Here is a 57,671-nt window from a genome sequence, read left to right as displayed (position 1 = left end):
GCCCTTGATCTCGGCGACGAGGAACGCCTTCAGAGCGTCGCGCTTCTCGGCGATCGCCTGCTCCGACACCGAGAAGGTCTCGGCGACGAAGGGGAGGCCGTTGTCGGCGAAGGGCAGGTTGACGACCTCGTAGCCCTCGGCCGCGACCGTGATGGCCTCGTTCGTCAGGTAGGCGATGAAGCCGTCGACGGTGCCGTTGACGAGCACGGAGGGGTCGTACTCGACGGGGACGACCGTGAGGTCGGACTCGGAGAGGCCGTTCGCGGCGAGCAGCGCCTGGAACAGGGAGGTGTTCGAGGCCTGGACGCCGATCTTCTTCCCGGCGAGGTCGGCCGGAGTGGCGATGTTCCCGGCGGTCTTGATCGAGAGGACCGTGAAGGGGTTCTTCTGGTAGGTCGCGCCGATGATCTTGAGCGGGGCCTCCTGCTGGGCGATCGCGGTGCCGATCGAGACGGCGTCGCTGAGCGCGACGTCCGCGCTGCCCGAGAGGAGCTCGGCCACGCCCGTCGAGGGGCCGGGGGTGAGCGTCACTCCTGCCAGGCCGGCCTCGGTGAAGTAGCCCTTCGAGTCGGCGAAGAACTCGCCCGCGAACTCCTCGTTCTTGATCCAGGAGAGCTGGACCTTGAGGGTGCCGAGGTCGCCGCCGTCCGCGGCGGACGCACCGGAGGAGTCGGAGGCGCAGGAGGCGAGGACGGAGGCGCCGCCGATCGCGAGGCCGGCGACACCCGCCAGGCGGAGGAGGCTGCGGCGGTCGAAGGCCGGGAGGGAGCGGAGGGGCGACAGGGTCAAGGGGACTCCTCGGGTGGGGATCGTCAGGGCTGCTGCGGTGGGGTGCGCGGGGTCGCGACGGGGTGCCCGTGCGGGCGCGCCAAGCCGCGCCGATCGGGTGCCTCGACGCTATCCGGGGGAGATTTCTCGGGTGTGTCCGCAGATTTCGCGGGTATTAAGGCTCTCACGGATCCGACAAGGATCCGACCAGATCGACATGATCCTCTGACGGATCGTCTCAGACCCTGTTCAGGCACCATGGGACGGCCCCGTCAGCACCTGGCCCCTCCCGCGGGCGCGGCTCAGCGCAGGCAGCCGGCGACGCTCACCCGGCGCCGCCGGCGCCGCTCAGCCGAGGTCCTTGAAGGAGAGGTCGGCGGCGGAGGCGGCGTCCCGCGGGACGAGAGCGAAGCGGGTGAAGCCCGCGGCGGCCGCGCGGTCCAGCAGCGGGGTGAGGTTCTTCGCCCGGCGCTCGAGGCGCACGCGCGAGCCCTGGGCGATCAGCTCCTGCTTGAGCGCGAGCAGCAGCTCGGGCGCCGCGTCGCGCTCGTGGACGAGGACGACGGCGTCGGGGCGCTCGACGACGGCACCGCCGATCAGCTCGACGATCCGCTCGAAGCCGATCGAGAAGCCGCAGGCCGGCACGTCCTGACCGAGGAAGCGGCCGATCATCCCGTCGTACCGCCCGCCTCCGCCGACCGAGGAGCCCGAGGACGGGTGCGCGATCTCGAAGATCGTGCCGGTGTAGTAGCCCATGCCCCGCACGAGCGTCGGGTCGAAGCGGAGCGAGACGCCGGCGGGCAGCGAGCGCAGCGACCGGGCCAGGGTCTCGAGCGCGAGCACCGCCTCCGGGTCGATGCCCTCGGGCAGCACGTCGAGGATCGCGGACTGCTCGAGCGCCACTCCCCCGGCGGCGACCGCCTCCTCTATCCGCGCGAGGTAGCCCCCGAGGACCGCGGCCGCGTCCGGCCCGTCGGCCTCGAGCTCGGCGACGACCCCGGTGGCGCCGATCTTGTCGAGCTTGTCGATCGAGATCAGCGCCGGGCCGAAGCGCTCGGGGGCGAAGCCGCAGTGCTCGAGGATGCCGGTGAGGATGCGGCGGTCGTTGATCCGGATGGTGCACTCCTCGAGGCCCAGCGCGTCGAGCGCCGCGGCGGTCGCCGTGATGAGCTCGACCTCGGCCAGCTGCCCGGGCTCGCCGATGATGTCGATGTCGCACTGCACGAACTGGCGGTACCGCCCCTTCTGCGGGCGCTCGGCGCGCCACACCGGCGCGATCTGCACCGACCGGAAGACGGCCGGCAGCTCGGCGCGGTGCGAGGCGTAGAAGCGGGCGAGCGGCACCGTGAGGTCGAAGCGCAGGCCGAGGTCGGCGAGGGCGGACGCGTCGTCGACCGCCGCCAGGTCGTCGCGGGTGAGCCCGCGGCGCAGGACGCTGAAGGCGAGCTTCTCGTTGTCGCCGCCGAGCCCGGAGTGGAGGCGGTCGAAGTCCTCGACCACGGGCGTCTCGATCTCGTCGAACCCGTGGGAGGCGTACACGCGGCGGATGACGCCGAGCGCGTGCTCGCGCTTCGCCTTGTCGGCGGGGAGGAAGTCGCGCATGCCGCGGGGCGGGGTGATCGGGGAGGCCATGACGGCGATTCTCCCAGATCGGCCGGGGCGGGCCGGCGGACGCCTCAGTCCGCGCGCCGCTCCTGCTCCACCGCGCGGATCTCGTCCTGCAGGTCGCGCGTCGCCGTGCGGAGCGCGCGCTCGGCGTCGAGCCCCTGGGCGCGGGCGGAGGCGACGATGGCCAGCAGCAGCGGGCCGAGGTCCTCCTCCGACTCGATGGGCAGAGGGCCCTGGCCGGCGTCCACGACGCCCAGCGAAGTCGCCTTGCCGATCACCTTGTCGGCGAGCGCGAGGGCGGGCATGCCCTGCGGGATCCCGTCGAGCACGCTGGTGCGGTGCGGCTTCTCGGTGCGCTTGAGCTCGTCCCACACCGCGATGACGTCGTCGGCCGTCTCGGCCGTGGCGTCGCCGAAGACGTGCGGGTGGCGGCCGATCATCTTGGCGTTCATGTGCGCCGCGACGTCCTCGATGGTGAAGGGCTCGGCGCTCTCGGCCGCCAGGTCGGCGTGGAAGAGCACCTGGTAGAGGACGTCGCCGAGCTCCTCGATCAGGTCGGCCCGGTCCCCCGCCTCGATGGCGTCGACGAGCTCGTGCGACTCCTCGATCAGGTAGCGCACGAGCGACTCGTGGGTCTGCTCGGCGTCCCACGGGCAGCCGCCCGGGGCGCGGAGGACGTGGACGGTGCGGATGAGCTCGTCGAGCCGGGGATGCGCGGTCACCCCGCCATCCTCGCATCCGGTCCGGCCGCCGCCGCGGACATCCGGGCGGCGCGGGCGCCCGGGAGCCTCAGGCCCGCGCGAGACGCCGCCGCGCGACGAGGAGGCAGCCGCCGGCGACGAGCGGCACCGCGGCGAGGAGCCCGGGTGACGCCGCGACGGACACCGCGGTCGAGGCGCTGACCAGTGCACCCGCCAGGTTCCAGAGGACCACCGCGACTCCCGCGCCGTCCCCGATCGGGAGCGGCACCGGGCTGAGCAGCTGCGGCGGCAGCGGACCCCGGGTCGCATCCATCGCCCGCGCGGCGACCGCGGTCGCGGCGATCGCGGCCGACACCGGCACCGCCGCGCCCGGGAGCAGCAGCGAGGCGGCGAGGGCGCCGAGCACCGCGACTCCGACCGCGAGCACCAGAGGGAGCACGGCGTGCAGGAGGAGCAGCTCGAACGGGCCGGGGGCGAGGAGCGCCGGCTGCCCCGCGGTCGCGGCGGCGTGGCGGAAGCCGTCGCTCCAGACGCCGGCGCCGAGGTAGGCGAGCACGCCCGCCGCGGCGGCCGGGAGCGCGAGGAGGGAGGACGGCACGACCGCGGCGAGCACGGCGGCGGCGCCGGCGGCGGCCAGGGCGACGACCGCGACCGCCGAGCGGCCGGGAGTGCGCAGCGCGCCGATCGCGTCGCGCACCGGCACCGCGAGGGCGAACGGGGAGAGGCGGACCGCTCGGAGCCCCCGCCCGATCGCCGGGAGGGCGCGGTACCCGTCGAGCGACTCGGCGAGGTCGCCCGTCGCTCCGAGCCGGGCGGTCGCCGACCACTGCCGGGCCTGGGCGAGGAGGCGAGGTCCGCGCGCGGCGTGGAGCAGCCGGGGCGCCGCGGCCAGGAGGACCGCGGCCGACGCGAGCAGCACGGTCGCGGCGCGCACCTCCTGCGCTCCGCTCACGGCCGAGGCGAGGAGGCCGCCCGGCTTGGGCGCACCGGGCAGGAGGGCCCCGAGGACCGCGAGGGAGGCGAGGATGCCCGCCGCGAGCGCGGGGAGGCGCGAGGGCAGGCACTGACCGGCGAGCCAGGCGACGGCGAGGAGGCCGGCGAACGCGGCACCGCCGGCGACGGCCGCGAGGAGCGGCGCGGAGGCGGCGAGGGCGAGGAGCGACGCGCCGGCGGAGCAGCCCGCCACGAGACCGGCCGACGCCCGGACCACGGGTCGGCGGAGCACCGACCAGCGGCGCAGATCGGTCGCGAGCAGCACGGCCGTGGTGTGCGGCTCGCCCACCGCGGGTCCGCGCACCCGGCCCAGGAGCACGGCGGCGGGCAGGGCGAGACCCGCGGCGAGGGCGATCAGCGGCTCCGGCGCGGCTCCCGCCTCGGCGGCGAGGAGCGCGAGGGCCCGGGCGACGGGGAGGACGACGACGAGGACGGTCATCACGGCGAGGTAGCCCGCGTAGGCGCGCGGACTCGGCGGAGCCGCGGCGCGGTGCCGGTGCAGAGCCCGCACCTCGGCGACGCGGGCCCCCTCCGCGCGCGTCACGCCCGCTCCAGCTCGACGACCCGCGCGCCCAGACCCTCGATCAGCACGGGGCTGTGGGTCGCGACGACGAGTGCCCGGGACGCGGCTGCGCGCCGCAGGACCTCCGCGACCAGCGGCACCCGCTCGACGTCGAGCCGCTGCTCCGGCTCGTCGAGCAGCAGCACCGCGGAGGGACGGGCCAGCACGAGCGCGAGGGAGAACAGCTGCGTCTGCCCGGAGGAGAGCTCGTGCGGGAAGCGGCGGGCGAGCGGAGCGAGCGCGAGCGCGTCGAGACCAGCTGCGGCCTCGCGGCGGGCGTCGGCGACCGGCGCGCCCCACGAGACGGCCACCATCGCGAGGTGCTCCTCGAGGGTCAGGTCCCGCTCGAAGGGCGGGGTGCCGATCAGGGCGGCGACGGCGCGGCGGTGGGCGGCGGAGCGCTCCTCCGGGGCGCGCCCGGCCACCGCCACGACTCCCTCGCTCGGAGCGGTGAGGCCGGCGATCACCCGCAGGAGCGTGGTCTTGCCGGTGCCGTTGCGGCCCGTCACCGCGACGCGCTCCCCCGCCTCCGCCTCGAGCGAGCACGGGGCGAGCAGCTCGACCCCCGAGGCGCGGACCGCGACCCCGCGAACGGCGACCAGCGGGCCGGCGAGCGGCTCCGGCTCTCGAGGACATCGGGCGGCGAGGAGCGGCATGCCCTCCATCCTGCCAGCGGGCCCTCCCGCAGCGGCGACGGCCGCCGGAGCGGGGCGGCGCGCCTCCAGGGAGCGCCGCCCCGAGGACCTCAGACGGTGACCGGCTCCGGGAACAGCGAGTCCAGGAGCGACGCCACCCACTGGATGAGCGCCCGGTCGCCGAGCGGGATGCCGTCGAGCACGGGCATCGGCACGACGACCGCGTCTGCCTGCTGCAGGTACTTCGCGGTCGGGTACATCCGGCGCAGGCGCACCTGGATCGAGTCGGGCAGGTGAGCGGGAGCCACGCGGACGTTCGAGCCCATCGCGACCACGTCGCTGAGGCCCGCCTTCTGCGCGCGCATGCGCAGCCTCGACACCAGGATGAGGTTCTCGACCGCCTCGGGCAGCTCGCCGTAGCGGTCGGTCAGCTCCTCGACCACGAGGTCGATGCTCCCCTCCTTCGCCGTCGGCGACGACGCGGCCGACAGCTTCTGGTACGCCTCCAGGCGCAGCCGCTCGCTGTCGACGTACTCCTCCGGGATGCGCGCGTCGACGGGCAGCTCGAGCCGCAGCTCGGTCTGCCCCTCGGCGACCTCGCCGCGGAAGGTGTCGACGGCCTCGCCGATCATCCGCAGGTAGAGGTCGAAGCCCACGCCCTGGATGTGCCCGGACTGCTCGCCGCCGAGGAGGTTGCCCGCACCGCGGATCTCGAGGTCCTTCAGCGCGATCTGCATGCCGCCGCCGAGGTCCGAGTTGGCGGCCAGCGTCTGCAGCCGGTCGTGCGCGGTCTCGCTCAGCGGCTTCGTCTCGTCGTAGAGGAGGTAGGCGTAGGCGCGCTCGCGGCCGCGGCCGACCCGCCCGCGCAGCTGGTGCAGCTGCGAGAGACCGTACTTGTCGGCGCGGTCGACGATCAGCGTGTTCGCGTTCGGGATGTCGAGGCCGGTCTCGACGATCGTCGTCGACACCAGGACGTCGAACTTGCGCTCCCAGAAGTCGACGATGATCCGCTCGAGCTGCGACTCGCTGAGCTTGCCGTGCGCGACCGCGATCCGCGCCTCGGGCACCAGCTCGGCGAGCTGCGAGGCGACGCGGTTGATCGTCGAGACGCGGTTGTGCACGAAGAACACCTGGCCCTCGCGCAGGAGCTCCCGGCGGATCGCGGCCGACACCTGCTTCTCGGAGTAGGGGCCGACGAAGGTGAGGATCGGGTGGCGCTCCTCCGGCGGGGTCGCGAGGGTCGACATCTCGCGGATGCCGGTCACCGCCATCTCGAGCGTCCGCGGGATGGGCGTGGCGCTCATCGAGAGGATGTCGACGTTCTTCTTCAGCGCCTTGAGCTTGTCCTTGTGCTCGACGCCGAAGCGCTGCTCCTCGTCGATCACGAGCAGGCCGAGGTCCTTGAAGACGATGTTGTCGCTGAGGAGCCGGTGGGTCGCGATGACCATGTCGACGGTGCCGTCGGCCAGGCCCTCGATCGTCTCCTTCGACTCCTTCGCGCTCTGGAACCGGCTGAGCGCCCGCAGGTGGACGGGGAAGCCGGCGAAGCGCTCCTGGAACGTCTCGAGGTGCTGGCGGACGAGCAGCGTGGTCGGCACGAGCATCGCGACCTGCTTCCCGTCCTGGATCGCCTTGAACGCGGCGCGCACGGCGACCTCGGTCTTGCCGAAGCCGACGTCGCCCGAGAGCAGGCGGTCCATCGGGATCGGCCGCTCCATGTCGGCCTTGACCTCGTCGATGACGGTGAGCTGGTCGGGGGTCTCGGCGAACGGGAACGCCTCCTCCAGCTCGCGCTGCCAGGGGGTGTCCGGCGGGAACGCGTGCCCGCGGGAGGCCATCCGGGCGGAGTAGAGCTTCACGAGCTCGACCGCGATGTCGCGGACCGCGCGGCGGGCCTTGCTCTTGGCCTGCGCCCAGTCGCTTCCGCCCATCTTGCTCAGCGCCGGAGCCTCGCCGCCGACGTAGCGGGAGAGCAGGTCGAGCTGGTCCGTGGGGACGAGCAGCTTGTCGCCGGGGAAGCCGCGCTTGCTGGGGGCGTACTCGAGCACCAGGTACTCGCGGCGGGTCTTGATCGCGTTGCGGCCCCCGCTGGAGACCTCGCGCTGCGAGAGCTCCACGAACCGGCCGATGCCGTGGGTGGCGTGCACCACGAAGTCGCCGGGGGTGAGCTGCAGCGGGTCGACGACGTTCTTGCGGCGCGACGCGAGCTTCTTCACCGCGCGGGAGTCGTAGCCGACGGTGCGGCCGTAGAACTCCGTGTCGGTGACCAGGGCGAGCTTCGCCTCCTCCACCTCGAAGCCGTGATCGACGGAGGCCTGGACCACGTAGGCCAGGCCCGTCTCGAGCCCGGCGGGGAGGTCGGCGACGATGCGGGCGGCGACCTCGTGCTCGGCGAGGACCTGGTCGGTGCGCTCGACCGTGCCGGTGCCGGGCGCGGTCAGGACCACGGTCCAGCCGTCGGCCAGGCGCGCGCGGACGTGGGCGAGGGCGCCCTCGACGCTCGCTCCGAATCCGGGGACCGGCTCGCCCTCGACGCGGACGGCGAGGATCTCGTCGATCCCGAGCTCCTCCGGCAGCACCTCGGCCTCGCCCGCGGCGGGGCCCTGGCGGAACGTGCTCATCGTCCACCACGGGTGGTCGGGAGCGTCGGCGCCCGGGGCGCTGAGCTTCACGGAGTCGCGGAGCGCGCCGAGCGAGATGAACTCGCCCGAGGCGAGGTCGATGGGGGCCTCGGCGCCGGCGGTCGCCGCGCTCCAGGCCGCCTGCAGGAACTCGCGGTTCGTCTCGGCGAGGCTGATCGCCCGCGTCGCCACGCGCTCGGGGGCGAGGACCGCGACGGCCGCCCCCTCGGGCAGGTAGTGCGAGATCGGGACCAGCCGCTCCAGCAACGCGGGGGCGAGCGACTCCATGCCCTCGACCGGGATGCCCTCGGCGATCTTCGCGAGCATCGCCGACAGGCTCGGGAACTCGTGCAGCATCTCGCGGGCCCGCTGCCTCACCGCGGGCACCAGCAGCAGCTCGCGGCTCGGCGGGAGGACCACCGAGTCGGCCTCGCCCGGGAGCGAGCGCTGATCGGCCACGGAGAAGCCGCGGATGGAGTCGACCTCGTCGCCGAAGAAGTCCACTCGGCTCGGATGCTCGGCCACCGCGGGGAAGACGTCGAGGATGCCGCCGCGCACGGCGAACTCGCCGCGGCGCGTGACCATGTCGACCCGGGCGTAGGCCAGGTCGACCAGCTCGGAGGAGATGCGGCCGAGGTCGTAGCCGCGGGCGCCCTTCACGAGTCGGATCGGCTCGATGTCGGCGAGGTTGTCGGCGACCGGCTGCAGCGCCGCGCGCACGGAGGCGACCACCACGAGGGGCCGCTCGCCGGACCACTGCTTCATCCGCCGCAGCGCGTCCAGGCGCCGCCCCACGATCTCGGCGCTCGGGCTGAGGCGCTCGTGCGGCAGCGTCTCCCACGCGGGGAACTCGACGACGTCCGCGTCCGGCAGCATGCAGCCGAGGGAGGCGCGCACGTTCTCGGAGTCGCGGCCCGTGGCCGTGACCACCAGCGCCGCCTGCGGGCGTCCCGCCTCCGCGCGCCTCTCGATCAGGCCCGCGAGCAGGGGGACCCGGAGGCCGTCAGCCACCGAGAAGTCGGCGTCCCGCACCGCGTACGCGAGAGCATCGTCGAACGTGGAGGCGCGCGACAGCGCCGAGATGATCTCGTTGAGGGGCACGGGTCCAGTTTACGGCCGCCCCGCGGGCCGACCGCCGAGGGAACCCCGAACCGTCGAGGGAGCCCGGCGCTGCGGTCTCCCTCGCCGTCCGGGGTCCCCTCGGTGGAGGGCGGGTCAGGCGCTGGTGTGGAACTTCAGCTGGGCGGCGGAGAGGCCGGAGTCGGCGATGAGCTCGACGGCGTCGGCGGCGTCCGAGACCAGGATCGGGAGCGCCTCGCGCTCCGGGCCGGCGAAGTCCTTCAGCACGAAGTCGGCGGCCTGCTGGCGGCCCGGCGGGCGGCCGATGCCGACCCGCACGCGCAGGAACTCGGCTCCTCCGGTCGCCGCGAGGATGTCGCGGATGCCGTTGTGCCCTCCGTGACCGCCGCCCTGCTTGAGGCGCAGGGTGTCGAAGGGGATGTCGAGCTCGTCGTGCACGACGATCAGGTGTGCCGGGTCGACCGAGTAGAAGTCGAGCAGCTGCGCCGTCGGCCCTCCGGAGAGGTTCATGAAGCTGTTGGGCTTGCCCAGCACGAGCTTCGGTCCGCCCGGGCGGAGGAAGCCCTCGGCGACCACGGCGTTGGCGCGGTTGTGCCGGCGGAACGAGCCGCCGATCCGCGTCGCGAGCTCGTCGAGCACCATCTGGCCGACGTTGTGCCGGTTGCGCGCGTACTGCGCTCCCGGGTTGCCCAGTCCGACGACCAGCCAGGTGTCACCCATGTCGTTCCTCTTCCTCGGGGGCGGCGGAGGGACTCCCCCGCCGGACGCGGAACGGGCCCGCCGCGGCTGCGAGCGGGCCCGTTCCCGGGGTGGTGCGGACTACTCCGCGGTCTCGGCGACGACGTCGCCCGAGGCCGGGGTCTCGTCGTCCTCGCCCAGGTCCTGCTCGACCTCGGCGGTGACGTTGACGATGAGCACCTCGGCGTCGGTGACCAGCGTGGCGCCCTCGGGGAGCGTGACGTCAGCGGCGGTGATCTGCGTGCCGGCCTCGAGGCCCTCGACGGAGACGACGATGTTCTGCGGGATGCGCGTGGCGTCGACCTCGAGCGAGAGGGTGTTCGACTCGATCGAGACGAGGGTGCCGGGAGCGGCGTCGCCCTCGACGTGCACGGGGATGTCCACCTCGACCTTCTCGCCCTTGTTGATGACGACGAGGTCGATGTGCTCGATGATCTGGCGCACCGGGTCGCGCTGGATGTCCTTCACCAGGGTGGTCTGCGCGGCGCCCTCGATGTCGAGCTCGAGGATCGCGTTCGCCTTGCGGGTGAGCAGGAGCACCTGGTGGCCCGGGAGGGTGAGGTGCTGGGGCTCGGTGCCGTGGCCGTAGAGGACCGCGGGGATCTTGTCCTGCGCGCGGATCTTGCGGGCGGCGCCCTTGCCGAACGAGGTGCGGACCTCGACGACGACCTTGTTGGTCAGTTCAGCCATGATGTTCTCCTTGGGCGGCGCGCACGCCACCGGATCGGGTCGTGGCCTGCGGCCACGGACGGTTTGTCGACTCGAACGCATGTCAGCGTGAGGAGAAGTCCGTGGCGCCCCGTGGGGGCCTCGCCTGCTTCCACCGCGTCGATCACGGATGCACGTGCATCCCTCGCCGAAGTTCAGCTGCCGATCCTACCCGGCATCGCGGCCGCCCGCCAGCAGGCGGTCGCGCCGCCGGACTCGGAGCCGGACGTCCAGGCGGACCGCCTACCGTGCGGGTATGACGAGCGACGACTTCGGCTCCTACGTCGAGAAGAACGGCTTCCACCGCGACACGAACTACATCCCGACGCGGATCACCGCCGACGGCCGCGACGGGTACCCGGTGGAGGCCGGGCGCTACCGCCTCGTCGTCTCCCGCGCCTGCCCGTGGGCGAACCGCGCCGTGATCGTGCGGCGCCTGCTCGGGCTCGAGGACGCCCTCTCGATGGGCATCTGCGGGCCCACCCACGACAAGCGCAGCTGGACCTTCGACCTCGATCCGGGCGGGGTCGACCCGGTGCTGGGCATCCCCCGCCTCCAGGACGCGTTCTTCGCCCGCTTCCCCGACTACCCGCGCGGGATCACCGTCCCGGCCCTCGTGGACATCCCGAGCGGCCAGGTCGTCACCAACGACTACCCGGTGATGACGCTCGACTTCTCCACCGAGTGGACCGCGTTCCACCGCGACGGCGCCCCCGACCTCTACCCCGAGGAGCACCGCGAGGAGATCGACGAGATCGCCGAGCTGGTCTTCCACGACGTGAACAACGGCGTCTACAAGTGCGGCTTCGCCGGCTCGCAGCGCTCCTACGACCGGGCCTACGACCGCCTCTGGGCGCGGCTGGACTGGCTGGAGGAGCGGCTGAGCACCCGCCGCTACCTGGTCGGCGACACCATCACCGAGGCGGACGTGCGGCTCTTCACGACGCTCGCCCGCTTCGACGCCGTCTACTACAGCCACTTCAAGGCCAACCGGAACCTGCTGTCGGCGATGCCCGCGCTCTGGGGCTACGCCCGCGACCTCTTCGCCACTCCGGGGTTCGGCGACACGATCGACTTCACCCACATCAAGTCGCACTACTACGAGGTGCAGCGGGACATCAATCCGACCGGCGTCGTCCCCAAGGGCCCGGACCTCTCCGGCTGGCTCGTCCCCTCGCGCCGCGAGGAGCTCGGCGGCCGCCCGTTCGGCGACGGCACTCCCCCGCCGCCGCCGATCCCGTCGGAGCGCGTCCCCCTCGGCCACGGCGCCTGACCGGCTCCGGTCGCGGTCGTCGCGGCGCGCGCAAGACCGTGCGCGCGCCGCACGACCGATGTGCAGCCGGGAGACGGCTCGGACCCGGGCTCCCCGGAGCGACCCGGGGCTAGCCTGGGCTCGCCCCTGAACGCGAACGTCGAGGAGAACCGTGTCTGACAAGCCCACCGCCACAGCCAACATCGGAGTCGTCGGTCTGGCGGTGATGGGCTCGAACCTCGCCCGCAACCTCGCCAGCCGCGAGGGCAACACGGTCGCGGTGTTCAACCGCTCCTACGGCCGCACCGAGACCCTCATCACGGAGCACCCGGAGGCGGGCTTCGTCGCGTCCGAGACCATCGAGGACTTCGCCGCCTCGCTCGCCACCCCGCGCACCGCGATCATCATGGTCCAGGCCGGCCGCGGCACCGACGCCGTGATCGAGCAGCTGACGAAGGTCTTCGAGCCCGGCGACATCATCGTCGACGGCGGCAACGCGCTCTTCACCGACACCATCCGCCGCGAGAGGGCCGTCCGCGAGACCGGCATCCACTTCGTCGGCACCGGCATCTCCGGCGGCGAGGAGGGCGCGCTCAAGGGCCCGTCGATCATGCCCGGCGGCTCGGTCGAGTCCTACAGGACGCTCGGCCCGATCCTCTCGTCGATCGCCGCGGTCGCCGAGGGCGAGCCCTGCGTCACCCACATCGGCACCGACGGCGCCGGCCACTTCGTCAAGATGATCCACAACGGCATCGAGTACGCCGACATGCAGCTCATCGCCGAGGCGTACGACCTGCTCCGCACCGTCGGGGGACACGAGCCCGCCGCCATCGCCGAGGTCTTCGACGCCTGGAACAAGGGCGACCTCGAGTCGTACCTCATCGAGATCACCGCCGAGGTGCTCCGCCAGGTCGACGCCGACACCGGCAACCCCTTCATCGACGTCGTCCTCGACCAGGCCGGCTCGAAGGGCACCGGCGTCTGGACCGTGCAGAACGCGCTCGACCTCGGCGTCCCCGTCGGCGGCATCGCCGAGGCCGTCTTCGCCCGTGCCGTGTCCTCCCACCCCGAGCAGCGCGAGGCCGTGCAGGCCCGCGTCACCTCGCGCCCGACCCCGGTCGAGAAGTACGAGGGCTTCGAGGACGACGTGCGCGCCGCGCTCTACGCCTCCAAGGTCGTCGCCTACTCGCAGGGCTTCGACGCGATCATCGCCGGAGCCGAGAAGTACGGCTGGGAGATCGACAAGGGAGCGGTCGCCAAGATCTGGCGCGCGGGCTGCATCATCCGCGCCCAGTTCCTCAACCGCATCGTCGACGCCTACGACGAGAACGCCGGCATCACGACCCTCCTCGAGGACCCGTACTTCGCCGAGGCCGTCGCCAACGGCGAGGCCGCCTGGCGCCGCATCGTCTCGACCGCCGCGCTCTCGGGCGTGCCGATCCCCGGCTTCGGCGCCGCGCTGTCGTACTACGACTCGCTCGCCTCCAAGCGCCTCCCGGCCGCTCTCGTGCAGGGCCAGCGCGATTTCTTCGGAGCGCACACCTACAAGCGCGTCGACAAGGAGGGCACCTTCCACACGCTGTGGTCGGGCGACCGCACCGAGGTCGAGCAGGACCCCTCCACGCACTGACCCGCGTCGCACGGGAAGGCGCCCCCGCCTGCAGGATCCTCGGATCCTCGGGCGGGGGCGCCTTCCGCGTTGGGGAGGGAGCTCCCCCGTCGTCAGCGGAGCCGGGCGGTGGCGTCCGGCTCCCCGAGCACGCGCTCGACGCCCGGGCCGGCTGACCCCTCAGCTCCGGAACGCCCGCGCGATCAGGAGCGCCGCCAGGAGCACCGCTGCGGCGGCCGCCGTGGCAGCCGGGAGGGCGAGCAGGAGCAGCAGCGAGACCGCGGCCGACGCGAGGGCCGGGCCGCTCGCCCCGGCAGCTCCGTGGTCGAGGCGCCGCACGATGGTCGCCACCAGCAGGGCGGCCATGGCGAAGGCGAGCAGCGCGTCGGCGTCGAGGATCACGACCGCGAGCACGGCGACCAGGCAGAGGACCAGCTGGGCCGCCGCGGGCACGCCGGTCCTGCGGTTCCTGGCGGCGAGCACCGCCGGCATCTCCCCTGCGTCGGCGAGACGGACGAGGGCGCGCGCATCCCTCCTCCCGAGGTCGAGGAGCGCGAGCAGGACCGCGATCACCGCGGCGGCCCCGACGAGCCCGGACGCGGGCGTGCCCCGGGTGACAGCGCTCAGGGAGGTCTCCGAGGACGCGAGGACCTCGGGACCGGCCGCCAGGAGCAGACCGGTGCCGAGCGCGGCGGCGGCCGCCGTGGCGATCCCGATGCGCAGCAGGGCGGGGCGGAGAGCCGTCACCGCGCCGGAGCGGGAGGTCGGCAGGAGGATCAGGAGCAGCGCCGCGGCGGTGCCGGCTCCCAGCGGCCCTCCGTCGCGCAGCGGGTCGAGCGGCGCGGGGTCCGGAGGGGACGCCAGCAGGATCACGGCGGCGGCGGCCAGCAGGACGACGACCGCGCCGACGAGGAGCAGGACCGGGCGAGCGGGGAGGCGCCCGCCGTGCAGGCCGAAGAGCGCGACGGCCACGAGCAGCAGGACGGCCAGGGGCCGGGCCGCTCCCCCGAGGACCGACTGGGCCGCGGTCAGGGCCAGCGCGGCCGAGGCGAAGGCGCGCCCGACGATCCCGAGCCACTCGGAGGAGGGGCCGTCGTGGACGGTGCGCCCGGCGTCGGCGACGGCGCCCAGGGCCGCGGCGGCCGCCGCGACGGCGAGCCCGAGGAGCAGCCACCAGCCCGCCGCGGCGGCGGCCGGCGACCAGACCAGGAAGACCGCCGCCAGGGCGAGGGTCGCATCCGAACGCTGGGGCACGGCCTCACCCTAGGCGGTGGAGCCGGGGCGGGACCCGGGTGCGCCGTGCAGGGCGCACCCGGGGCGCGGGGTCCTACGCGTCGCCGTCGAACATCGACGTCACGGAGCCGTCGTCGAAGACCTCGTGGATGGCGCGGGCCAGCAGCGGAGCGATGGGCAGGATCGTCAGGCGGTCCCAGGTCTTCTCCGGCGGCAGCGGCAGGGTGTCGGTGACGACGACCGAGTCGATGAATTCCGAGCTCAGGAGCTCGACCGCCGGGTCCGAGAAGACGGCGTGGGTGGCCGCGACGACCACGCCAATCGCGCCCGCCTTCTTCAGCGCCTCGGCCGCCTTCGCGATGGTGCGCCCGGTGTCGATGAGGTCGTCGACGAGGAGGCAGACGCGGCCCTTCACCTCGCCGACGATCTCGTGGACGGAGACCTGGTTGGCGACCTTCGGGTCGCGGCGCTTGTGGATGATCGCCAGCGGGACGCCGAGCTTGTCGCTCCAGATGTCGGCGACGCGGACGCGGCCCATGTCGGGCGAGACGATGGTGAGGGTCGAGGGGTCGAGCTTCTCGCGGAAGTGCTCGAGCAGCACCGGCATCGCGAAGAGGTGGTCGACGGGGCCGTCGAAGAAGCCCTGGATCTGCGCCGCGTGCAGGTCGACCGACATGATCCGGTCGGCTCCCGCCGCCTTGAAGAGGTCGGCGACGAGGCGGGCCGAGATCGGCTCGCGGCCGCGGCCCTTCTTGTCCTGGCGCGCGTAGGGGTAGAAGGGGGCGACCACGGTGATCCGCTTGGCGGAGGCGCGCTTGAGCGCGTCGACCATGATCAGCTGCTCCATCAGCCACTCGTTGATCGGGGACGTGTGCGACTGGAGGACGAACACGTCGCCTCCGCGGACCGACTCGCCGTAGCGGACGTAGAGCTCGCCGTTGGCGAAGGTGCGCCCCTCGGTCGTGACGAGCTCGGTCCCGAGCTCGGCGGCGACCGCTTCCGCCAGTGCCGGATGCGCCCTCCCCGAGACGAGGACCAGGCTCTTCTTGTTGCTGGCGGTGATGCCGGTCACTGTGCTCCGCTTCCTCCGGTGGGCGCCTGGTCGGATCCGGTGGGATCCGACGCCAGGGCCGCCTCGGCGGCGTCGGCCGCCGCGGTGCCCGGACGGTGGGTCTGCACCCACCCGGCCATGTTGCGCTGCGGAGCGACGGTGATCCCGAGGGCTCCGGCGGGGATGTCCTTGCGGATGACCGTGCCGGCGCCCGTGTACGCTCCGTCACCGATTCTAACGGGGGCGACGAAGACGTTGTGCGACCCCGCACGCACGTGCGAGCCCACCACGGAGGACGCCTTGCTCACCCCGTCGTAGTTGGCGAAGATCGAGCCGGCGCCGATGTTCGACTCCTCGCCGATGACCGCGTCGCCGACGTAGGAGAGGTGCGGGACCTTCGATCCCTCGCCGATGACGGCGTTCTTGGTCTCGACGTAGGTGCCGATCTTGCCGCGGGCGCCGAGCACGGTGCCGGGGCGGAGGAACGAGAACGGGCCGACCTGGGCCTTCGCGCCGATGACGGCGAGCGTCGCGTCGGAGCGCTTCACGACCGCGTCCTCGCCGACCTCGCAGGAGTCGAGCGTGGTGTCCGGGCCGATGACCGCACCGGTGGCGATGACGGTCGGGCCCTTGATCTGCGTGCCCGGGAGGATCTCGACGTCCGGGGCGAGGACCGCGTCCACGTCGATCCAGGTGGTCGCCGGGTCCTGGATCGTGACGCCCTCGAGCTGCCAGCGGCGCACGATGCGCGCGTTGAGCTCGAGCGCCGCGTCGGCGAGCTGGGCGCGGTCGTTGATCCCGGCCACGAGCCAGCGGTCCTGCACGGGGACGGCCTCGATCGCGCGACCGGCGGCCTTGAGCGCGGCGGCGGCGTCGGTGAGGTACTTCTCCCGTTGCGCGTTCTCGGTGCCGATCGCGCCGATGACCGAGCGGAGCGCGGCGGCGTCGAAGGCGTAGACGCCGGCGTTGATCTCGGTGAGGTCGAGCTCGTCGGGGCTGGCGTCCTTCTGCTCCACGATGGAGGCGAAGGCTCCGTCGGCGCCGCGGACGATCCGGCCGAAGCCGGTCGGGTCCTCGAGGACGGAGGAGAGCATGGTGAGCGCGTTCGCCGCGGCGAGGTGCTCGTCGAGCAGGCGGCGGAGGGTCGGCGCGTCCAGCAGCGGGACGTCGGCGCTCAGCACGACGACCGTGCCGGCGAAGGACTCCGGGAGCGCCGCGAGGCCCTGCTCGACCGCGCGGCCGGTGCCGGGCGTCTCGTCCTGGTCCACCACCAGCGCGGAGGGCGTGTGCTCGAGGACGGCCTCGGCGACCCGGTCGCGCTCGTGGCGCACCACGGTGACGACGTGCGCCGCGTCGAGCGAGGCGGCCGTGTCGAGCACGTGCCCGAGCAGCGGCCTCCCGGCGAGGCGGTGCAGGACCTTCGGGGTGCGGGACTTCATGCGGGTGCCCTGGCCTGCCGCCAGGATCACGACGGCGAGCGTGCTGTCTGCCATGTTCTTCGCGTTCTCCTCCGTGAGCGCACCGTCCTGGTGCCGCTCCGCCACCAGGATTCGAACCTGGACCGGACAGCTCCAAAGGCTGCCGTGCTGCCGTTACACCATGGCGGACCGCGCGATCGCGCGCCGTCCATCCTGCCATCCCCGCGCCCCCGGCCCCGCCTCGGGCGCGGGCGGCCGCCGCTCGGGCGGGCGACGGCGGCCCGGGAGGCCCCCGCCTCCCGGCCCGTCCGCCTCCCGGCGTCCCCCGAGCCGCCCAGCCGCCACAATGGACGGGTGAGTGCGAATGACGAGGTCGACGGGATCGTCGACGCCTGGGTCCGGGAGCGGCCCGATCTCGATTTCACGCCGCTCCAGGTCTTCTCGCGGATGCGCCGGCTGGCCAAGCAGCTCGAGCGCGCGCGCGGCAGCGCCTTCGGCCGGTCGGAGCTCGAGACGTGGGAGTTCGACGTGCTCTCGGCCCTGCGGCGCGCGGGCGCGCCCTACCGGATGAGCCCCAAGCAGCTCCTCCAGGCGACCATGGTCACCAGCGGCACCATGACCAACCGCATCGACCGGCTGGTCGAGCGCGACCTGGTCGAGCGCCTCGACGACCCGAACGACGGGCGCGGCGTGCTGGTGCAGATGACGCCGTCGGGGCTCGCCCGGGTCGACGCGGCGATCACCCGCCTGGTCGATGCGGAGCAGGAGCTGCTCGGCGCGCTCACCCACGCCCAGCAGGAGCGGCTGGCGCAGCTCCTCCGGAAGCTCTCCCTCGACTTCGGCTGAGCCGGTCGGCCCGGGCCCGCGACGGCGGCCCGCCCTCGCGGTACGGGACAGCTGCCGGTGCCGCGGAGGAGAGCGGCGTCAGCCCTCGAGCTGCTCCGAGAGCTCCAGCCAGCGCAGCTCGAGCTCGGCCGTCTCGTCCTCGTAGGCGCGGAGCGAGGCGTTGAGCGCCAGGATCCCGTCGTAGTCGTCCTGGTCGTGCGTCGCCATCTTCTCGTGCACGGTCTTCGTCAGCTGCGTGAGCTTGTGCAGGCGCCGGTCGATCGCCGACACCTCCTTCTCAGCGGTGCGGCGCTCGGCCCCCGCGAGTCCGCTCGACGCCGGCGCGGCGGAGGAGGAGCCCGACGACGCCGCCGCGGGCGCACCCTTCTCGAGCGCGCGGCGCAGGTCGAGGTACTGCTCGACGCCGCCGGGCAGGTGGCGGAACGCGCCGTCCATCACGGCGTACTGCTGGTCGGTGACGCGCTCGAGCAGGTACCGGTCGTGCGAGACGACGAGGAGGGTGCCCGGCCAGGAGTCGAGCAGGTCCTCGATCGCGGCGAGCATGTCGGTGTCGAGGTCGTTGGTCGGCTCGTCGAGGATCAGCACGTTGGGCTCGCTGAGCAGGATGAGCAGGAGCTGGAGCCTCCGGCGCTGACCGCCCGAGAGGTCCTTCACGGGCGTCGAGAGCTGCGCGCTCGAGAAGCCGAGCCGCTCGAGCAGCTGGCCCGGGGTCATCTCCTTGCCGCCGATGGAGTAGCTGGTGCGCTGCTCCGCGATGATCTCGCGGACGGGCCGGTGCTGGACCCCGGTCAGCTCGCGCAGCTGCTGGTCGAGGATCGCGACGCGAACGGTGGTGCCGCGCTTCACCCGGCCGCTCGTCGGCTCCACGCTGCCCGCGACCAGGCCGAGGAGGGTCGACTTGCCGGCGCCGTTCACGCCGAGGATGCCGGTGCGCTCGCCAGGCGCGATCCGCCACTCGATGCGGTTGAGGACGGTCCGCTCGCCGTAGCGGACGGTGACGTCGAGCAGGTCGACGACGTCCTTGCCCAGGCGCGAGACGGCGAGCTGCGAGAGCGAGACCGAGTCGCGCACCGGGGGCTCGTCCTCGATCAGCTGGTTCGCGGCGTCGATCCGGAACTTGGGCTTCGCCGTGCGGGCGGGGGCGCCGCGGCGGAGCCAGGCGAGCTCCTTCTTCATCAGGTTCTGGCGCTTGGCCTCCATGGTCGAGGCCATCCGGTCGCGCTCGACGCGCTGCAGGATGTACGCCGCGTACCCGCCCTCGAACGGCTCGACGAGACGGTCGTGCACCTCCCAGGTGGCGGTGCAGATCTCGTCGAGGAACCACCGGTCGTGGGTGACGACCGCGAGCCCGCCCGACGACGCCGCCCAGCGGCGCTTGAGGTGCTCGGCGAGCCAGGCGATGCCCTCGACGTCGAGGTGGTTGGTGGGCTCGTCGAGGAAGACGACGTCCCAGTCGCCGACGAGCAGCTTCGCGAGGGCGACCCGGCGCCGCTGCCCGCCCGAGAGGGAGCCGACCACTCCGTCCCAGGGGACGTCGCGCAGCAGGCCCGCGATCACGTCTCGGGTGCGCGCGTCGCCCGCCCACTCGTGCTCCTGGAGCCCGCCGACGACGGCCTGGGCGACGGTGAGGTCCTCATCGACCGTGTCGGCCTGGTCGAGCATCCCGAGCGTGACGCCGCGGCGGTGCGTGACGCGGCCGCTGTCCGGCTCGATGCGCTGCGCGAGCAGGCGCAGGAGGGTCGACTTGCCGTCGCCGTTGCGTCCGACGATCCCGATGCGGTCGCCCTCCTCGATCCCCAGGGAGACGTCGTCGAAGATCACGCGTGTGGGGTACTCGAGTCGCAGCGCCTCGGCGCCCAGCAGATGTGCCATAGGGATCCAGCCTAGGCGGTGCCGCCTGAGCGGTCCGCCGCGGGTCGATCACAGTGCGGCCGGGTCGCGGCCCCCGGACCTCAGCCCGCGGGTGCCGGCTCCGAGACGGACACCGAGCGGCGGTGCAGTCCCGTGGCGCCGTCGGGGGCAGGCGGGCGCTCGACCGTGGTCTGCACCGTGCCGTCCGCGTCGGTGGCGCGCACGGTCACGACGTGGTCGCCGACCGTCGCGTCCCACTCGAGGACCCACTGGATCCACGTGTCCGCGGTGACCTGCTCGGCGAGGCGCGCCTCCTGCCAGGCGCCGCCGTCGATCTGCACCTCAACCTTCGCGATGCCGGTGTGCGGCGCCCAGGCGACTCCCGCCACGGCGACCGTCCCCGCCTCGACGGGCTGGCCCTGGCGCGGCACATCGATCCGCGACTCGATCTTGATCGGACCGCGCTCGGTCCAGCCGCGCGTCGACCAGTACGCCAGGTCCTCCGCGAAGGTCGTGACCTTCAGCTCGACGACCCACTTCGTCGCCGAGACGTAGCCGTACAGGCCGGGGACGACCATCCGGACGGGGAAGCCGTGCTCGACCGGGAGCGGCTCGCCGTTCATCCCGACGGCGAGCAGGCTCGCGCGGTCCTCGTCCTGCAGCACGTCGAGCGGGCTGGAGGCGGTGAAGCCGTCGATGCTCCGCGAGAGCACCATGTCGGCGCCGGCGGTCGGCCGGGCCCGGGCCAGCAGCTCGCGGATCGGGTAGCCCAGCCAGAGGGCGGTGCCGATCAGGTCGCCGCCGACCTCGTTGGACACGCAGGACAGGGTGACCAGGTGCTCCTCGAGCGGCAGTGCGAGCAGCTCGTCCCAGGTGATCTCGATCTCCTCCTCCACCATTCCGGTGATCATCAGCGACCAGTCGGCGGGCTCGACCGACGGCACCGAGAGCGCGGTGTCGATCCGGTAGAACGAGGAGTTGGGAGTGACGTAGGAGCTGATGCCGTCGATGTCGTCGAGCACGGCGCCGGCCGGGACGGGCGCGGCGGCCGAGGCGGGAGCCGGCAGGGACACGGCCTCGCGCACGGCCGTAACGGCGGCGGAGGCGGACGTGAGGAAGCGGGCGCCGATGCCGGCGGCGACCGCGGCGACTCCGGCGATCCCGACCAGGCGGAGGAACGACCGGCGGTCCGGGGAGTCGCTCTCGCGCTCCTCCTGCCAGCCGCGGAGGCGGACGGAGGCCGAGCGGAGCACCGCGGCACCGGCCACCATGCCCACGACGCTCGGCGCCGCGTCGATCCCGGACGCGCCCTCGCGGCTGACGGCGGCGAGCGCACCGGCGCCCGCGACGACGGCCAGCAGCAGCACGCCGAACGGCGGGCGGCGGTACTCGAGGACTCCCGCGCCGACGGCCAGCAGCGCGATCGCGAGGCCGATCGAGACCAGCAGCACGAGCTTGTCGCCGGTGCCGAAGAGCGCGATGACCGTGTCCTTCACGCCCGGGGGCACGATGTCGATGACGAAGCCGCCGACCGCGACCAGCGGACTGCCGCCCGCTCCGGTGAAGACCGCGACGACCTCGGCGGCCGCGAGGGCGACGACGGCGGCCACGATCCCGGAGAGGATCGCGAAGAGGGTGGCTCGGCGGGACATGAGCGGCACTCTAAGCCACGACGTCGGAACTTCTCTGCGGACCGTCTGTGGAGGGCGCCGGGCGCGAGGCTCGCGAGCCCCGCTCCGGAGGCACCGCCTCCGCGACTAGGTCGAGAGCAGGCGCGCCCCGTGGACCGGGCCGGAGACCCGCACGGCGCTCAGCCGCGCGGAGCTCAGCTCGCGCTGCAGGTCGGCCGCCGCATCGGCGTCCGGAGCGAGGAACGCCACGGTCGGTCCGGACCCCGAGACGAGGCCGCCGAGCGCTCCGCGGCCCTCGCCGAGCTCGAGGATGCGGGCGAGCCCGGGCTGCAGGTGCAGCGCCGGCGCCTGCAGGTCGTTGTGCATCGCGTCGGCGAGCATGGCGGCGTCGCCGGCGCGGAGGGCCTGCAGCACGTTGGGATCGATGGCGGGGGTCGCCGAGATCGGGCGGAAGTCGTGCAGGTGGCGCTCGCGGTGCCGGTCGAGCTCGCTGTAGACCTCGGGGGTCGACAGGCCCTCCTCCGAGAGGACCAGCACCCACTCGAAGCGGCCCTTGGCGAGCGCCGGGCTCAGCTCATCGCCGCGGCCGACCCCGATCGCGGTGCCGCCGGTGAAGGAGAAGGGGACGTCGGCGCCGAGGCTCGCGGCGATGCCGAGCAGCTGCTCCCTCGTGCAGGCCGTGCCCCAGAGCGCGTCGCAGGCGAGGAGGGTCGCGGCAGCGTCGGCCGAGCCGCCGCCCATGCCGCCGGCGATGGGGACGTTCTTCTCGATCTCGAGGTGCACGCCGCCGCGGTAGCCGGTCGCCCGGGCGAGCGCCCGAGCCGCCTTGATCGCGAGGTTGGAGCCGTCGACGGCCAGGCGGGAGGTGTCGATCGAGCCCGAGAAGGAGACCGAGAAGTCGGCCGCCTCCTCCGCGAACACGTCCTCGTAGAGGGAGAGCGACTGGAACGCGGTGGCCAGCTCGTGGTACCCGTCGTCGCGCACGGCGCCGACCTTGAGGAACACGTTGATCTTGCCGGGCGCCCGCGCGTGGACCCGGTTCGACGTCGCGCGGTGGGCCATGCATCCACGCTACAGGGTGGCGGAGGCGCCCTCGTCCGCACCCGGGACGGGCTCCCCGTCGCCGTCCGCGTCGTCCCCGTCGGTCTCCGCCAGCGACCCGTCGGGCACCGCCGCGCCGCGCACGGGGACCCTCGCCGGATCGAGCTCGCGGCCCAGGCGGACGAAGGCGGCGACGTCCAGCTCCTCGCCGCGCGCGGTCTGCGGGACGCCGGCCCGCTCGAGCGCGACGATCGCCGCGGCGCTGTCGCCGAAGAGGGTCGCGAGCGACTGGCGGAGCATCTTCCTCCGCTGCGCGAACGCCGCGTCGACGACCGCGAAGACGGCGCGGCGCAGGGTCTCGTCGCCCGGCTCCTCGCCGCGGTCGAACGCGACGAGCACGCTGTCGACGTTCGGCACCGGCCAGAAGATCTGACGCGAGACCGCGCCGCCCGTCGTCCAGGAGCCGAACCACGCCGCCTTGACGCTCGGGCCGCCGTAGACCTTGGAGCCGGGACCGGCGGCGAGCCGGTGCCCGACCTCGGACTGCACCATCACCACTCCGGACCGGATGCTGGCGAAGTGCTCGAGGAAGTGCAGGAGCACCGGCACCGAGATGTTGTACGGGAGGTTGGCGACGAGCCGGACCGGCTCCCCCGGCAGGTCGAGCACCTTCATCGCGTCGGCGTGCACGACCGCGAGATCGGCGCCCGGCGCCATCAGCTCGACGGTGCGCGGCAGCTGCTCGGCGAGGCGCCCGTCGATCTCGACGGCCACGACCTGTGCGCCCGCCTCGAGCAGGCCGAGGGTCAGCGATCCGAGGCCGGGGCCGATCTCGACGACGGTCTCCCCCGGGCGCACCCGAGCGAGCTTGACGATGCGGCGGACCGTGTTGGCGTCGTGCACGAAGTTCTGGCCGAGCTTCTTGGTCGGCGTGACGTCGAGGAGGCCGGCGAGGTCGCGGATCTCGGCCGGGCCCAGCAGGCGCGGGATCGCGGCGGCCGTCGGCTCGGCGGCGTGGCGGCCGCTCATGCGAGGGGTCCGACCGGCTCCGTCGGCTCGGAGCCGACCTCGCCGCCCCACTCGCCGTACACGGCCTCCGTGTTCGAGGCGATCGTCGCGGCCAGGTGGCCGACGTCGGTCTCGAGGGTCGCGGCCATCGAGCGCAGGGTGTGCGGGAGGAGGTAGGGCGCGTTCGGGCGGCCGCGGAAGGGCGACGGAGTGAGGTACGGCGCGTCGGTCTCGACCAGGATGAGGTGCCGCGGGGTCGCGACGAGCGCCTCCCGCAGCGGCTCGGCGTTCTTGAACGTCACGGTGCCGGCGAAGGAGAGGTACCAGCCCTCGTCCGTGCACATCCGCGCCATCTCCGCGTCCCCGGAGAAGCAGTGGAAGACGGTGCGCTCGGGGGCTCCGACGCGGCGCAGGGTCTCGATGACCTCGCGGTGCGCGTCGCGGTCGTGGATCTGCAGCGCGAGGTCGTGCTCCTTCGCGATGCGGATGTGCTCCTCGAAGGAGCGGAACTGCGCGGCGCGGCCGCTCTCGCCGGTGCGGAAGAAGTCGAGCCCGGTCTCGCCGATGGCGCGCACCCGCGGCTGCTCCGCCAGCTCGGCGATCACGGCGAGGGCGGCGTCGAGCTCGCCGCGCTGCTCCAGCTCGGGCGCCTCGTTGGGGTGGATCGCGACGGCGGCCAGCATGCGCGGCTCGCTCGCCGCCTGCTCGGCCGACCAGCGGCTCGTCTCGACGTCCGTGCCGACCTGGACGACGCCGCGGACCCCGACGGTGGAGGCCCGGTCGAGCTGCTCGCGGTGGTCGAGCGGCTCGAGGCCGTCGGCGATCTCGAGGTGCGTGTGGTTGTCGTAGACGGGGACGACGAGCGCCTCGGGCAGCGGCGGGTACGTCAGGTCGCGGCCGGACGAGGCCTCGCGGGAGCGGACGTGCTGGCTGTCGGTCATGCGCTCCAGGCTACCGGGAGGGCTCGCGCGGGCCGGAGTCCCGGGTGGACGAGGGCCGAGAGGCGGCCGCTGAGGCGCCCTGAGCGGATCGGGTCAGCACCCGATCGGATCGGGACAGCCCGCCTCCCGCGCCGCCGGGAGGCTGGAGCCATGACAGACACCGAGCTCCTCGCCCACTCCGCACCCGGCTCCCTCGCCGGGCGCCACGCCCTCGTCACCGGATCCTCGAGCGGGATCGGCGCAGCCATCGCCCGCCGGCTCGCCGGGGCCGGCGCTCACGTCCTCGTGCACGGACGCGACCCCGAGCGGGTCGGGTCCGTCGTCCGCGGCATCCGCGCCGACGGGGGCACCGCCTCCGCGCTCGTCGCCGACCTCGCGGGCACGCCGGAGGAGACCCGCGCCGTCGCCGAGCGGGCGCTGACCCTCCTCGACGGGCGGATCGACGTCCTCGTCAACAACGCCGGAGTGTTCCCGGTGGGGCCGACCGCCGACCTCAGCGACGCCGATGTCGAGTCCCTCCTCACCACGAACATCCGCGTGCCGCACCAGCTCGTCGCGGCGATCGCCCCGGCCATGGCCGAGCGCGGGAGCGGAGTGGTCGTCAACATCACCTCGTGGATGGGACGGGTGGGAACGCCGGGGACCGCCCTCTACCCCGCGACCAAGGCGGCGCTGGAGCACCTCACGCGGGCGTGGGCGGCCGAGTACGGCCCGAGCGGCGTGCGCGTGGTCGCCGTCGCGCCCGGCGCGACTCTCACGCCCGGCAACGAGCACGCCGCGGCGATCCTGGAGCAGATGACCGCGTCCGCCCCCGCCGGCCGGCCCGGACGTCCGGACGAGATCGCCCTGGCCGTGCGCTGGCTCGTCTCGGACGAGGCCTCGTACGTCCACGGCACGACGCTCGACGTCGACGGAGGCATCGTCGGCGCCCGCGTCTGACGCCGCGGCACGCGCCGCTCGGAGTCCCCGCGACAGCGCCCGCCGCTCAGTGGATCTGGACGAGCGGCCCGGGGTGGAGCGCGGCGTCGGCCGCGGGGGTCGTCTCGTAGGCGCGGCGGTAGTCGCGCCCGAAGTGCGACGCGCTCGCGTAGCCGACCGCGGCCGCGGCCTGCGCGGCGGTGTCGCCCCGGACCAGGAGCAGCCTCCTGGCCTCCCCGAGGCGGAGCCGCCGCAGGTAGCCCAGCGGCGACATCCCGGTCAGCTCGCGGAAGCGGCGGGTGAGTGTGGGCACGCTGGTGCCCGCCTCCGCGGCGAGCGCGCCGAGGGTCCAGCCGCGCGAGAGCGACGCGCTCATCGCCTCGACCGCGCGGGAGACGGCCTCCGAGCGGACGGTGCTGGACGCGGCCAGCAGCCGGGGCGCCTGGTCCGTCTGCAGCAGCCGCAGCACGAGCTCGCGCGTGATCGCGGGGGCGAGCACCGGGATGTCGGCGGGGGCGTCGAGCAGACGGAAGAGTCGGCGCAGCGAGTCGGCCATCTCCTCCGTGACCGTGCCGATCCGCGGGGCGGGAGCCCGCGGGGCCGTCCGGGGGGCGAGCGCCGCGATCTCGGCCACCACGAGCGGGTCGAGACGCCAGTTGGCCGACAGGAAGTCGCCGCGGTCGCCGGTCTCCACGACGGCCGCCACCACCGGCAGGTCGACGGGGGTGATCAGGAAGCGGCCGGCGCCCCACCGCTCGTCGGAGTCGCCGACCACCGAGCGCTTCCGGCCGGCCAGCACCAGGCTGAGGGTCGGCGGGAACCGGGTGTAGACGAGCTCGGTCGGAGCGGTCACCCGGTGCAGGCGCAGGGCGAGCGCGGCGGCGCGCTCGGGGTGCCCGACGTGGCGCCGGGTGAGCTCGGCCGCCTGCCCGAGAGCGTCGAGGACCTCGCGCGACATCAGCGCACCAACGGAGCGGAGGGCCGCTCGCACCCGGCCCCTCGCGTTCGGATCGCGGTCATCGGGCACTCTCCTGCGGATCCTCCGTCGGCGACTCCAGGCCGCGCGACTGCTCCGTCCACGGGTCGAGGCGCGGCCGTCAGGACGCGGGAGCCTCGATGCGCGGGAAGAGCGCGGCGAGCGTCCCGACGGTCGTGCCGACGGGGAGGACTCCCCACCGGCCCGCCTCGCGGATCGGCTGCGCGGTGAGGGCGCCCAGCGACTCCGTCACGCCGAGCGCCTCCCAGAGGGACGCCGTCGCGCGCGGCACGACCGGCGAGAGCAGCACGGCCAGGGCGCGGAGCCCCTCCGTCGCGGTGTAGAGCACCGTGCCGAGGCGCTCGCGCTCCTCGCGCTTGGCGAGTGCCCACGGCTCCTGCTCGGTGATGTAGCCGTTGAGCTCTTCGACGATGCTCCACACGGCGGTGATCGCATCGTGGATCGCGAGCGCGTCGATCGACCGGTCGGCCGACGCGGCGGCCTCGGCGACGATGCGCTGCACGCGCTCCTCCGCCTCGGTCGGCTCCCCCGGCGCGGGCACGACGCCGTCGTAGTAGCGGTGCAGCATCGCGACGACCCGCGAGGCGAGGTTGCCGAAGCCGTTCGCGAGCTCGGACTGGTAGCGCGCCGACAGGTCCTCCCACGAGAACGAGCCGTCCTGGCCGAAGGTGATGGCCCGGAGGAAGTAGTAGCGGAAGGCGTCGGAGCCGAAGGTGTCGGTGATCTGCTCGGGCGCGATGCCGGTGAGCTTCGACTTCGACATCTTCTCGCCGCCGACCAGCAGCCAGCCGTGGCCGAACACCTGCCGGGGCACCTCGAGGCCCGCGGCCATGAGCATGGCGGGCCAGATCACCGCGTGGAACCGCAGGATGTCCTTGCCGACGATGTGGGTCGCCGGCCAGCGGCGCTCGAACTCCGCCTCGTCCTGGCCGTAGCCGACCGCGGTGATGTAGTTGAGCAGCGCGTCGAACCAGACGTAGACCACGTGCGAGTCGTCCCACGGGACCTTCACGCCCCAGTCGAAGCTGGAGCGGGAGATCGACAGGTCGGCCAGGCCCTGGCGGACGAAGCTGACGACCTCGTTGCGCGCCGACTCGGGCTGGACGAAGTCGGGCCGCTCCTCGTAGAGCGCGAGCAGCCGCTCGGTGTACTCGCTCATCTTGAAGAAGTAGTTCTTCTCCTTCAGCAGCTCGACCGGCTTCGAGTGGATCTTGCAGACGTACTGGCCGTCGTAGTCGCCGGTGCCCTCCTCGAGGTCGGACAGCTGCTTGTACTCCTCGCAGCCCACGCAGTAGTAGCCCTCGTACTGGCCGGTGTAGATGGCGTCCTCGTCGTACAGCTTCTGCAGGAACTTCTGGACGTTGACCTCGTGCCGCGCGTCCGTGGTGCGGATGAAGTCGTCGTTGGCGATGTCGATGGTCTCGAGCAGCGGCTGCCAGGCGGTCCTCACGAGGCGGTCGGCCCACTCCTGGGGGGTCGTGCCGTTGGCGGTGGCGGTGCGGAGGATCTTCTGGCCGTGCTCGTCGGTGCCGGTCAGCAGCCAGGTGTCGTCGCCCGCCTGGCGGTGCCAGCGGGTGAGCACGTCGGCGGCGACCTCGGTGTACGCGTGCCCGATGTGCGGGACGTCGTTCACGTAGAAGATCGGGGTCGTGAGGTAGAAGGAGGCGCCGTCGGACATGGCGACCATCCTATTCACCGCGCGGCACCGCTCCCGGCGTGTGACGGAGGCCGTGGACGACCGGCCGCGATCGCCGCCGGGGAGGGAGCCCTCAGCCGCGGCGGGAGGCGAGCGCCGCCTCGTAGAGCGCGCGGCGCGAGAGCCCGGTGATCTCGGCGACCTCGGCCGACGCCTCCTTGAGCCGCGATCCGGCCTCGACGCGGGCCAGCACGTCGGCCAGCGCGTCCTCCAGCGACGCCTCCCGCGCGGGGGCTCCCTCGACGACCAGGCAGATCTCGCCGCGCAGGCCGTCGGCCGCCCACTCGGCCAGCTCGGCCGCCGTGCCGCGCCGGACCTCCTCGAACATCTTGGTGAGCTCGCGGCAGACGACGACGCGCCGCCCCGGGCCCATCGCCTCGACCAGGTCGGCGAGCGCGTCGCCGATCCGGTGCGGGGACTCGAAGAAGACCATGGTGCGGCGCTCGTCGACGAGCGCCCGGAAGGTCGAGACCCGCTCGCCGTGCCGGCGGGGCAGGAACCCCTCGAAGCTGAAGCGATCCGTCGGGAGCCCGGACACGGCGAGCGCCATGAGCACCGCCGAGGGACCGGGCAGCGCGGTGACCGCGACTCCCGCCGCCACCGCCGCCTCGACCAGGTGGTAGCCCGGGTCCGAGACCGTGGGCATGCCCGCGTCGCTCAGCACGAGCAGGTCCTCCTCGCGGGCCAGCTCCACCAGCTCGGCGGCGCGCTCGCGCTCGTTGTGGTCGTGCAGGGCGTACAGGGCGGGCCGGTTCTCGACGCCCAGGGCGCGCATCAGCTGGATGGTCACGCGCGTGTCCTCAGCGGCGACGTGGCGGGCGGAGCCCAGCGCCTCCACGAGCCGGCGGGAGGCGTCGCCGAGGTTTCCGATGGGAGTGCCGGCGAGGATGATCATGCCGCCAGTCTCCCAGGCCGGGTCCGGGGCCTCCCGCCGCGGATCGCCGCCGTCCCGGGAGGAGGCGCCCCGTTAGCATGGCCGGGTGACGGACCGACCGCAGCGCGACTTCGACGACCTGCTCCTGGACGCGGCGGGATCGGCGCGCTCGGTCCCGGTGGAGCCCGCCGAGGCGTCCGCACCGCGGGAGCGCACCCCGCTCCCGGACGTGCCGCGCGGCTCCTGGTTCGACGACCTGCACGCCCGGCTCGTCGCCTCCCCCGCGCGCCGCCGGCTGTACGAGCTCGGACTGCCGCTGCTGGTGGTCGCCCTGGCCGCGGTGCTGCGGCTGTGGAACCTCGGCCACCCGCGCTCGCTCGTGTTCGACGAGACCTTCTACGTGAAGGACGCCTGGACCCTCTGGAACCTCGGGTTCGAGGGCGCCTGGCCCGAGAACCCGGACCCCGGCTTCGCGGCCGGCGACGTGGACACCTTCACGGGGGCGCCGTCCTTCGTGGTGCATCCGCCGCTGGGCAAGTGGATCATCGGGCTCGGGATGGGCGTGTTCGGCGCGGACGACAGCGTCGGCTGGCGCGTCGCGACCGCCGTCGTGGGGATCCTCGCCGTCGCGCTGGTGATCGTGATCGGCCGCCTCCTGTTCCGCTCCACCCTCCTCTCCTCCTTCGCGGGGCTGATGCTCGCGCTCGACGGCCACGCGATCGTGATGTCGCGGGTGTCGCTCCTGGACGGGATCCTGATGTTCGTCGCGCTCTGCGGGGTCGCGGCGGTGCTGCTGGACCGGCGCTGGGCCGAGCTGCAGCTGGCTCGGAAGGTGGCGGCGGGAGCGCTGCCGAGCTGGGGGCCGGTCCTGTGGTGGCGGCCCTGGCTGCTCGCGGCCGGCGTGCTCTTCGGCCTGGCCGCGGGCGTGAAGTGGACGGGCGTCTACTTCCTCGCGGCGTACGGCGTGTACGCGGTGGTCGTCGACGCGCTGATGCGGCGCCGCGCGGGCGTGCCGTTCTGGGGCAGCGGCGCGATCCTCAAGCAGGGTCCGGTCACCTTCCTCCTGGTCGTGCCGATCGCCCTGATCGCCTACCTCGTCACCTGGACGGGCTGGCTGCGCACCTCCGGCGGATGGGCCCGGCAGTGGGCGTCGGAGGCCCCCGGCAACGCCTGGACCGGGGCTCTGGCGTGGGTGCCGGACTGGGCGCAGAGCCTCTGGCATTACCACGTGCAGATGTACGACTACTCGATCAACCTGCGGGCCTCGCACCCCTACGAGGCGAACCCGCTCACCTGGCTGCTCATGCTCCGACCGACCAGCATGTACTTCGTCGACCAGGCGACGGGCGTCGACGGCTGCACCGCCGCACGCTGCGACGAGGCGATCACCTCGGTCGCCAATCCGCTCATCTGGTACGCCGGGGTCCTGGCGCTGGTGTACCTCCTCTACCGGCTCGCGCGGTACCGGGAGTGGCGCGCCGGCTTCGTGCTGATGGGGATCGTCGCGGGCTACCTGCCGTGGCTCCTCTACCTCGACCGCACGGTGTTCCAGTTCTACTGCGTCGTCTTCGAGCCCTACATGATGCTGGCGCTGGCGCTGACGGCCGGGATCGTGATCGGGAGTCCGGGCGACGAGCGGAGGCGGCGCACCCGGGGCGTCCTCGTGGTGCTCGTCTTCGCGGTGGCGGCGGCCGCGCTGACGGCCTACTTCCTGCCGCTCTGGATCGGCGCGCAGACGTCCTTCCCCTTCTGGCAGGCCCACATGTGGCTGCCCTCGTGGGTATGATCCGGCGGCTGGGCCCGGGAGTCGCGGCCTGCGCCGTCGCGGCGGTGATCGCGGCCCTGCTGCACGCGACGGTGCCGGCAGTGCCGATGCTGACCGCGGCGGTCGCGCTCGGGATCCTCGTGGCGCAGCTGCCCGCGGCGCGCCCCCTGCTGAGCGGGGCGCTGGCGCCGGGCCTGAAGTTCTCGTCCCGCTCGCTGATGCGCGCCGGCATCGTCCTGCTCGGGCTGAAGCTCTCTCTGATCGACATCGCTGCGCTGGGCTGGGGCGCGATCCTGGTCGTGGTCGGGATCGTCCTGGCCACCTTCGGCCTGACCTGGGCGCTGGGCCGGGTGCTCCGGCTGCCCGGGCAGGAGCCGCTGCTGCTCGCGGCGGGCTTCTCGATCTGCGGGGCCTCGGCGATCGGCGCGATGGCCGGAGCGACCCGGGCGAAGGAGCAGGAGCAGGCGACGCCGGTCGCGCTGGTGACGCTCTGCGGCACGCTCGCGATCGCGGTGCTCCCCGCCCTGCAGCAGCCGCTCGGGCTCTCCGACGTGCAGTTCGGGCACTGGGTCGGCGCCTCGGTCCACGACGTGGGCCAGGTGGTGGCGACGGCCCAGGTGGCCGGTGCGTCGGCGCTGGCCGTGGCGGTCGTGGTGAAGCTCACCCGAGTGGTCATGCTGGCGCCGATGGTCGCGGTGGCGGCGGCGGTCACGAGGCGCCGAGGCGGGACCGGCGGGACGCGCCCGGCGATCGTGCCGCTGTTCGTGGTCGGGTTCCTCGCCGCGGTGCTGCTGCGCACGCTCCTCCCCCTGCCGGAGGGACTGCTCGCCGCCGCCGACACCGCGCAGACCTGGCTCCTCGCCGCGGCCCTCTTCGCGCTCGGCAGCGCCGTCCGGGTGCGCGCGCTCGTGACGACGGGGTGGCGTGCTCTCCTCGTCGCCCTGGTGTCGTGGGCGGCGATCGCGGCGATGGGACTGGCCGCGGTGCAGCTGGCGCTCTGATCGGCGCTCCGATCCGCTCGACCGCTCTGTCGCGCACGGTCGCTCTGCACTGCGGGGCCGCTCTGTTACGCGATGCGTCGCTCCAGCGCGGCGGTGTCGGCGGCTCCCGCTAGCGTCGATCGCATGGCAGATCGTGAGTACGGCTTCAAGACGCGTGCGATCCACGCGGGCAACATCCCCGACGCGGTGACGGGCGCCCGCGCTCTGCCGATCTACCAGACCAGCGCCTTCGTCTTCGACGACACCTCCGACGCCGCGGCCCGCTTCGCGCTGCAGAAGTACGGCAACGTCTACTCGCGCCTGTCGAACCCCACGGTCGCCTCCTTCGAGGAGCGCGTCGCGAGCCTCGAGGGCGGCCTCGGCGCCGTCGCCACGGCCTCCGGGCTCTCGGCGCAGTTCATCACCTTCGCGGCGCTCGTCGGCGCGGGCGACCACGTGGTGTCCTCCGCCAACCTCTACGGCGGATCGATCACCCAGCTCGACGTCACGCTCCGCCGTTTCGGAGTGGACACCACCTTCGTCCGCTCGAGCGACCCGGCCGACTACGCGGCGGCGATCACCGAGAAGACCAAGGTGCTCTACGCCGAGACGATCGCGAACCCCTCCGGCGAGATCGCCGACATCGAGGGCCTCGCCGCGGTCGCGCACGCCGCCGGCATCCCGCTGATCATCGACTCCACGGTCGCCACGCCCTACCTCGTCCGCCCGATCGAGTGGGGCGCCGACATCGTCATCCACTCGGCCACCAAGTTCCTCGGCGGACACGGGACCACGCTCGGCGGCGTCGTCGTCGAGTCGGGGCGCTTCCACTACTCCCCCGAGAAGTTCCCGCTGCTGCACGACCCGGTGGCCTCCTACGGAGACCTGTCGTGGGACGGCAACTTCGGGGAGTACGGCTTCCTCACGCGCCTGCGCGCGGAGCAGCTGCGCGACATCGGGCCGGTCCTCGCTCCGCACTCCGCGTTCCTGCTCGCCCAGGGCGTCGAGACGCTGCCGTACCGGATCCAGGCGCACGTCGACAACGCGCGTCGCGTCGCCGAGTGGCTCGACGCCGACCCCCGCATCGAGGCGGTCTACTGGGCCGGGCTCCCCGCGCACCCGCACCACGACCGCGCGCAGAAGTACCTGCCGAAGGGACCGGGCTCGGTCTTCAGCTTCGTGGTCAAGGGCGGCCGCGCCGTCGGCCAGACCTTCATCGAATCGGTCGACCTCGCCAGCCACCTCGCCAACATCGGCGACGCGAAGACGCTGGTGATCCACCCCGCCTCGACCACCCACGCCCAGCTCACCGAGGACCAGCTCCTCCACGCGGGCGTCCTCCCCGGACTCGTCCGCCTCTCCGTCGGCATCGAGGACGCGGACGACATCATCTACGATCTCGACCAGGCGCTCGCCCGCGCGGTCGAGGAGCACGGCACCCCCGACGCTCCGACCGAGCTCCCCGAGGACACGACCACCACCCTGCACACCCCGGCCGTGGAGGTCTGAGCATGAGCACCACCGACACCGCCGACACGGTCGTCCAGCTGTCCAACGGGCTGAGCTGCTCGGTCCCGGCGAACTCGCCGCTGGCGAGGATGCTGCGCTCGCAGCGCACCTGGGTGGGCCCCGACGCCCGCAGGCGACTCGACATCCTCCGCCGCGCGAGGACCGTGGCGATCGTCGGCGCCTCGCCGAACCCGGCCCGCTCCTCCTACTTCGTCGCCACCTACCTGCAGCAGTCGAGCGACTACGAGCTCTACTTCGTGAACCCGAACGCCACCGAGATCCTGGGGCAGCCGGTCTACCGCAGTCTCGCCGAGCTCCCGGTCGTGCCCGACATCGTCGACGTGTTCCGCAAGGCGAGCGACATCCCCGCCGTGATCGACGACGTCCTCGCCGTCGGCGCGCCCACGGTCTGGGTGCAGCTGGGGATCTGGAACCAGGAGGCGGCCGAGTACGGCGAGTCGAAGGGCCTGACCGTCGTGATGGACCGCTGCATCAAGGTCGAGCACGCCCGCTTCCACGGCGGCCTGCACCTGCTCGGCTTCGACACCGGCCAGATCTCGGCGCGCAAGACGCTGCGCTGACCCGCCGCAGACCCTCGTCGACGCCGGATCTCCGTGACTCTTCGTCGCGGGCGCGGCTCGGGCGGCGCACTCCGCCGGCCCCGGCGTAGTCTCGGTGGATGAGCGCCTACGTCTCCGTCCTCGACCTGTTCAGCGTGGGGATCGGCCCGTCCAGCTCGCACACCGTCGGACCGATGCGCGCCGCCCTCGCCCTCGCCGAGCGGATCCGCGACGCCGGGCTCCTCGGCCGCGTGAGCCGGGTGGGATGCACCCTCTACGGCTCGCTCGGCTCCACCGGGATCGGCCACGGCACCCCCGACGCAGTGGTCGCCGGTCTCGCCGGCCTGGACCTCGAGACGTGCGACCCGGCGCTGGTGCGCGGGGCCTGGCAGCGCCTCGACGCGGAGGGGACGATCCTGCTGGCCGGCGAGCAGGGCCTCGCGATGACGCGCGACGACGTCGTCTTCGAGCCGCGCACGAGGCTGCCGGAGCACCCGAACGCCCTCACCTTCAGCGTCTGGGTCGGCGACGACGCGCTGCCGGTGTGGGAGGAGACCTACTACTCGATCGGCGGCGGCTTCATCCGGCGCGCGGGCGAGCGCGCCGAGCTGGCTGCGCTGGCCCCGCACCCCTACCCCTTCGTCTCCGGGCTCGACCTGCTGGCGACCTGCGATCGGACCCGCTCCGGCATCGCCGAGATCGCCGCCGCGAACGAGCGCGCTCTGCACCCCGGGGTCGACATCGACGCCCGCCTCGACGCGATCTGGGACGCCATGGCCGCCTGCGTCGAGCACGGCCTGGCGACCGACGGCGTGCTGCCGGGCGGCCTGGGCGTCCGCCGCCGCGCCTCGGTGCTGCGCGAGCGGCTCGAGGCCTTCGAGGAGGACCCGCTCGACCGCGCCCGCGCGACCTCGGTGGAGTGGCTCCACGCCTTCGCCCTCGCGGTGAACGAGGAGAACGCCGCGGGCGGGCGCGTCGTGACGGCTCCGACGAACGGAGCGGCGGGCATCATCCCCGCCGTCGGGCACTACTACCTCCGCTTCGTCCCGGGCGCCGACCGCGCGGGGCTGCGCCGCTTCCTCCTCACCGCCACCGCGATCGGCTCGCTCTGCAAGACGAACGCCTCGATCTCCGGTGCGGAGGCGGGCTGCCAGGGCGAGGTCGGCTCGGCCTGCGCGATGGCCGCCGGAGCGCTCTGCGCGGTGCTCGGCGGCACTCCGCGCCAGGTCGAGAACGCGGCCGAGATCGCGATGGAGCACCACCTCGGACTGACCTGCGACCCGGTCGGCGGCCTCGTGCAGATCCCGTGCATCGAGCGGAACGCGATCGCCTCCTCCACCGCGGTGAGCGCAGCCCGCCTCGCGCTGCACGGCGACGGCGACCACCGCGTCTCGCTCGACGCGGTCATCGAGACGATGCGCCAGACCGGCATCGACATGTCGTCGAAGTACAAGGAGACGAGCGAGGGCGGCCTCGCGGTCAACGTCATCGAGTGCTGAGCGCCCGTGGCGTCCGTGACCGTGCGTGACGCACGGGGGGCGCACATGTCGGCGGTCGCGCCTAGCGTGGGGCGGGTGAGCACCTCCTCCGTCCCGTACCTCGCCCGGCCGATCGTCTCGACCCAGTGGCTCGCCGACCAGCTCGGCCGCGAGCACCTCGTCGTCGTCGACGCCAGCGTGCTGCTCGTGCCCGGCTTCGACGGGCGGCCCGGCTACCTGAGCGGCGACGAGCAGTACCTCCTCGAGGGGCATGTCCCCGGCGCCGTGTTCGGCGACCTGCTCGAGCAGCTGTCCGATCCGGCGGCTCCCCTGCCCTTCACCCGGCTCGACCCGGAGCGCTTCGCCGCCGCGACGGCCGCGCTCGGCATCGACGACGACTCGGTGGTCGTCGTGTACGACTCCGCGGTCGGCCAGTGGGCCTCGCGCCTGTGGTGGCTGCTGCGCTCGGCCGGGCACGACGCCGTCGCGGTGCTCGACGGCGGGCTCCCGGCCTGGCGGCGGGAGGAGCGCCCGATCGAGACGGGGCATGTCGAGCCCGCCGTGAGCGGCGGCATCAGCGTGCGCGAGGAGCGGCCGCTCTGGATCGACAAGGCCGGCGTCGAGAGCGTCGTGCGCGGCGAGGCTCCCGGGGCGCTGGTCTGCGCGGTCCCGCCGAAGGAGTTCACCGGGGAGGAGGGGCGCCGACCCCGCCTCGGACACCTGCCGGGCTCGCGGAGCGTCCCCGCCGGGCGGCTCGTCGACCGGGCCGACAACACGCTCCTGCCGCCGGAGCGGCTGCGGTCGCTGTTCGGAGACGCTCTCCAGGCCGAGCGGATCGTCCTCTACTGCGGCGGCGGGATCGCCGCGACGGCCGATGCGCTCGCACTGGCGGTGCTCGGAGTCCACACGGCGGTCGTCTACGACGGCTCGCTCAACGAGTGGGCCGCCGACCCCGAGGCGCCGCTGGTGGTCACGGCCGCGTGAGCAGCTCCTCCGGGAGGCGGGTCGTCGGCAGGGCGCAGACGAAGGCCTCGCAGGAGTAGGCGGTCGGCAGCCCCTCCCGCGAGATCCGCCCCTCGAACAGCTCGAAGCCCGCGTCCGCCCAGTCCCGGGCGCCCTCGTCGGACACGCCGACCAGCACGCCGATCCCGGCGGACCGGGCGCCCTGCACCGCCTCCGCCGCTCCGGGGCCCACGACGACCATCTGCCGCACCGGGCGAGCCAGCCGCGAAGCGAGCCCGAGCACGGCGCCGAAGCCCATCGGCCGGCGGACCGCGCCCGGAGCGATCGAGGCGACGACCGCCTCGGCCGCCTCCCGGTAGCGCTGCGATCCGGTGAGCAGGTACAGCTCGTGCGCCGCGTCCGCCGTCGCCGACAGACCGGAGGGGTAGGCGCCCTCGGAGGGGTCGGCCGCGAGCAGGAGTCCCCGCGCGGTCAGCGCCGGGTCTCCTCCCCCGGGCAGCGCGAACGGCAGCGGGCCGTCGGCCGCGTCGAGCGCGCCGTCGATCAGGGTGCGCGCCGCGACCGCGTAGCGCGGGCGGCCCTCCGCCAGGGCGAGCTCGAGGAGCCCGCCGGCCAGCATCCCGAGGTCCTCCAGCGCCGGGCGGGCCGCGGAGACGGCACCGTCGAGGGAGGCGCGCACCGCGACGCGGCCGTCGACGAGGTGCCGCTGCAGCACCGCGTCCGCCGCGCGCCGGGCGGCGTCGATCCACTCCTCCCGTCCGAGCACGCGTCCGGCGCGGGCGAGCGCGCGGATCGCCAGGCCGTTCCAGCCGGTGACGACCTTCTCGTCGAGAGCGGGAGGCGCGAGGCGGGACCGGTCCTCGGCGAGGTAGTAGCCGCCCTCCGAGCGCTGGCCGTCGACGATGCTCTCCGAGTCCTGCGCCGATGCGAAGCCGCCGCCCGGCCGCTCGAGAGTGGTCAGGAGGAACGCGGCGACGCCCTCCGCGATCCCGGTCAGCTCCTCCACCCGGGCGCCGTCGTGCCCGAGCAGGACGGCCGCGACGTCGAGCAGCTGCGCGTTGTCGTACAGCATCCGCTCGTAGTGCGGATCGCTCCAGTCGGCCTGCATCGCGTAGCGGAAGAAGCCCCCGTCGCGGTCGCGGAGCGGGGACGCGGCCAGCGCGAGCAGCGTGCGCTCGGCGAGCGCCGCTCCCGAGGGCCGCGAGGCCAGGAACCCGAGCACGGGAGCCACCGGGAACTTCGGGGCGCCGCCGAAACCGCCGTGCACCCGGTCCTCCTCGTCCTCGAGTGCGCGGACGGCGCCGTCGAGCTCGGCGTCGCCGGGCAGCGCGGCATCGGCGGGCAGCGCCGCGGTCGCCTCGCGCAGGGCCGCGGCCAGGCCGCCCGCCGTCGCCTGCACCTCGTCGCGCCGCAGCCGCCACGCCTCCGAGACCGCGTCGAGGACGTCCGAGAAGGCGGGCACGCCGCCGACGGCGCGCGGCGGGAAGTAGGTGCCGGCGAAGAAGGTCTCGCCGGCGGGGGTGGCGAAGGCCGTCAGCGGCCAGCCGAGCTGTCGGGTGAACGCGCTCGCGGCCGTCAGGTAGGCCGTGTCGACGTCCGGGTGCTCCTCGCGGTCGACCTTCACCGCGACGAAGTCCGCGTTCAGCCGCGCGGCGAGCACCGGATCCGAGAACGACTCCCGCGCCATCACGTGGCACCAGTGGCAGGTGGAGTAGCCGATCGACACCATCACCGGGACGTCGCGGCGCACCGCCTCGGCGAACGCCTCCTCGCCCCAGGGGAACCAGTCGACCGGATTGTCCGCGTGCGAGCGGAGGTAGGGGCTGACACTGGAGCGCAGACGATCGGCCATGCGCTCCACGCTAGACGCGGGCGGAGCCTGCGGTCAGGGGGTTGCCGCGGGACGGAGGGTCAGGAGGTCCGCGGGGCGCCGACGTCCGCGGGTCTCCCCCGCCGCCGGGCCGCCCGCCCGCTCAGCGCTCGAAGAACCAGCCCGACGGCCGCTCCGTGCCGCGCACGACCGTGCCGCCTCCGCCGCTCCCGCCGCGACGGCCCACCGCCAGGTAGGCGAGGCTGCCGATGAACGGCGCGATCACGATGAACGCCACCCAGGAGACCTTCGCGACCTTCGAGAGCCTCGGGTTCGACAGCACGCCCCGGATCGCGAAGAGCAGCAGCACGATGTTCAGCACGACCAGCAGGGACTGCGGATTCATCGGGGTGCTCCACGGGATCGTGCGCCGAGGTCGACCGGCGCCGGAGCGCCCGACCGGGCAGGGTGGCCCGCGATGTTTCACGAGACAGGGCATTGTCGCACGCGGCGTAGGATGGAGGGCTCATGTCAGACGTGCTCAGCATCCGCTACCCGCCCGAACTCCCCGTGTCGGCGCGGCGCGAGGACATCGCCTCCGCGATCCGCGACCACCAGGTGGTCATCGTCGCCGGCGCGACCGGATCGGGCAAGACGACCCAGCTGCCGAAGATCTGCCTGGAGCTCGGCCGCGAGAGCATCGCGCACACGCAGCCCCGGCGCATCGCCGCGCGCACCATCGCCGAGCGCATCGCGGAGGAGCTCGACGACGAGGTCGGCGGGCTGGTCGGCTACCAGGTCCGGTTCACCGACAAGGCGTCCGCCTCGACGCGGATCAAGCTGATGACCGACGGCATCCTGCTCAACGAGATGAACCACGACCGGATGCTCAGCCGGTACGACACGATCATCATCGACGAGGCGCACGAGCGCAGCCTCAACATCGACTTCCTCCTGGGCTACCTGCACCGCCTGCTGCCGCAGCGCCCCGACCTGAAGGTGATCATCACCTCGGCGACGATCGACCCGCAGAGCTTCGCGGCCCACTTCGCCGACGCCGCCGGCGAGCCCGCGCCGATCATCGAGGTCTCCGGCCGCACCTACCCGGTCGAGATCCGCTACCGCCCGCTGGTCGCCGAGGAACCGGAGGAGGACGACGACACCGACGTCCCCGACGCGACGAGCGGCAGCCGCGACCTGATGACCGGCATCGCCGACGCCCTGGCCGAGCTGGCGCTCGAGGATCCGGGCGACGTCCTGGTGTTCCTCTCGGGCGAGAACGAGATCCGCGACGCCGAGGACGCCATCCGGGGCCGGAACCTGCCGGGCACCGAGGTGCTCCCCCTCTACGGGCGCCTGTCGGCGGCCGATCAGCACCGCGTCTTCGAGAAGGGGCGCACCCCCGGCGTCCGCCGCCGCGTCGTGCTCGCGACGAACGTGGCGGAGACGAGCCTCACCGTCCCGGGGATCCGCTACGTGATCGACGGCGGCACGGCCCGCATCTCGCGCTACAGCGCGCGCTCGAAGGTGCAGCGGCTGCCGATCGAGGCGGTGTCGCAGGCCTCCGCGAACCAGCGCTCCGGCCGCTCGGGACGCACCAGCGCGGGCATCGCGATCCGCCTCTACTCCGAGGAGGACTACCTCCGCCGCCCCGAGTACACCGATCCCGAGATCCTCCGCACGGGCCTGGCCGCGGTCATCCTGCAGATGATCTCGCTCGGACTGGGCGACATCGCCTCGTTCCCGTTCCTCACTCCGCCCGACTCCCGCGGCATCAAGGACGGCCTCGACCTGCTCACGGAGCTCGGCGCCCTCCGCGTCCCCGGCTCCCCCTCCGCCGCCTCCGCCGCGCCGCGAGACGCCGCTCCGGTGCGCGGCACGCCGCCGAGCGCGCACTCGAGCGGCGTCCCGCGCAAGGGGGCGGAGGCCGCGCCGCAGCTCACGCGCATCGGGCGCGACCTCGCGCGGCTCCCCATCGATCCGCGCTTCGGCCGGATGGTGATCGAGTCGCGCCGCCACGGCGTCAGCCGCGAGGTGATGGCGATCGTCGCGGGCCTCACGATCCAGGACGTCCGCGAGCGCCCTCTCGAGCGCCGCGCGCAGGCCGACCAGCAGCACGCGCGCTTCGTCGATCCCACCAGCGACTTCCTCACCCTGCTGAACCTCTGGAACTACGTGGAGGAGAAGCAGGAGGAGCTCTCCTCGAGCGCCTTCCGGCGCCTGTGCAAGGCCGAGTACCTCAACTACCTGCGCGTGCGCGAGTGGCAGGACGTGTTCCGCCAGCTGCGCCAGCTCGCGCGCCCCCTCAAGCTCGAGCTGGGCGAGCCGAAGGTCGACCCCGACGGGATCCACCGGAGCCTCCTGGCCGGCCTGCTCTCGCACCTGGGCATCAAGGACACCACCTCGCAGCAGGCGCAGCGCGCGGCGAAGAGCCGCGAGCGCCAGAACGTGCAGTACATCGGCGCCCGCAACGCGAAGTTCTCGATCTTCCCCGGCAGCGCCCTGGCCAAGAAGCTCCCCGACGCGGTGATGAGCGCCGAGCTGGTCGAGACCAGCCGCCTCTTCGCCCGCTCGAACGCCGCGATCGATCCGGCCTGGGCCGAGGCGATCGCGGGCGACCTCGTGAAGCGGCAGTTCAGCGAGCCGCACTGGGAGAAGTCGCAGGGCGCGGCCGTCGCCTACGAGAAGGTCACGCTCTACGGCGTGCCGATCATCGCCCGCCGCCGCGTCCAGTTCGCGCGGATCGACGCCTCGTACGCCCGCGAGCTGTTCATCCGGCACGCCCTCGTCGGGGGCGAGTGGGAGTCGCGCCACGCCTTCGACCGCAAGAACCGGGCCCTGCGGGCCGAGCTCGAGCGGCTGGAGGAGCGCACGCGCCGTCGCGACCTGCTCGTCGACGACGAGGCCGTGTTCGACTTCTACGACCGCCGACTCCCCCGCGACATCACCTCGGTGCGCTCGTTCGACTCCTGGTGGCGGACGACCCAGCACGACGAGCCCGACCTGCTGACGATGACGCAGGAGACGCTCCTCCCCGAGGACGCGGAGCAGATCGACGAGACCGCGTTCCCCACGCAGTGGCGCCAGGCCGACCAGCGCTTCCGCCTCTCGTACCGGTTCGAGCCGGGGACGGAGGAGGACGGAGTGACGGTGCACGTGCCGCTCGCGCTCCTGCCCCGCGTGACGCCCCTCGGCTTCGACTGGCTGGTGCCGGGACTCCGGGCCGAGCTGGTCACCGCGATGATCAAGGCGCTGCCCAAGCACCTGCGCCGGAACGTGGTGCCCGCGAACGACTGGGCGCGCAAGCTCACCGCGTCCCTGCCGCACGACGTGCCGAACCCGCCGACGGAGTCGTTCGCGGCGACCCTGGCCGGAGCGATCCGCCGCGAGGCCGGCGTGGTGGTGCAGCCCGAGGACTTCGACCTCGAGCGCATCCCCTCGCACCTGCGGGTCACCTTCGCCGTCGCCGACGAGCGGGGGCGCACGGTCGCCGCCGGCAAGGAGCTCGCCCCGCTGGCCGAGCGCCTGCGCGGTCGGGTCCGCGACGAGGTCGCCCGCGTGGTCGAGGCCCGGGTCCCCGACGCGCTCGAGCGCCGGGGCCTGAAGACCTGGGACATGCCGGAGCTGCCCCGCGTCACCGACACCCGGCAGGGCGGGAACACCATCCGCGCCTACCCCGCCCTGATCGACGACGGCGACTCGGTCTCGATCCGCCTGCTGGCCACGGCCGAGGACCAGGCGCGCGAGCACCCGAGAGGCGTCCGCCGCCTCCTCCTGCTCGCGACGCCGAGCCCCGTCGCCTACGTGCAGCAGCACCTCACCTCGAACGAGAAGCTCGTGCTCGCGCAGAGCCCGTACCAGAACACGACCGCGCTCTTCACCGACTGCCTGCTCGCCTGCGTCGACGCGGTCCTCTGGCGGATGAAGCCCGACGGGATGCTCTTCCTCCGCGCCGAGTTCGACGCCGTGCGCGACCGGGTCTCGGCGAGCGTCATGGACGCGATGTTCGAGACCGTGAAGACGGTCACGACGATCCTCACCACCGCCCGGGGCGTCGAGAAGGCGCTCAAGGCCTCGACGAGCATGGCGCTCCTGCCCGCCCTCACGGATGCGCGGGAGCAGCTCTCCGGCCTGGTCTACCCGGGCTTCGTCTCGGCGACCGGAGTGGAGCGGCTGCGGCACCTCCCGCGCTACCTCGGCGGGATCACCGAGCGCTTCGGAAAGATCGCCGAGAACGTCGGGCGCGACCGCGTCTGGCTGAACGAGGTGCAGGCGGCCCAGGAGCTCTACCGCTCGGCAGGCGGCGTCGTGCCGCTGCCCGCGCACGCCCCGGAGCGGATCGCGCGCGCCCGCTGGATGATCGAGGAGCTGCGGGTGAGCTTCTTCGCGCAGTCGCTCGGCACCGCCGAGAGCGTGTCGCTGCAGCGGATCCGCAAGGTGCTGGCCGGCTGACGCGCCCCTCCGCCGAGGGAACCGCGACCCGTCGAGGGGCCCTCGGGCAGCGGTCTCCCTCGACGAACCGCAGTCCCCTCCGGAGCGCTAGTGTCGTCCGGTGGGCAGCTACACCGATCTCCTGAAGACCCCCGGGGTGGGGCGCATCATCCTCGCGCAGCTGACCGCGCGCTTCCCGTTCGGCATGCTCTCGCTGGCGTTCCTCCTGCACGTGGAGCGGGTGCACCACTCCTACGCCGCCGCCGGCCTGGTGCTCGGCTCGATGTCGATCGGGCAAGCCATCGCCGGGCCGCTGACCAGCCGCCTGATGGGGCGGCTCGGGATGCGCCGCGTGCTGACGATCACCCTCGTGGTCTGCGCGGGCGCGATCATCGCGATGGCCGTGCTCCCGCTCGAGGTGTGGCAGTTCGTCGTGATCGGGTTCGTCGCCGGCCTGAGCATGCCGCCGGTGCAGCCGGCCGTGCGGACCATCTACCCCAAGATGGTCACCAGCTCGCAGCTGACCCCGCTCTTCTCGCTCGACGCCTCCGCGCAGGAGATCATCTGGGTGCTCGGCCCGGTGCTGGCGACGCTCGTGTCGATCCAGGTGTCGACGGTCGCGGGCATCCTGACCGCCGCCGCGTTCCTGATCGGCGGCGGGATCTGGTTCATCGCCTCGCCCGAGGTGGGCCGCGTCCGCATCCCGCGCTCGAAGCGCCGCCTCGGCGTGGTGCTCACGAAGCCCCCGGTGCTGCTGGCCACGGTCGTCGGCTTCCTCCTGATCGGCGCCTGCTCGGCGGTCGAGGCGGGCGTCGTCGCGGTGTTCGGCGAGGGCGGAGTCGAGTCGGGCGTCGTGCTCGCCGTGTTCGCGGCGGGCTCCCTGGTCGGCGGCCTCGCCCTCGGCCACATCCCGATCAGCCGGTGGGCGACCGCGCGGCGGATGCTGATCGTCACGGTCGGCATGGGCCTGGCGGCGGTCTCGACCGACTTCTGGTGGCTGTGCGTCACGCTGTTCCTCGCCGGCATCGGCATCGCCCCCGCTCTCGCGGCGCTGTTTGCGATCACCGCCTCGAGCGTGCGCTTCTCGGACACGGCGGAGGCCTACGGCTGGGTCGGCACCGGTCAGCTGATCGGCGCGGCGCTGGGCTCCGCGATCGCCGGCGTGCAGATCGACCAGGCCGGGCCGACCGCCGCCATCGTCGTCGCCGCTGCCTTCGCCCTGGTCGGCTTCCTGGTGCCCCTGCTCGGCCGCCGGTACCACCCGGATCTCCGCGGGCGCGACGCCAGCCCGCTGCCCGACACCGAGCCGGTCACGTTGCCCTCCTAGGCCGCCACCCCGGTTGTCCGGCGCCTGTCGGGCACCCTAGGGTGAAGGCCCACGACGACGAGGGGACGGCATGGGACTGCGGGAGGACGCGGAGGAGCTGGTGCGCGAGCACCGGCGCGCCGCCGCCCGGACCGACCTCCTCGACCCCTGGTCCGATCCGGAGACCCCGGAGTGGTGCACGGAGCTCGCCGCCGCGCTCTGGCAGGGGTCCTTCCGCCCGAGTCCCGTCTACTTCCGCCGCGAGGAGTCCTCGCACGCCTGGCGCGGCCCGCACTCGACCCGCCTGCACCACCTCGGCTACGGGTGGCAGCTCACCGCGCACCGCGAGCAGCACGGGGTCGTCGCCTCCGAGACGGCGGTGGTCCTCGAGACGGGCTCCCTCTGGCGCGGACTCGGCGTCGGCCGGCGCCCCGTGCGCGCGCTCCGAGGCCGGCTCGGCGTCGAGGGCCTGCAGGCGGGCCACGACGTGCACTTCGCCGTGCGTGGAATCGACGAGCGCAGCGACGCGGAGCGCGCCGAGCGGCGCCTCCTCTTCGGGGTGGCCGGTCTCGCGGCGCTGATCGAGGACGACGTGCACGTGGGACCGCACGGCGAGCTCGACTGGAGCGTCTGAGGCGCATGCCAGCATGGGAGGCATGAGCGTCCCCCTGATCCCCCTCAACGACGGCCGCGCGATCCCCCAGCTCGGGCTCGGCGTCTACAAGATCGGCGACGAGGAGGCGGCCCGCACGGTCGCCGTCGCCCTGGAGGCCGGCTACCGGCACGTCGACACCGCCACCCTCTACGGCAACGAGCGCGGAGTCGGCGAGGGGATCCGCGCGAGCGGCCTCCCCCGCGAGCAGGTCTTCGTGACGACCAAGGTGTGGAACGACGACCACGGCTTCGACGAGACGCTCGCCGCCTTCGACCGGAGCCTCGAGCTGCTCGGCACCGACTACGTCGACCTCTACCTCGTGCACTGGCCGATCCCCTCGCGCGACCGCTACGTCGACACCTACCGTGCCCTCGAGCGCCTGCAGAGCGAGGGGCGGGCCCGCTCGATCGGCGTCTCGAACTTCGCCGAGGAGCACGTGCAGCGCCTGCTCGACGAGGCGGGAGTGGTGCCCGCGATCAACCAGGTCGAGCTGCACCCGCGGCTGCCCCAGGAGGAGCTGCGCGCCTTCGACGCCGCCCACGGGATCGTCACCGAGGCGTGGTCGCCGCTGGCCCGCGGGCGCCTCCTCGACGAGCCGGCCCTGGCCCGCGTCGCCGCGAAGCACGGCGTCTCGCCGGCGCAGGCGGTGCTGCGCTGGCATGTGCAGCTCGGCGTCGTCGTGATCCCGAAGTCGGTGACGCCGGAGCGGATCCGCGAGAACCTGGACGTCTTCGGCTTCGCCCTCGACGACGAGGACCTCGCCGCGATCGCCGGGCTCGCGACCGGTGAGCGCACCGGGCGCGACCCGCGCTTCGACTGAGGCTCCGGCGATGACGGCGGGCAGGGTCCTGCTCCTGCACGGCCTGGGCGGCTCGGGCCGCACCTGGTGGCGGCTGAGCCGCGAGCTGACCGCGGCGGGCTGGAGCGTCTCCGCTCCCGACCTGCGCGGACACGGCGACGGGCCGCGCGGCGGCTCCGCCCGCCACGACGCCTACGCCGACGACGCCCTCGCGCGGGGACGGTTCGACCTCGTCGTCGGGCACTCGCTCGGCGGAGCGGTCGCGGTGCGCGCCGCCGCCCGCGAGTCCGGCTGGGCGGGGCGCCTGGCGCTGCTGGACCCGGTGCTCCGGCTCGCCCCGGAGCAGCGGGCCGCCGTCCGCGCGGGCGAGCTCGCCGGTCTCGCGGTCTCGGCCGAGGAGCTCGCTGTCGCGCAGCCGCTCTGGGACGAGCGGGACCGGGCCGAGAAGCTCGCCGCGGTGCGGGCCGCCGATCCGGCCGCGGTGGCGGCGACGATCGACGACAACGACCCGTGGGACCTGCTGGCGGACCTGCCGGGCCTCCGCCCGCCGGTCCTCGTGCTGGCCGGCGACCCGCAGGTCGAGACGCTGCTCCCTCTCTCCCTCGCCGCCCTGGTGCTGCGCGCGAATCCGCGCATCCGGTACGCGGTCGTGGCGGGCGCAGGTCACAGCCCCCACCGCGACCGTCCGGAGGAGACGCTCGCGATGCTCCGCGAGTGGGCCGAGAGCCCGGCGACGGCCTGACCGACCCGCCGGCCCGGTCCGTGTTTCGTCCGGATGAAATCTGGCAGGGGGGACTGGGCCGCACCGTTTCCTGTGAATACCCTCGCAGAGGACGCGATCCCCTCCCAGTCTTCGGGAGGTGCGCGTCGGGGCCGCCGACGCGGCGGCCCGTTCTCGAGGAGAGGGAGCCCCAGTGGCGCGAACCACCACGAACACCCCGAGCGTCCGCCGACGCCGCTCGCTGATCGGCTCGAGCGCGATGATCGGAGCGGGCGCCCTCGTCGCCGGCTTCGCCTTCGCGCCGACGGCGAGCGCCGTCGAGCCGGTCGACTTCGCCGACACCGTCACGGTCGACGGCATCATGACCCACCTGGAGGCGCTCCAGTCGATCGCGGACGCCAACGGCGGCACCCGCGCGATCGGCACCCCGGGCTATGAGCTGAGCGGCGAGTACGTGGAGAAGGTCCTCGCGGGCGCCGGCTACACGACGCAGCACCAGGACTTCACCACCGCGACGCAGACGATCGACGCGTTCACGCTGACCACCGGGACCGGCGCCGTCGGCACCCCGATGGAGTTCACTCCGTCGACGCCCGAGGGCGGCGTGACCGGTGAGCTCATCGCCCCCGTCGATCCGCTCGGCTGCACCACGGACGCCTGGACCGGCCTCGACGCCACCGGGAAGGTCGCGCTCGTCAGCCGCGGCTCCTGCAGCTTCCTCGAGAAGTCGGTCGCCGCCGGTGCCGCCGGCGCCGCCGCGATCATCATCTACGACAACGCGCCGAGCGACGCCCTCAACGGGACGTTCGGCGGACAGGACGAGGCCGCCGTCCCCGGCGTCGGCGTCACGCAGGCCGAGGGTCAGGCGCTGCTGGCGTCGCTCCCCGCGAGCGTCTCGGTCCTCATCGACCAGACGACGACCGAGGTGGAGACCTTCAACATCGTCACGGAGACCCCGGGCGGCGACCACGACAACGTGGTCATGCTCGGCGCGCACCTCGACAGCGTGCCCGCCGGCCCCGGCATCAACGACAACGGCTCCGGATCCGCGACGCTGCTCGAGACGGCCGTGCAGCTGGCCGCCGCGGGCGACACGACCAACGCGGTCCGCTTCGCCTGGTGGGGCGCCGAGGAGGTGGGCCTGGTCGGCTCCTACACCTACGTCGACTCCCTGACGGAGGAGGACGCCTCGAAGATCGCGACCTACATGAACTTCGACATGGTCGCCTCGCCGAACTACGTGATCTCCGTCTACGACGCGGACCAGTCCACCTACGAGGCCCCCGTGGACGTGCCCGCCGGCTCGATCGCGACCGAGAAGGCGTTCACCGACTACTTCGACTCGATCGACCAGCCCTGGATCGACACCGCGTTCGACGGACGCAGCGACTACGACGGCTTCATCTCGGTCGGCATCCCGTCCTCGGGCGTCTTCACCGGCGCCGACGACGTCAAGACGGAGGAGGAGGTCGCGCTGTTCGGCGGCACCGCCGGCATCACGCACGACCCGAACTACCACTCCGCCGCCGACGACATCGACAACATCAACCAGGAGGCGCTCGGCATCACGTCGAAGGCCATCGCCTTCGTGACCGCCTCGTTCGCCGCGGACACCTCCGCGATCGACGCCGAGAAGGACCCGACCACGCCGACCCCGACGCCGGAGCCCACCGTGGCCCCGACCGCCGAGCCGACCGTCGCTCCGACCGCGCAGCCGACCGTCGCCCCGACGACCGCGCCCACCACCGCGCCGACGGCCGCTCCCACCCCGAGCAGCACGCCGACCGCCGTGGCGCCGCACCCCGGCGGCCGCCCGCCCCTGGCCTCGACGGGAGCCGACGTCGGCCTGCCGCTGGGCCTCGGCGGACTGCTGATCACCGGCGGCGTCGGCGGGCTCCTGCTCGCCGCGCTGCGCCGCCGGCGCGCCGAGCGCGCCTAGCCGCCACCGCCCCGGTGCCGTCCGGCCGTCGCCCCGCGCGACGACCGGACGGCACCGTCGTTCCGCCCTGGGGGGACCCCGGACCGTCGAGACCACCCGCTGCAGCGGGTCCCTTCGACGGTCGGGGGCTCCCTCGCGTCCGACAGGGCTTCCGGCGGCCGGGGGACACGGTGTTCACTGGGCGCATGCGAGCCATCTGGAAGGGCGCGATAACCTTCGGCCTGGTCAACGTGCCGGTGAAGATCTACAGCGCGACCGAGGACCACGACATCCCGCTGCACCAGGTCCACGACAAGGACGGCGGGCGGATCCGGTATCAGCGCAAGTGCGAGATCTGCGGCGAGGTCGTCACCTTCGACCACATCGACAAGGCCTACGACGACGGCGAGCGCACCGTGGTCCTGTCCAAGGACGAGCTCAAGGCGCTGCCGGAGGAGCGCGACCGCGAGATCGACGTCGTGCAGTTCGTGCCCAGCGAGCAGGTCGACCCGATCATGTTCGACCGCGCCTACATCCTGGAGCCCGACTCCTCCTCCCCCAAGGCCTACGTCCTGCTGCGCCGCACCCTCGAGCAGACGGACCGCACCGCGATCGTCGAGTTCGCGCTGCGGCAGAAGACCCGCCTCGCCGCGCTGCGCGTGCGCGGCAAGCTCCTGATGCTGCAGACCCTGCTCTGGGCGGACGAGGTGCGGGAGGTCGAGTTCCCGTCGCTGGAGGGCAGCACCCGGATCGCGGCGCGCGAGCTCGAGATGTCGGCGCACCTGGTCGACTCCTACTCCGAGGACTTCGACGCCGCGAAGTTCCACGACGCGTACCAGGAGGAGCTGCGCACGCTGATCGACGCCAAGATCGAGCAGGGCGACGCCCTCGACACCGCCGCGACCTTCGGCGAGGCGCCGGAGGAGGAGGGCGGCGGCGAGGTGCTCGACCTGATGGAGGCGCTCAAGCGCTCGGTCGAGCGCAGCCGCGGGGCGAAGGGCGCGCCGGCGGAGGAGGCTCCCGCCGAGAAGAAGGCCGCGACGAAGCCCGCCCCGAAGAAGGCGGCGAAGACTCCGGCGACGACCGCCGCGAAGAAGAAGCCCGCGGCGAAGAAGGCCGACACGGAGAAGGGCGCCGACGCGCCTGCGAAGAAGCGGACCCCGAAGAAGACCGCGGCGGCGGAGAAGGCGGCGTCCTAGCCCCGCCGGATGCGGAGGGTCGGGGTCGGACGGAGCCTCAGGCCCGCTCGGCCGCCCGGTCGGGCTCGTCGGCCGCGTCCAGCTCGTCCACGTCGTCGAGGTCGACCGCGACCGAGCTGACCAGCGCGAGCAGCGCCTCCGCGTAGGCGTTCTCGGCCGCCGCGTCCTCGAAGGTCCGCGCCCGGCCGCCGAGCTCGACCTCGACGGCGAACCGCGTCTCCGGCTCGGCGAGGCGACGGAGGGAGCGGAAGGTCCCGCGGAGGAGCTCGCGCAGCTGGTCCTCCCGCGGCAGCCAGAGCGAGTCCTCCAGGGAGACGGAGTCGAGCGCCCATTCCGTGGTGCCGTTGAAGCCGAGGACGGTCCCGCTCGGGTACTCGTGCGCCTCGATGGTCATGTCGCTGACGGTGAAGACGTCGCCGTCGAAGCCCTCCCGCTCGATGCGGAAGCGGTCACCGGTGCGGGGCGTCCAGCGCACGCCCGCCGTGCGCAGGGCACGGGCCAGCTCGAAGGAGATCATCCGACGAGTGTGGCCCGCGAAGCCGCGAACGCGCCGCGAGCGGCACCCGCGCGCCCCGATGTCGGTGGATGAGTTTACGTTCATGAAACGTCCGGTTCACAGGCCGGGCACCCGCACTGCATAGCGTGACCATGCGTGCCCCTTCCGGGGGTGCGCCGGCCGCGCCGCGCGACGACGCTGCGACCGCTCTTCCGAGCGGCGATCGAGAGGACCACCATGCCCGACTCTCCCACCCCGCCCGACCGCCGCCGGAGGCGCGGGCTCGGCCTGGCGGCCCTGACCGGACTGGCCCTGGCGGCCGCTCCGCTGGTCGCGACCTCCGCCGCGGCCGCGCCCTCGGGCGACGAGCTCGTCATCAGCGAGGTCTTCGCCCGCGGAGGCTCCGCCGGTGCCGCGTTCAGCAACCGCTACGTGGAGCTCTACAACCCCACCGCCGCCGAGATCGCCCTCGGCGGCCTCTCGATCCAGTACCGCTCGGCGACCGGCACCGCGAACCCCACCACGACCGTGCCGCTCACCGGCTCGGTGCCCGCGGGCGGCCACTTCCTGCTCGCCGGCGCCAGCAACGGCACCAACGGCGCGGCCCTGCCGACGCCCGACCAGAGCGCGAACGGCCTCAACATGGCCGCCGCGGGCGGCACCCTCTTCCTCGTCGACGGGACCTCGGCGCTCGTGGCGCCGCCCACCGGCGCCGCCGCCCAGCCGGACGCGGTGATCGACCTCGTCGGCTACGGCACCTCGAACACCTTCGAGTCGTCCGTCGCCACGGTGCCCTCCCTCACCCAGACGATCGCCCGCGCAGACACCGCCACCGGCGACACCGACGTCAACTCGGCCGACTTCGCGCTCGGCGCACCGACCCCGCAGGCCGCGGGCGGAGGATCCGAGCCCGAGCCCACGACGCCGCCGACGACTACCCCGCCGACCACCCCGCCGGCCGAGATCCCGGCCGTCTCCATCGCGGAGATCCAGGGCACCGGCGACGCGTCGCCGCTCGTCGGCAGCACCGTCACCACCTCCGGCGTCGTCACCGCGCGCTACCCGTCCGGCGGCTACAACGGCTACGTCATCCAGACCCCCGGCACCGGCGGCGAGAGCTCGCGCACGGCCTCCGACGCCGTCTTCGTCTTCTCCTCCGCCTCCGTCGGGTCGGTCGCGATCGGCGACCACCTGCGCATCACCGGCGAGGTGAGCGAGTACAACGGCCTGACCGAGCTCACCCCGACCTCGGCCGCGACCGTCGTGAAGCTCGACGACGCCGCCGCAGCGCCGGTCCCGGCCGCCGTCGCGCTCCCCCGCACCGCCGCCGAGCGCGAGGTGCTCGAGAGCATGCTGATCGCTCCGCAGGGCGCCTACACGGTCACCGACACCTTCGACCTGAACAGCTTCGGCTCGGTCGGCCTCGCCGCCGGCACGTCCCCGCTGCTCACGCCGACCGAGGTCGCCCGCCCCGGCTCGCCGGAGCTCGCGGCCGTCGTCGCCGACAACGCCGCCCGCGCGATCACCCTCGACGACGGCGCCTCGATCAACTTCCTCGGCGCCGCCGCGAACAAGGCGATCCCGCTGCCCTACCTCACCACCACCGCGCCGATCCGCGTGGGTGCTCCGGCGACCTTCACCCGCCCCGTCGTCCTCGACTACCGCAACGGCGGCTGGGCCTTCCAGCCCACCACGCAGCTGACCGTCGAGAACGCCGGCGACGTGCAGCCCGCGACCTTCGCGAACACCCGGACCGCGAAGCCCGAGGCCGTCGGCGGCGACCTCTCGATCGCGTCCTTCAACGTGCTCAACTACTTCTCCACCACCGGCGACTCGATCACCGGCTGCACCTTCTACACCGACCGCGACGGCGACCCCGTCACGGTCAACAGCGGCTGCGACGCCCGCGGAGCGGCGAACGCCGATGACCTCGAGCGCCAGCAGGCCAAGATCGTGACCGCGATCAACACCCTCGGCGCGGGCGTCGTCTCGCTCGAGGAGATCGAGAACTCGGCCAAGTTCGGCAAGCCGCGCGACGAGGCCCTCGCCAACCTGACCGCCGCGCTGAACACGGCGGCCGGCTCCGAGGTCTGGGCCTACGTACCCTCCCCCGCAGCGCTCCCCGCGCTCGCGGACGAGGACGTCATCCGCACCGCCTTCATCTACAAGAAGGCCGTCATCGAGCCGGTCGGCGAGTCCGTCGTGCTCAACGACACGGTGAACTTCTCGAACGCCCGCAAGCCCCTCGCCCAGGAGTTCCGCCTCCTCGGCGACAGCGCCAGCGAGTTCGTCGCGATCGTGAACCACTTCAAGTCGAAGGGCTCCGGATCCGGCGCCGACGCCGACCAGGGCGACGGCCAGGGCGCCTCGAACGCCTCGCGCGTGAAGCAGGCGACCGCCCTCGTCGCCTTCGCCGACCGCCTCCGCACCGAGAAGGCCACCGAGCTCGTCTACCTGCTGGGCGACTTCAACGCCTACTCGAAGGAGGACCCGGTGAAGGTGATCACCGACGCCGGCTACATCGACCAGGGTGCGAAGGACGGCAAGTACTCGTACTCGTTCGACGGCGCGGTCGGCTCGCTGGATCACGTCTTCGCCTCGCCCGCGGCCGACAGGACGGTCACCGGGGTCGACACCTGGAACATCAACAGCGGCGAGTCCGTGGCACTGGAGTACAGCCGCTACGACTACAACGCGACGATCTTCTACGACACCTCGGCGTACCGCTCCAGCGACCACGACCCGGTCGTCGTCGGCCTCGACCTGCCCGAGACCCAGACGGACCCGGAGCCCGAGCCCGTCACGGTCATCGACGTCGCGACCACCGCCTCCACCAAGCGCCTCGCCGTCGTGCGGACGCTGACGGTGTCGGCGGTGAACAACGGCGACGAGACGGTCTCGATCGAGATCACGACGGCGTACGGCAGCAAGACGAAGAAGACGGTCAAGCCCGGCCAGTCGTTCACGGTGAAGACCGTGACCGTCTTCAAGCCCATCAAGGCCGGCACGGCGACCATCGAGGTCACCGCGCCCGACGGCACCGAGCGCGTCTACAAGCAGGCGTACCGCGGCGCCTGATCCCGCGCGACCCCTGACCTCGACGAGCTCCGGCTCCTAGAGTTCGGGGATGCCCGAGGGAGACAGTGTGCACCGTCTCGCCGCCCGCCTCAGGCGGGCGGCGGACGGTCGCACCGTCCTCGAGGGCGAGCTGCGCTCCGGGGACGCGGCCGGCACTTCCCTCGCCGGGCTGAGGATCCTCGAGCACGACACCCACGGCAAGCACCTCCTCACCCGCTTCTCCGGCGGAACGACCCTGCACACCCACCTGCGGATGCAGGGCTCCTGGACCGTGACCGCTCCCGGCCGAGCGGTCCCCCGCTCGGTGCAGAAGGACGTCCGCGTCCGCCTCCGCCTCGACGACGACTCGACCGTGTGGGGCATCGACCTCCCGGTCGTCGAGCTCCTCGCCACCCGCGACGAGCCGCGCGCCGTCGGGCACCTCGGGCCCGACCCGCTCCGCGCGGACTGGGACGCCGACGAGGCCGTCCGGCGCCTCTCCCGCCTCCCGGACCGGCCCGTCGTCGCCGCACTCCTCGACCAGCGCTGCCTCGCGGGCCTCGGCAACCTCTGGGCCAACGAGGCCTGCTTCCTCCGCGGGGTCTGGCCCTGGCGGCCGATCGGCTCCCTCGACGTCCGCGCCCTCGTGGCGACCGCGGCGAGAGGCCTCCGCGCCTCCGGCACGATCCCGGGGATGTTCCAGACCACCACCGGTGACACCCGCCGCGGCGAGCGGCACTGGGTCGCGGGGCGCGCCGGGCGCCCGTGCCTGCGCTGCGGCACGACGGTGCTCGTCCGCGACGAGGTCCGCGACGACCCCGAGCAGCGCCGCACCTGGTGGTGCCCGCACTGCCAGCCGGAGCAGGCGGCCGCCCCCTGAAGCCCGCGTACCGCTGCCGACGGCCCGTGCGTAGGCTGGCCGCATGACGAACGAGTGGGGAACTCCGGATCCGTCCGCCCGGCGAGACCGGTCCGCGGAGGTCGTCCCGGCGGCCGCCTCCGGCGAGGAGGTGGAGACCGCCCGCGTCGAGGACGCCGAGCGCGCGCTCGCCGTGCGCGAGGTCAAGCGGCGCCGCGACTTCCTGGGATCGCTCGGCGGATGGGCGAGCGTCTCGGCGATCACGACCGCCGTCTGGGTCGGCACAGGGGCCGACGGCTACTTCTGGCCGATCTGGCCGATGATCGGGATCGGGATCGGCGTCGTCGGCCAGGCCGCGTCGATCTGGGGTCCCGCCCGCAAGGAGATCACCGAGGCTGACATCGCCGCCGAGATGCAGCGCCGGGAGAAGCGCGGCCGCTGATCAGTCCAGGCGGCCGACCGAGGTGACGCGGACGACGGCCGCACCCTGCTCGTCCGACTCGGCGAGGTCGACGGTCGCCGAGATCCCCCAGTCGTGGTCGCCGGCCGGATCGTCGAGGATCTGCCGCACGAGCCACTGCGTCGGCTCCTCCGTGACGAGCAGCATCTTCGGCCCCCGGGCGTCGGGCCCGATGCCGATGCTGTCGTGCTCGTCGTAGTAGTCGTCCAGCGCGGCGCCCCACGCGTCGGCGTCGAAGCCGGCGGCGGCGTCGAGCTCGCCGAGCGCCTCGTGGTCGTCGAGGGCGGCGAGGGTCACCCGGCGGAACATCTCGTTGCGCACCAGCACGCGGAAGGCGCGGTGGTTCGCGGTGAGGCGGCGCGGAGCGGGCGGCACGATCGCCTGGTCCGCCGCGTGGAGCGCCGGATTGACCAGCTCCTCCCACTCGTCGACCAGCGAGGAGTCGACCTGGCGCACGAGCTCGCCCAGCCACTCGATCAGGTCGTGCAGCTCCTCGTTCTTCAGCTCGTCGGGGATGGTCTGCCGGGCCGCGCGGAACGCGTCGGACAGGTAGCGCAGCACCAGTCCCTCCGAGCGGGAGAGCTTGTAGAAGGCGGTGTACTCGCCGAAGGACATCGCCCGCTCGTACATGTCGCGCACGACCGACTTCGGCGAGAGCTCGAAGTCCTTCACCCACGGCTGCGCCGCGGTGTAGGTCTCGAAGGTCGCCTCGAGGAGCTCCTCGAGCGGCTTGGGGTGCGTGACGGACTCGAGCAGCTCCATCCGCTCCTCGTACTCGATCCCCTCGGCCTTCATCGCGGCGACGGCCTCGCCGCGGGCCTGGAACTGCTGGGCCCCCAGGATCGGGCGCGGGTCGTCGAGGGTCGCCTCGAGCACCGAGATCACGTCGAGCGCGAAGCTCGGAGACTCCGGGTCGAGAACGTCGAACACGGCCAGCGCGAACGGCGAGAGCGGCTGGTTGAGCGCGAAGTTCGGCTGCAGATCGACGGTCAGGCGGATGCGGGTCACGCCGTCGGCGCCGACGCTCTGCTCGACCACTCCTGCCTCCCGCAGCGTCCGGTAGATACCGAGCGCCCGGCGGGCGAGCTGCAGCTGCCGCTTCCACGGCTCGTGGTTGTCGAAGATCAGGGCGTGCACGTTCGCGTAGGCGTCGCCGCCGCGGGCGATCACGTTCAGCAGCATCGCCGAGGTGATCGTCATGTGCGAGGTCAGCGTCTCGGGCTCAGCGTCGACGAGCTTGCGGAAGCTCGGCTCGCCCCAGCTGACGAAGCCCTGCGGCGCGCGCTTGGCGACCCACTTCCTCCGCTTCTTCGGGTCGTCGCCCATCTTGTCGAGAGCCTTCCGGTTCTCGGACTCGTGCTCGGGGGCCTGCACGACCACGGTCCCGGCGGTGTCGTACCCCGCGCGACCGGCGCGGCCGGCGATCTGGTGGAACTCGCGGGCCGAGAGCTGGCGGGTCCGGGTGCCGTCGTACTTGGTCAGCGCGGTGAGCAGCACGGTGCGGATCGGGACGTTGATGCCGACGCCGAGGGTGTCCGTGCCGCAGATCACGCGCAGCATGCCCTGCTGTGCGAGCTGCTCGACCAGGCGGCGGTACTTCGGCAGCATGCCCGCGTGGTGCACGCCGATCCCCAGCCGGAGCAGCCGGGAGAGGGTCTTGCCGAACGCGGTGGTGAAGCGGAAGCCGCCGATCACCTCGGCGATGCGGTCGCGGTGCTCGCGGGTGGCGATGTTCGCGCTGGTGAGCGCCTGCGCACGCTCGAGAGCGGCCGCCTGCGAGAAGTGCACGACGTAGACCGGCGACTGGTTCGTCGAGAGCAGCTCCTCGATGGAGTCGTGGATCGGCGCGATCTCGTAGAAGTAGTGCAGCGGCACCGGGCGCTCCACGCCGGTGACCCGGGCGGTCTCCCGGCCCGTACGGCGGCTGAGGTCGGCGGCGAGCGCCGTCACGTCGCCGAGGGTGGCCGACATCAGCACGAACTGCACGTGCGGGAGGGTGAGCAGCGGCACCTGCCACGCCCAGCCGCGCGCCGGGTCCGCGTAGAAGTGGAACTCGTCCATCACGACCTGGTCGACCGGGGTGTCCTCGCCGTGCCGGAGCGCGAGGTTCGCGAGGATCTCGGCCGTGCAGCAGATGATCGGCGCGTCGGCGTTCACCGAGGAGTCGCCGGTGACCATCCCGACGTTGGAGGCGCCGAAGACGTCGACCAGCGCGAAGAACTTCTCGGAGACGAGCGCCTTGATCGGCGCCGTGTAGAAGCTGCGGCGTCCGGAGGCGAGCGCCGCGGCGTGCGCGCCGATCGCGACGAGCGACTTCCCGGTGCCGGTGGGCGTCGAGAGGATCAGGTTGGAGCCGGAGGCGATCTCGAGCATGGACTCGTCCTGCGCCGGGTAGAGCGGGAGGCCGCGCGACTCCGCCCACTCGGTGAAGGCCAGGTAGACCGCGTCGTCGTCGACGCGCCCGTCCGCGTCGGGCGTCGGCATCCGGTCGAGCAGCGTCGAGGTCATCCCCCCATCCTCCCAGCCCGCGGCCCGTCGCTCAGGTGCGATCCGTCACGGACGGCCCGTGCGCCCCCGGCCTCACGGGCCGCGGGTGACGGATCGGTCCGCCGGAGCGAGGGCCCCGTCGACGAGTCCGACGACGCGGTCGGCATCGGCCAGCACGTAGGGGTCGTGCGAGACGCAGACCACGGTCGCGCCGCGGTCCGCCTCCGCGCGCAGGACCGACCGGATCCGCTCCGCGCTCGCCGAGTCGAGGCCGGTGGTGGGCTCGTCCAGGAGCAGCAGGCCGGCCCCGCGGGCGAGCCCCTGGGCGAGGAGCGCCCGCTGCCGCTGACCGCCGGAGAGCACCGCGAAGGGCTCCCGGGCGAGCGCGGCGATCTCCATCCGCTCGAGCGCGGTGGCGATCGCGTCCGCCGCGCGCGCGTCGCTGCGGCGGAGGCGGCCAAGCCGGCCCCAGGTGCCCACCGCGACCACGTCGCGCACCGTCACCGGGAGGAGGTCCGGGATCGACGCCCGCTGCGGCACGAAGGCGATCGCTCCGGTGACGTCCCGCGTGCCGGACGTCAGTGGACGCACTCCCGCGATCACCTCCAGGAGCGTCGACTTGCCGGCGCCGTTCGGCCCGGCGATCACGGTCAGCGAGCGCGCGGCGACGTCGAGATCGACCCCCGCGAGAGCGCGGCGGGAGCCGAAGTCGACGTGAGCGCCTCGGAGGCGGACCGGGGGCTCGGGCAGGGGTGAGACGTCCATCCCGACGAGCGTACAGGTGTGATAACTGTTCTCATTATCGTGTACGGTCGGGCACCATGCCCAGCCTCCTCGCCGGAATCCTCGAGCCGTTCGCTCTCGACTTCCTCCAGCGCGCCCTCCTCGGCGGCGTCCTCGTCGCGGTCCTCTGCGGCGTCGTCGGCACCTGGGTGGTCCTCCGCGGGATGGCCTTCCTCGGCGAGGCGCTCGCCCACGGGATGCTCCCCGGCGTCGCCCTCGCGACGGTGCTCGGCGCGCCCGTCCTCGTGGGCGGCGCAGCCAGCGCGGTGCTGATGAGCCTCGGCATCGCGGCCCTGCAGCGGCGCGGACGACTGTCCTACGACACCAGCATCGGCCTGCTCTTCGTCGCCATGCTGGCGCTGGGGGTCATCGTGATCTCGCACTCGGGCAGCTTCGCCACGGACGCGACCTCGATCCTCTTCGGCGACATCCTCGCGATCACTCCCGTCGACATCGGGCTGCTCGCCGCCGCCGCCGGAGTCGGCCTCCTCGTCGCAGCGGCCTTCCACCGCCCGCTCGTCGCCCTGGCGCTGGATCCGCGCATCGCCGCGGTGCTCGGCCTCGGTCCGCGCTCGGCTCAGGCCGCGCTGGTCGGCCTGGTGACTCTCGCCGTCGTCGCCTCCTACCAGGCGGTCGGCTCGCTCCTCGTCGTCGG

Annotated in this window: 45 protein-coding genes and 1 tRNA gene (2 of these 46 only partly in view); 21 read left to right on the top strand and 25 right to left on the bottom strand. The window is 73.3% G+C overall.

Going from position 1 to position 57,671, the window contains the following annotated elements:
* The 8 genes from C5B93_RS09320 to C5B93_RS09290 form a co-directional block, all read right to left on the bottom strand.
* Positions 1–789, bottom strand: the 5' portion of a protein-coding gene (locus tag C5B93_RS09320; RefSeq protein ID WP_258059873.1) for an ABC transporter substrate-binding protein. 303 nt of this gene lie to the left of the window's left edge; only the first 789 of its 1,092 coding nucleotides appear in the window; the start codon lies at positions 787–789; its stop codon lies off the left edge, out of view.
* A 327-nt stretch (positions 790–1,116) separates the two neighbouring features.
* Positions 1,117–2,400: a histidine--tRNA ligase gene (hisS, locus tag C5B93_RS09315; RefSeq protein ID WP_104292312.1), complete on the bottom strand. Its 1,284-nt coding sequence runs from the start codon at positions 2,398–2,400 to the stop codon at positions 1,117–1,119.
* A gap of 44 nt (positions 2,401–2,444) precedes the next feature.
* On the bottom strand, positions 2,445–3,098 hold the full coding sequence (locus tag C5B93_RS09310; RefSeq protein ID WP_104222356.1) for a MazG family protein: 654 nt from the start codon (positions 3,096–3,098) through the stop codon (positions 2,445–2,447).
* 67 nt (positions 3,099–3,165) lie between these two features.
* Positions 3,166–4,614, bottom strand: a complete 1,449-nt coding sequence (locus C5B93_RS17650) for a hypothetical protein (protein WP_258068188.1) — start codon at positions 4,612–4,614, stop codon at positions 3,166–3,168.
* Positions 4,611–5,288: an ATP-binding cassette domain-containing protein gene (locus C5B93_RS09305; RefSeq protein ID WP_104292310.1), complete on the bottom strand. Its 678-nt coding sequence runs from the start codon at positions 5,286–5,288 to the stop codon at positions 4,611–4,613. Before C5B93_RS09305 ends, C5B93_RS17650 begins: the two co-directional genes overlap by 4 nt.
* A gap of 89 nt (positions 5,289–5,377) precedes the next feature.
* The gene (gene mfd, locus C5B93_RS09300; protein WP_104292309.1) at positions 5,378–8,989 is read right to left on the bottom strand and encodes a transcription-repair coupling factor; all 3,612 of its coding nucleotides are present in this window, start codon (positions 8,987–8,989) and stop codon (positions 5,378–5,380) included.
* Positions 8,990–9,103: 114 nt separating this feature from the next.
* On the bottom strand, positions 9,104–9,688 hold the full coding sequence (gene pth / locus C5B93_RS09295) for an aminoacyl-tRNA hydrolase (protein ID WP_104233681.1): 585 nt from the start codon (positions 9,686–9,688) through the stop codon (positions 9,104–9,106).
* Positions 9,689–9,787: 99 nt separating this feature from the next.
* Positions 9,788–10,396 (bottom strand): 50S ribosomal protein L25/general stress protein Ctc, encoded by a 609-nt coding sequence (locus C5B93_RS09290; RefSeq protein ID WP_104238997.1) that lies wholly within the window; start codon positions 10,394–10,396, stop codon positions 9,788–9,790.
* A gap of 274 nt (positions 10,397–10,670) precedes the next feature.
* Here C5B93_RS09290 and C5B93_RS09285 point away from each other — a divergent pair, with 274 nt between their 5' ends.
* Entirely contained in the window at positions 10,671–11,687 is a 1,017-nt protein-coding gene (locus C5B93_RS09285) for a glutathione S-transferase family protein (RefSeq protein ID WP_104226929.1), read from the top strand.
* A gap of 151 nt (positions 11,688–11,838) precedes the next feature.
* Positions 11,839–13,296: an NADP-dependent phosphogluconate dehydrogenase gene (gene gndA, locus C5B93_RS09280; protein WP_104292308.1), complete on the top strand. Its 1,458-nt coding sequence runs from the start codon at positions 11,839–11,841 to the stop codon at positions 13,294–13,296.
* A gap of 159 nt (positions 13,297–13,455) precedes the next feature.
* On the opposite strand, the gene C5B93_RS09275 is transcribed toward gndA, so the two are convergent.
* From C5B93_RS09275 to C5B93_RS09260, 4 genes are all read right to left on the bottom strand, one after another.
* Positions 13,456–14,529 (bottom strand): hypothetical protein, encoded by a 1,074-nt coding sequence (locus C5B93_RS09275; protein WP_104292307.1) that lies wholly within the window; start codon positions 14,527–14,529, stop codon positions 13,456–13,458.
* A gap of 73 nt (positions 14,530–14,602) precedes the next feature.
* Positions 14,603–15,580, bottom strand: a complete 978-nt coding sequence (locus tag C5B93_RS09270) for a ribose-phosphate diphosphokinase (protein WP_104222342.1) — start codon at positions 15,578–15,580, stop codon at positions 14,603–14,605.
* Positions 15,577–17,052, bottom strand: coding sequence for a bifunctional UDP-N-acetylglucosamine diphosphorylase/glucosamine-1-phosphate N-acetyltransferase GlmU (gene glmU / locus C5B93_RS09265; RefSeq protein WP_104292318.1), 1,476 nt, complete (start codon positions 17,050–17,052; stop codon positions 15,577–15,579). The genes C5B93_RS09270 and glmU overlap by 4 nt, the downstream gene beginning before the upstream one ends.
* 42 nt (positions 17,053–17,094) lie before the next feature.
* Positions 17,095–17,166 (bottom strand) — tRNA-Gln (locus tag C5B93_RS09260).
* A gap of 165 nt (positions 17,167–17,331) precedes the next feature.
* Between C5B93_RS09260 and C5B93_RS09255 the strand changes: the two genes are divergently transcribed.
* Positions 17,332–17,823 carry a MarR family winged helix-turn-helix transcriptional regulator gene (locus C5B93_RS09255; protein ID WP_104222340.1) on the top strand — a complete coding sequence of 164 codons (492 nt, stop codon included), beginning with the start codon at positions 17,332–17,334 and terminating at the stop codon, positions 17,821–17,823.
* A 78-nt stretch (positions 17,824–17,901) separates the two neighbouring features.
* On the opposite strand, the gene C5B93_RS09250 is transcribed toward C5B93_RS09255, so the two are convergent.
* The 5 genes from C5B93_RS09250 to C5B93_RS09230 all read right to left on the bottom strand — a co-directional run bounded on the left by C5B93_RS09250 (position 17,902) and on the right by C5B93_RS09230 (position 24,295).
* Entirely contained in the window at positions 17,902–19,695 is a 1,794-nt protein-coding gene (locus C5B93_RS09250; RefSeq protein ID WP_104233689.1) for an ABC-F family ATP-binding cassette domain-containing protein, read from the bottom strand.
* Between the two features lie 80 nt (positions 19,696–19,775).
* On the bottom strand, positions 19,776–21,326 hold the full coding sequence (locus C5B93_RS09245) for a molybdopterin-dependent oxidoreductase (RefSeq protein WP_104233690.1): 1,551 nt from the start codon (positions 21,324–21,326) through the stop codon (positions 19,776–19,778).
* 105 nt (positions 21,327–21,431) lie between these two features.
* Positions 21,432–22,367, bottom strand: coding sequence for a 4-(cytidine 5'-diphospho)-2-C-methyl-D-erythritol kinase (locus C5B93_RS09240; protein ID WP_104222334.1), 936 nt, complete (start codon positions 22,365–22,367; stop codon positions 21,432–21,434).
* Positions 22,368–22,376: 9 nt separating this feature from the next.
* A complete protein-coding gene (gene rsmA, locus C5B93_RS09235; RefSeq protein WP_181068370.1) occupies positions 22,377–23,375 on the bottom strand; it encodes a 16S rRNA (adenine(1518)-N(6)/adenine(1519)-N(6))-dimethyltransferase RsmA in 999 nt (332 codons plus the stop codon).
* The gene (locus tag C5B93_RS09230) at positions 23,372–24,295 is read right to left on the bottom strand and encodes a TatD family hydrolase (protein ID WP_104222332.1); all 924 of its coding nucleotides are present in this window, start codon (positions 24,293–24,295) and stop codon (positions 23,372–23,374) included. Before C5B93_RS09230 ends, rsmA begins: the two co-directional genes overlap by 4 nt.
* 150 nt (positions 24,296–24,445) lie before the next feature.
* Here C5B93_RS09230 and C5B93_RS09225 point away from each other — a divergent pair, with 150 nt between their 5' ends.
* Positions 24,446–25,234, top strand: a complete 789-nt coding sequence (locus tag C5B93_RS09225; RefSeq protein WP_104222330.1) for an SDR family NAD(P)-dependent oxidoreductase — start codon at positions 24,446–24,448, stop codon at positions 25,232–25,234.
* 46 nt (positions 25,235–25,280) lie between these two features.
* Here the strand turns inward: C5B93_RS09225 and C5B93_RS09220 are convergent, their stop codons facing one another.
* From C5B93_RS09220 to rsmI, 3 genes are all read right to left on the bottom strand, one after another.
* Entirely contained in the window at positions 25,281–26,240 is a 960-nt protein-coding gene (locus C5B93_RS09220) for an AraC family transcriptional regulator (protein ID WP_258068187.1), read from the bottom strand.
* 70 nt (positions 26,241–26,310) lie between these two features.
* A complete protein-coding gene (metG, locus tag C5B93_RS09215) occupies positions 26,311–27,888 on the bottom strand; it encodes a methionine--tRNA ligase (protein ID WP_104292305.1) in 1,578 nt (525 codons plus the stop codon).
* 91 nt (positions 27,889–27,979) lie between these two features.
* A complete protein-coding gene (gene rsmI, locus C5B93_RS09210) occupies positions 27,980–28,801 on the bottom strand; it encodes a 16S rRNA (cytidine(1402)-2'-O)-methyltransferase (RefSeq protein ID WP_104292304.1) in 822 nt (273 codons plus the stop codon).
* A gap of 85 nt (positions 28,802–28,886) precedes the next feature.
* On the opposite strand from rsmI, the gene C5B93_RS09205 reads away from it, so the two are divergent.
* The 6 genes from C5B93_RS09205 to C5B93_RS09180 all read left to right on the top strand — a co-directional run bounded on the left by C5B93_RS09205 (position 28,887) and on the right by C5B93_RS09180 (position 36,056).
* On the top strand, positions 28,887–30,566 hold the full coding sequence (locus C5B93_RS09205) for a dolichyl-phosphate-mannose--protein mannosyltransferase (RefSeq protein WP_258068186.1): 1,680 nt from the start codon (positions 28,887–28,889) through the stop codon (positions 30,564–30,566).
* Positions 30,563–31,546: a YeiH family protein gene (locus C5B93_RS09200; RefSeq protein ID WP_104292303.1), complete on the top strand. Its 984-nt coding sequence runs from the start codon at positions 30,563–30,565 to the stop codon at positions 31,544–31,546. Before C5B93_RS09205 ends, C5B93_RS09200 begins: the two co-directional genes overlap by 4 nt.
* Positions 31,547–31,669: 123 nt before the next feature.
* Complete coding sequence (locus C5B93_RS09195; RefSeq protein WP_104226921.1) at positions 31,670–33,034, top strand: O-acetylhomoserine aminocarboxypropyltransferase/cysteine synthase family protein; 1,365 nt, start codon at positions 31,670–31,672, stop codon at positions 33,032–33,034.
* Positions 33,035–33,036: 2 nt separating this feature from the next.
* Positions 33,037–33,615 (top strand): CoA-binding protein, encoded by a 579-nt coding sequence (locus tag C5B93_RS09190; RefSeq protein WP_104222320.1) that lies wholly within the window; start codon positions 33,037–33,039, stop codon positions 33,613–33,615.
* A gap of 98 nt (positions 33,616–33,713) precedes the next feature.
* Positions 33,714–35,093, top strand: coding sequence for an L-serine ammonia-lyase (locus tag C5B93_RS09185; RefSeq protein ID WP_104292302.1), 1,380 nt, complete (start codon positions 33,714–33,716; stop codon positions 35,091–35,093).
* A 75-nt stretch (positions 35,094–35,168) separates the two neighbouring features.
* Positions 35,169–36,056 (top strand): sulfurtransferase, encoded by an 888-nt coding sequence (locus C5B93_RS09180; RefSeq protein ID WP_181068369.1) that lies wholly within the window; start codon positions 35,169–35,171, stop codon positions 36,054–36,056.
* On the opposite strand, the gene C5B93_RS09175 is transcribed toward C5B93_RS09180, so the two are convergent.
* Positions 36,043–37,887 (bottom strand): thioredoxin domain-containing protein, encoded by a 1,845-nt coding sequence (locus C5B93_RS09175; RefSeq protein ID WP_104292300.1) that lies wholly within the window; start codon positions 37,885–37,887, stop codon positions 36,043–36,045. The two genes, C5B93_RS09180 and C5B93_RS09175, sit on opposite strands and share 14 nt — an antisense overlap.
* A gap of 121 nt (positions 37,888–38,008) precedes the next feature.
* Positions 38,009–38,251: a PLDc N-terminal domain-containing protein gene (locus C5B93_RS09170; protein ID WP_160033960.1), complete on the bottom strand. Its 243-nt coding sequence runs from the start codon at positions 38,249–38,251 to the stop codon at positions 38,009–38,011.
* Positions 38,252–38,373: 122 nt separating this feature from the next.
* On the opposite strand from C5B93_RS09170, the gene hrpA reads away from it, so the two are divergent.
* The 7 genes from hrpA (at position 38,374) to C5B93_RS09135 (ending at position 48,874) form a co-directional block, all read left to right on the top strand.
* The gene (gene hrpA / locus C5B93_RS09165) at positions 38,374–42,297 is read left to right on the top strand and encodes an ATP-dependent RNA helicase HrpA (protein ID WP_104292299.1); all 3,924 of its coding nucleotides are present in this window, start codon (positions 38,374–38,376) and stop codon (positions 42,295–42,297) included.
* Between the two features lie 100 nt (positions 42,298–42,397).
* Positions 42,398–43,603, top strand: coding sequence for an MFS transporter (locus C5B93_RS09160; protein WP_104222308.1), 1,206 nt, complete (start codon positions 42,398–42,400; stop codon positions 43,601–43,603).
* 70 nt (positions 43,604–43,673) lie between these two features.
* Positions 43,674–44,216, top strand: a complete 543-nt coding sequence (locus C5B93_RS09155; RefSeq protein ID WP_104292298.1) for a hypothetical protein — start codon at positions 43,674–43,676, stop codon at positions 44,214–44,216.
* A gap of 22 nt (positions 44,217–44,238) precedes the next feature.
* The gene (locus C5B93_RS09150; protein ID WP_104292316.1) at positions 44,239–45,057 is read left to right on the top strand and encodes an aldo/keto reductase; all 819 of its coding nucleotides are present in this window, start codon (positions 44,239–44,241) and stop codon (positions 45,055–45,057) included.
* A gap of 10 nt (positions 45,058–45,067) precedes the next feature.
* On the top strand, positions 45,068–45,778 hold the full coding sequence (locus C5B93_RS09145) for an alpha/beta fold hydrolase (protein WP_104292297.1): 711 nt from the start codon (positions 45,068–45,070) through the stop codon (positions 45,776–45,778).
* A gap of 172 nt (positions 45,779–45,950) precedes the next feature.
* Positions 45,951–47,696, top strand: a complete 1,746-nt coding sequence (locus C5B93_RS09140; protein ID WP_104292296.1) for a M28 family peptidase — start codon at positions 45,951–45,953, stop codon at positions 47,694–47,696.
* 185 nt (positions 47,697–47,881) lie between these two features.
* Positions 47,882–48,874 (top strand): Ku protein, encoded by a 993-nt coding sequence (locus C5B93_RS09135; protein ID WP_104292295.1) that lies wholly within the window; start codon positions 47,882–47,884, stop codon positions 48,872–48,874.
* A gap of 37 nt (positions 48,875–48,911) precedes the next feature.
* Here the strand turns inward: C5B93_RS09135 and C5B93_RS09130 are convergent, their stop codons facing one another.
* The gene (locus tag C5B93_RS09130; protein WP_244229602.1) at positions 48,912–49,391 is read right to left on the bottom strand and encodes a pilus assembly protein CpaE; all 480 of its coding nucleotides are present in this window, start codon (positions 49,389–49,391) and stop codon (positions 48,912–48,914) included.
* Between the two features lie 216 nt (positions 49,392–49,607).
* Between C5B93_RS09130 and C5B93_RS09125 the strand changes: the two genes are divergently transcribed.
* Genes C5B93_RS09125 through C5B93_RS09115 form a run of 3 tightly spaced genes read left to right on the top strand, consistent with a single transcriptional unit; the run spans position 49,608 to position 53,728 of the window.
* Positions 49,608–52,448, top strand: coding sequence for an ExeM/NucH family extracellular endonuclease (locus tag C5B93_RS09125; RefSeq protein WP_104292294.1), 2,841 nt, complete (start codon positions 49,608–49,610; stop codon positions 52,446–52,448).
* A 49-nt stretch (positions 52,449–52,497) separates the two neighbouring features.
* Positions 52,498–53,307 carry a DNA-formamidopyrimidine glycosylase family protein gene (locus C5B93_RS09120; protein ID WP_104292293.1) on the top strand — a complete coding sequence of 270 codons (810 nt, stop codon included), beginning with the start codon at positions 52,498–52,500 and terminating at the stop codon, positions 53,305–53,307.
* 43 nt (positions 53,308–53,350) lie between these two features.
* Positions 53,351–53,728, top strand: coding sequence for a 2TM domain-containing protein (locus C5B93_RS09115; RefSeq protein ID WP_104272851.1), 378 nt, complete (start codon positions 53,351–53,353; stop codon positions 53,726–53,728).
* Here the strand turns inward: C5B93_RS09115 and C5B93_RS09110 are convergent, their stop codons facing one another.
* Together C5B93_RS09110 and aztA are read right to left on the bottom strand one after the other, a co-directional pair.
* Positions 53,729–56,254: an RNA helicase gene (locus C5B93_RS09110; RefSeq protein ID WP_104247346.1), complete on the bottom strand. Its 2,526-nt coding sequence runs from the start codon at positions 56,252–56,254 to the stop codon at positions 53,729–53,731.
* 72 nt (positions 56,255–56,326) lie between these two features.
* Positions 56,327–56,998, bottom strand: a complete 672-nt coding sequence (aztA, locus tag C5B93_RS09105) for a zinc ABC transporter ATP-binding protein AztA (protein WP_104292292.1) — start codon at positions 56,996–56,998, stop codon at positions 56,327–56,329.
* Positions 56,999–57,054: 56 nt separating this feature from the next.
* Here aztA and aztB point away from each other — a divergent pair, with 56 nt between their 5' ends.
* A protein-coding gene (gene aztB / locus C5B93_RS09100; protein WP_104283876.1) for a zinc ABC transporter permease AztB crosses the window boundary here: on the top strand, positions 57,055–57,671 show its 5' portion. 247 nt of this gene lie beyond the right edge of the window; only the first 617 of its 864 coding nucleotides appear in the window; it begins with the start codon at positions 57,055–57,057; its stop codon lies beyond the right edge, outside the window.

The sequence above is a fragment of the Rathayibacter sp. AY1A2 genome, from assembly GCF_002930935.1.
Classification (GTDB): domain Bacteria; phylum Actinomycetota; class Actinomycetes; order Actinomycetales; family Microbacteriaceae; genus Rathayibacter.
The sequence above is the reverse complement of the archived record's forward strand: the minus strand, read 5'-3'. Positions and strand labels throughout refer to the sequence as shown.

Coding starts and splice junctions, on each gene's coding strand:
- hisS (WP_104292312.1), bottom strand. CDS start 2,400: ATGGCCTCCCCGATCACCCCGCCCCGCGGCATGCGCGACTTCCTCCCC.
- C5B93_RS09305 (WP_104292310.1), bottom strand. CDS start 5,288: ATGCCGCTCCTCGCCGCCCGATGTCCTCGAGAGCCGGAGCCGCTCGCC.
- pth (WP_104233681.1), bottom strand. CDS start 9,688: ATGGGTGACACCTGGCTGGTCGTCGGACTGGGCAACCCGGGAGCGCAG.
- C5B93_RS09290 (WP_104238997.1), bottom strand. CDS start 10,396: ATGGCTGAACTGACCAACAAGGTCGTCGTCGAGGTCCGCACCTCGTTC.
- C5B93_RS09285 (WP_104226929.1), top strand. CDS start 10,671: ATGACGAGCGACGACTTCGGCTCCTACGTCGAGAAGAACGGCTTCCAC.
- glmU (WP_104292318.1), bottom strand. CDS start 17,052: ATGGCAGACAGCACGCTCGCCGTCGTGATCCTGGCGGCAGGCCAGGGC.
- C5B93_RS09250 (WP_104233689.1), bottom strand. CDS start 19,695: ATGGCACATCTGCTGGGCGCCGAGGCGCTGCGACTCGAGTACCCCACA.
- C5B93_RS09245 (WP_104233690.1), bottom strand. CDS start 21,326: ATGTCCCGCCGAGCCACCCTCTTCGCGATCCTCTCCGGGATCGTGGCC.
- C5B93_RS09240 (WP_104222334.1), bottom strand. CDS start 22,367: ATGGCCCACCGCGCGACGTCGAACCGGGTCCACGCGCGGGCGCCCGGC.
- rsmA (WP_181068370.1), bottom strand. CDS start 23,375: ATGAGCGGCCGCCACGCCGCCGAGCCGACGGCCGCCGCGATCCCGCGC.
- C5B93_RS09230 (WP_104222332.1), bottom strand. CDS start 24,295: ATGACCGACAGCCAGCACGTCCGCTCCCGCGAGGCCTCGTCCGGCCGC.
- C5B93_RS09225 (WP_104222330.1), top strand. CDS start 24,446: ATGACAGACACCGAGCTCCTCGCCCACTCCGCACCCGGCTCCCTCGCC.
- metG (WP_104292305.1), bottom strand. CDS start 27,888: ATGTCCGACGGCGCCTCCTTCTACCTCACGACCCCGATCTTCTACGTG.
- rsmI (WP_104292304.1), bottom strand. CDS start 28,801: ATGATCATCCTCGCCGGCACTCCCATCGGAAACCTCGGCGACGCCTCC.
- C5B93_RS09200 (WP_104292303.1), top strand. CDS start 30,563: ATGATCCGGCGGCTGGGCCCGGGAGTCGCGGCCTGCGCCGTCGCGGCG.
- C5B93_RS09195 (WP_104226921.1), top strand. CDS start 31,670: ATGGCAGATCGTGAGTACGGCTTCAAGACGCGTGCGATCCACGCGGGC.
- C5B93_RS09190 (WP_104222320.1), top strand. CDS start 33,037: ATGAGCACCACCGACACCGCCGACACGGTCGTCCAGCTGTCCAACGGG.
- C5B93_RS09185 (WP_104292302.1), top strand. CDS start 33,714: ATGAGCGCCTACGTCTCCGTCCTCGACCTGTTCAGCGTGGGGATCGGC.
- C5B93_RS09175 (WP_104292300.1), bottom strand. CDS start 37,887: ATGGCCGATCGTCTGCGCTCCAGTGTCAGCCCCTACCTCCGCTCGCAC.
- C5B93_RS09170 (WP_160033960.1), bottom strand. CDS start 38,251: ATGAATCCGCAGTCCCTGCTGGTCGTGCTGAACATCGTGCTGCTGCTC.
- hrpA (WP_104292299.1), top strand. CDS start 38,374: ATGTCAGACGTGCTCAGCATCCGCTACCCGCCCGAACTCCCCGTGTCG.
- C5B93_RS09155 (WP_104292298.1), top strand. CDS start 43,674: ATGGGACTGCGGGAGGACGCGGAGGAGCTGGTGCGCGAGCACCGGCGC.
- C5B93_RS09150 (WP_104292316.1), top strand. CDS start 44,239: ATGAGCGTCCCCCTGATCCCCCTCAACGACGGCCGCGCGATCCCCCAG.
- C5B93_RS09145 (WP_104292297.1), top strand. CDS start 45,068: ATGACGGCGGGCAGGGTCCTGCTCCTGCACGGCCTGGGCGGCTCGGGC.
- C5B93_RS09135 (WP_104292295.1), top strand. CDS start 47,882: ATGCGAGCCATCTGGAAGGGCGCGATAACCTTCGGCCTGGTCAACGTG.
- C5B93_RS09130 (WP_244229602.1), bottom strand. CDS start 49,391: ATGATCTCCTTCGAGCTGGCCCGTGCCCTGCGCACGGCGGGCGTGCGC.
- C5B93_RS09125 (WP_104292294.1), top strand. CDS start 49,608: ATGCCCGACTCTCCCACCCCGCCCGACCGCCGCCGGAGGCGCGGGCTC.
- C5B93_RS09120 (WP_104292293.1), top strand. CDS start 52,498: ATGCCCGAGGGAGACAGTGTGCACCGTCTCGCCGCCCGCCTCAGGCGG.
- C5B93_RS09115 (WP_104272851.1), top strand. CDS start 53,351: ATGACGAACGAGTGGGGAACTCCGGATCCGTCCGCCCGGCGAGACCGG.
- C5B93_RS09110 (WP_104247346.1), bottom strand. CDS start 56,254: ATGACCTCGACGCTGCTCGACCGGATGCCGACGCCCGACGCGGACGGG.
- aztA (WP_104292292.1), bottom strand. CDS start 56,998: ATGGACGTCTCACCCCTGCCCGAGCCCCCGGTCCGCCTCCGAGGCGCT.